General features: G+C 70.5%; 54 protein-coding genes and 2 pseudogenes (1 of these 56 only partly in view). 29 read left to right on the top strand and 27 right to left on the bottom strand.

Annotation, left to right across the window (positions count from 1 at the left end):
- Positions 1-204 carry the 3' portion of a cytochrome P450 gene (locus IF78_RS0127530; RefSeq protein ID WP_031485532.1) on the top strand. It extends 1317 nt beyond the left edge of the window, so only the last 204 of its 1521 coding nucleotides appear in the window; the start codon falls outside the window, past its left edge; the stop codon is at positions 202-204.
- Here the strand turns inward: IF78_RS0127530 and IF78_RS0127525 are convergent.
- Positions 166-996, bottom strand: a complete 831-nt coding sequence (locus IF78_RS0127525; protein WP_031485530.1) for a pentapeptide repeat-containing protein — start codon at positions 994-996, stop codon at positions 166-168. The two genes, IF78_RS0127530 and IF78_RS0127525, sit on opposite strands and share 39 nt — an antisense overlap.
- Positions 997-1156: 160 nt before the next feature.
- Here IF78_RS0127525 and IF78_RS0127520 point away from each other — a divergent pair, with 160 nt between their 5' ends.
- Positions 1157-1357 (top strand): DUF5999 family protein, encoded by a 201-nt coding sequence (locus IF78_RS0127520; RefSeq protein WP_031485528.1) that lies wholly within the window; start codon positions 1157-1159, stop codon positions 1355-1357.
- Position 1358: 1 nt separating this feature from the next.
- On the opposite strand, the gene sigJ is transcribed toward IF78_RS0127520, so the two are convergent.
- The 10 genes from sigJ to IF78_RS0127470 form a co-directional block, all read right to left on the bottom strand.
- Positions 1359-2261, bottom strand: coding sequence for an RNA polymerase sigma factor SigJ (gene sigJ / locus IF78_RS0127515; protein WP_031485525.1), 903 nt, complete (start codon positions 2259-2261; stop codon positions 1359-1361).
- Positions 2262-2283: 22 nt separating this feature from the next.
- Positions 2284-3027: a PIG-L deacetylase family protein gene (locus tag IF78_RS0127510; RefSeq protein WP_031485524.1), complete on the bottom strand. Its 744-nt coding sequence runs from the start codon at positions 3025-3027 to the stop codon at positions 2284-2286.
- 28 nt (positions 3028-3055) lie between these two features.
- Positions 3056-4357: an alpha/beta fold hydrolase gene (locus tag IF78_RS0127505; RefSeq protein WP_031485522.1), complete on the bottom strand. Its 1302-nt coding sequence runs from the start codon at positions 4355-4357 to the stop codon at positions 3056-3058.
- 133 nt (positions 4358-4490) lie between these two features.
- A complete protein-coding gene (locus IF78_RS0127500) occupies positions 4491-5516 on the bottom strand; it encodes a LacI family DNA-binding transcriptional regulator (protein ID WP_031485520.1) in 1026 nt (341 codons plus the stop codon).
- Positions 5517-5600: 84 nt separating this feature from the next.
- Entirely contained in the window at positions 5601-7031 is a 1431-nt protein-coding gene (locus IF78_RS0127495) for a BNR repeat-containing protein (RefSeq protein ID WP_031485518.1), read from the bottom strand.
- A gap of 52 nt (positions 7032-7083) precedes the next feature.
- Positions 7084-7404 (bottom strand): L-rhamnose mutarotase, encoded by a 321-nt coding sequence (locus tag IF78_RS0127490; RefSeq protein ID WP_031485516.1) that lies wholly within the window; start codon positions 7402-7404, stop codon positions 7084-7086.
- A gap of 18 nt (positions 7405-7422) precedes the next feature.
- Positions 7423-8502: a rhamnose ABC transporter substrate-binding protein gene (gene rhaS, locus IF78_RS0127485; protein ID WP_031485514.1), complete on the bottom strand. Its 1080-nt coding sequence runs from the start codon at positions 8500-8502 to the stop codon at positions 7423-7425.
- A gap of 30 nt (positions 8503-8532) precedes the next feature.
- A complete protein-coding gene (locus tag IF78_RS0127480) occupies positions 8533-9525 on the bottom strand; it encodes an ABC transporter permease (protein ID WP_031485512.1) in 993 nt (330 codons plus the stop codon).
- A complete protein-coding gene (locus tag IF78_RS0127475; protein WP_031485509.1) occupies positions 9518-10558 on the bottom strand; it encodes an ABC transporter permease in 1041 nt (346 codons plus the stop codon). Before IF78_RS0127475 ends, IF78_RS0127480 begins: the two co-directional genes overlap by 8 nt.
- Positions 10555-12072, bottom strand: coding sequence for a sugar ABC transporter ATP-binding protein (locus tag IF78_RS0127470; protein ID WP_031485503.1), 1518 nt, complete (start codon positions 12070-12072; stop codon positions 10555-10557). Before IF78_RS0127470 ends, IF78_RS0127475 begins: the two co-directional genes overlap by 4 nt.
- Before the next feature lie 283 nt (positions 12073-12355).
- On the opposite strand from IF78_RS0127470, the gene rhaI reads away from it, so the two are divergent.
- The 6 genes from rhaI to IF78_RS0127440 all read left to right on the top strand — a co-directional run bounded on the left by rhaI (position 12356) and on the right by IF78_RS0127440 (position 20219).
- A complete protein-coding gene (gene rhaI / locus IF78_RS0127465; protein WP_031485501.1) occupies positions 12356-13516 on the top strand; it encodes an L-rhamnose isomerase in 1161 nt (386 codons plus the stop codon).
- Between the two features lie 192 nt (positions 13517-13708).
- Positions 13709-15748, top strand: a complete 2040-nt coding sequence (locus IF78_RS0127460) for a bifunctional rhamnulose-1-phosphate aldolase/short-chain dehydrogenase (protein WP_031485498.1) — start codon at positions 13709-13711, stop codon at positions 15746-15748.
- A gap of 8 nt (positions 15749-15756) precedes the next feature.
- Entirely contained in the window at positions 15757-17193 is a 1437-nt protein-coding gene (locus IF78_RS0127455) for a rhamnulokinase (protein ID WP_031485496.1), read from the top strand.
- Positions 17194-17281: 88 nt separating this feature from the next.
- Positions 17282-18037, top strand: coding sequence for a (Fe-S)-binding protein (locus IF78_RS0127450; protein ID WP_031485495.1), 756 nt, complete (start codon positions 17282-17284; stop codon positions 18035-18037).
- Entirely contained in the window at positions 18034-19512 is a 1479-nt protein-coding gene (locus IF78_RS0127445) for a LutB/LldF family L-lactate oxidation iron-sulfur protein (RefSeq protein ID WP_031485494.1), read from the top strand. Before IF78_RS0127450 ends, IF78_RS0127445 begins: the two co-directional genes overlap by 4 nt.
- Positions 19509-20219 (top strand): LutC/YkgG family protein, encoded by a 711-nt coding sequence (locus IF78_RS0127440; protein ID WP_031485492.1) that lies wholly within the window; start codon positions 19509-19511, stop codon positions 20217-20219. Before IF78_RS0127445 ends, IF78_RS0127440 begins: the two co-directional genes overlap by 4 nt.
- Before the next feature lie 82 nt (positions 20220-20301).
- On the opposite strand, the gene IF78_RS0127435 is transcribed toward IF78_RS0127440, so the two are convergent.
- Positions 20302-21231: a hypothetical protein gene (locus IF78_RS0127435; protein ID WP_031485490.1), complete on the bottom strand. Its 930-nt coding sequence runs from the start codon at positions 21229-21231 to the stop codon at positions 20302-20304.
- 95 nt (positions 21232-21326) lie between these two features.
- A complete protein-coding gene (locus tag IF78_RS0127430; RefSeq protein ID WP_031485489.1) occupies positions 21327-21917 on the bottom strand; it encodes a hypothetical protein in 591 nt (196 codons plus the stop codon).
- Positions 21918-22085: 168 nt separating this feature from the next.
- Between IF78_RS0127430 and IF78_RS0127425 the strand changes: the two genes are divergently transcribed.
- The 5 genes from IF78_RS0127425 to IF78_RS0127405 all read left to right on the top strand — a co-directional run bounded on the left by IF78_RS0127425 (position 22086) and on the right by IF78_RS0127405 (position 27711).
- On the top strand, positions 22086-22877 hold the full coding sequence (locus IF78_RS0127425; protein ID WP_037641377.1) for an ABC transporter ATP-binding protein: 792 nt from the start codon (positions 22086-22088) through the stop codon (positions 22875-22877).
- 3 nt (positions 22878-22880) lie between these two features.
- Positions 22881-24191 (top strand): ABC transporter permease, encoded by a 1311-nt coding sequence (locus IF78_RS0127420; RefSeq protein ID WP_031485485.1) that lies wholly within the window; start codon positions 22881-22883, stop codon positions 24189-24191.
- Between the two features lie 174 nt (positions 24192-24365).
- Complete coding sequence (locus tag IF78_RS0127415; protein ID WP_031485483.1) at positions 24366-25223, top strand: AAA family ATPase; 858 nt, start codon at positions 24366-24368, stop codon at positions 25221-25223.
- A complete protein-coding gene (locus IF78_RS0127410) occupies positions 25220-26578 on the top strand; it encodes a vWA domain-containing protein (protein ID WP_031485481.1) in 1359 nt (452 codons plus the stop codon). The genes IF78_RS0127415 and IF78_RS0127410 overlap by 4 nt, the downstream gene beginning before the upstream one ends.
- Before the next feature lie 155 nt (positions 26579-26733).
- The gene (locus IF78_RS0127405) at positions 26734-27711 is read left to right on the top strand and encodes an NAD(P)-dependent alcohol dehydrogenase (RefSeq protein ID WP_031485480.1); all 978 of its coding nucleotides are present in this window, start codon (positions 26734-26736) and stop codon (positions 27709-27711) included.
- A 24-nt stretch (positions 27712-27735) separates the two neighbouring features.
- On the opposite strand, the gene IF78_RS0127400 is transcribed toward IF78_RS0127405, so the two are convergent.
- From IF78_RS0127400 to IF78_RS0127390, 3 genes are all read right to left on the bottom strand, one after another.
- On the bottom strand, positions 27736-28095 hold the full coding sequence (locus tag IF78_RS0127400; RefSeq protein ID WP_031485479.1) for a cupin domain-containing protein: 360 nt from the start codon (positions 28093-28095) through the stop codon (positions 27736-27738).
- Positions 28096-28234: 139 nt separating this feature from the next.
- Positions 28235-29212 carry a threo-3-hydroxy-L-aspartate ammonia-lyase gene (locus IF78_RS0127395; protein ID WP_031485478.1) on the bottom strand — a complete coding sequence of 326 codons (978 nt, stop codon included), beginning with the start codon at positions 29210-29212 and terminating at the stop codon, positions 28235-28237.
- Positions 29213-29248: 36 nt separating this feature from the next.
- On the bottom strand, positions 29249-29974 hold the full coding sequence (locus IF78_RS0127390; RefSeq protein WP_031485477.1) for a helix-turn-helix transcriptional regulator: 726 nt from the start codon (positions 29972-29974) through the stop codon (positions 29249-29251).
- Between the two features lie 148 nt (positions 29975-30122).
- Between IF78_RS0127390 and IF78_RS0127385 the strand changes: the two genes are divergently transcribed.
- Both IF78_RS0127385 and IF78_RS0127380 read left to right on the top strand, forming a co-directional pair.
- The gene (locus IF78_RS0127385) at positions 30123-31295 is read left to right on the top strand and encodes an MFS transporter (RefSeq protein WP_031485476.1); all 1173 of its coding nucleotides are present in this window, start codon (positions 30123-30125) and stop codon (positions 31293-31295) included.
- A gap of 191 nt (positions 31296-31486) precedes the next feature.
- Entirely contained in the window at positions 31487-32554 is a 1068-nt protein-coding gene (locus IF78_RS0127380) for a LacI family DNA-binding transcriptional regulator (protein WP_031485474.1), read from the top strand.
- 251 nt (positions 32555-32805) lie between these two features.
- Here IF78_RS0127380 and IF78_RS0127375 read toward each other — a convergent pair whose 3' ends face one another.
- The 3 genes from IF78_RS0127375 to IF78_RS0127365 form a co-directional block, all read right to left on the bottom strand.
- Positions 32806-34785, bottom strand: coding sequence for a heavy metal translocating P-type ATPase (locus tag IF78_RS0127375; RefSeq protein WP_107050021.1), 1980 nt, complete (start codon positions 34783-34785; stop codon positions 32806-32808).
- Positions 34786-34869: 84 nt separating this feature from the next.
- Positions 34870-35616 (bottom strand): SOS response-associated peptidase, encoded by a 747-nt coding sequence (locus IF78_RS0127370; RefSeq protein ID WP_031485472.1) that lies wholly within the window; start codon positions 35614-35616, stop codon positions 34870-34872.
- Positions 35617-35765: 149 nt separating this feature from the next.
- Positions 35766-36155: a VOC family protein gene (locus tag IF78_RS0127365; protein WP_031485471.1), complete on the bottom strand. Its 390-nt coding sequence runs from the start codon at positions 36153-36155 to the stop codon at positions 35766-35768.
- Positions 36156-36388: 233 nt separating this feature from the next.
- On the opposite strand from IF78_RS0127365, the gene IF78_RS0127360 reads away from it, so the two are divergent.
- From IF78_RS0127360 to IF78_RS0127350, 3 genes are read left to right on the top strand one after another with little or no spacing between them, the layout of a single operon-like run.
- The gene (locus tag IF78_RS0127360) at positions 36389-37756 is read left to right on the top strand and encodes an MFS transporter (RefSeq protein ID WP_031485470.1); all 1368 of its coding nucleotides are present in this window, start codon (positions 36389-36391) and stop codon (positions 37754-37756) included.
- A complete protein-coding gene (locus IF78_RS0127355) occupies positions 37753-39144 on the top strand; it encodes an alpha/beta hydrolase family protein (RefSeq protein ID WP_031485468.1) in 1392 nt (463 codons plus the stop codon). Before IF78_RS0127360 ends, IF78_RS0127355 begins: the two co-directional genes overlap by 4 nt.
- Positions 39145-39199: 55 nt before the next feature.
- The gene (locus IF78_RS0127350) at positions 39200-40063 is read left to right on the top strand and encodes a PaaX family transcriptional regulator (protein WP_063762213.1); all 864 of its coding nucleotides are present in this window, start codon (positions 39200-39202) and stop codon (positions 40061-40063) included.
- An 11-nt stretch (positions 40064-40074) separates the two neighbouring features.
- Here the strand turns inward: IF78_RS0127350 and IF78_RS0127345 are convergent, their stop codons facing one another.
- Positions 40075-40497: an aldehyde dehydrogenase family protein gene (locus tag IF78_RS0127345; protein ID WP_031485466.1), complete on the bottom strand. Its 423-nt coding sequence runs from the start codon at positions 40495-40497 to the stop codon at positions 40075-40077.
- 91 nt (positions 40498-40588) lie between these two features.
- Here IF78_RS0127345 and IF78_RS0127340 point away from each other — a divergent pair, with 91 nt between their 5' ends.
- Positions 40589-41446, top strand: a complete 858-nt coding sequence (locus tag IF78_RS0127340; protein ID WP_031485465.1) for an SDR family oxidoreductase — start codon at positions 40589-40591, stop codon at positions 41444-41446.
- Between the two features lie 152 nt (positions 41447-41598).
- Here the strand turns inward: IF78_RS0127340 and IF78_RS0127335 are convergent, their stop codons facing one another.
- Positions 41599-42486 carry an MBL fold metallo-hydrolase gene (locus IF78_RS0127335; protein ID WP_031485463.1) on the bottom strand — a complete coding sequence of 296 codons (888 nt, stop codon included), beginning with the start codon at positions 42484-42486 and terminating at the stop codon, positions 41599-41601.
- A gap of 276 nt (positions 42487-42762) precedes the next feature.
- Here IF78_RS0127335 and IF78_RS0127330 point away from each other — a divergent pair, with 276 nt between their 5' ends.
- The 5 genes from IF78_RS0127330 to IF78_RS45130 all read left to right on the top strand — a co-directional run bounded on the left by IF78_RS0127330 (position 42763) and on the right by IF78_RS45130 (position 46160).
- On the top strand, positions 42763-43938 hold the full coding sequence (locus IF78_RS0127330; protein ID WP_051828217.1) for a hypothetical protein: 1176 nt from the start codon (positions 42763-42765) through the stop codon (positions 43936-43938).
- Positions 43939-44070: 132 nt separating this feature from the next.
- Positions 44071-44424, top strand: coding sequence for a hypothetical protein (locus IF78_RS49830; protein ID WP_031485459.1), 354 nt, complete (start codon positions 44071-44073; stop codon positions 44422-44424).
- A 1-nt stretch (position 44425) separates the two neighbouring features.
- A complete protein-coding gene (locus IF78_RS49825; RefSeq protein WP_031485456.1) occupies positions 44426-44743 on the top strand; it encodes a hypothetical protein in 318 nt (105 codons plus the stop codon).
- Positions 44744-45059: 316 nt separating this feature from the next.
- Positions 45060-45629 carry a nucleoside deaminase gene (locus tag IF78_RS50930; RefSeq protein WP_078662606.1) on the top strand — a complete coding sequence of 190 codons (570 nt, stop codon included), beginning with the start codon at positions 45060-45062 and terminating at the stop codon, positions 45627-45629.
- 243 nt (positions 45630-45872) lie between these two features.
- Entirely contained in the window at positions 45873-46160 is a 288-nt protein-coding gene (locus tag IF78_RS45130) for a diacylglycerol kinase family protein (protein WP_051828215.1), read from the top strand.
- Between the two features lie 70 nt (positions 46161-46230).
- Here IF78_RS45130 and IF78_RS46510 read toward each other — a convergent pair whose 3' ends face one another.
- Positions 46231-47100: a GAF and ANTAR domain-containing protein gene (locus tag IF78_RS46510; RefSeq protein ID WP_158751519.1), complete on the bottom strand. Its 870-nt coding sequence runs from the start codon at positions 47098-47100 to the stop codon at positions 46231-46233.
- Positions 47101-47274: 174 nt separating this feature from the next.
- Here IF78_RS46510 and IF78_RS50925 point away from each other — a divergent pair, with 174 nt between their 5' ends.
- A complete protein-coding gene (locus IF78_RS50925; RefSeq protein WP_078662605.1) occupies positions 47275-47721 on the top strand; it encodes an ATP-binding protein in 447 nt (148 codons plus the stop codon).
- Positions 47722-47853: 132 nt separating this feature from the next.
- Positions 47854-48636 (top strand): RNA polymerase sigma factor SigF, encoded by a 783-nt coding sequence (locus IF78_RS0127305; RefSeq protein ID WP_078662610.1) that lies wholly within the window; start codon positions 47854-47856, stop codon positions 48634-48636.
- Between the two features lie 15 nt (positions 48637-48651).
- Here the strand turns inward: IF78_RS0127305 and IF78_RS0127300 are convergent, their stop codons facing one another.
- Genes IF78_RS0127300 through IF78_RS0127290 form a run of 3 tightly spaced genes read right to left on the bottom strand, consistent with a single transcriptional unit; the run spans position 48652 to position 52003 of the window.
- The gene (locus tag IF78_RS0127300; protein ID WP_031485450.1) at positions 48652-49107 is read right to left on the bottom strand and encodes a response regulator; all 456 of its coding nucleotides are present in this window, start codon (positions 49105-49107) and stop codon (positions 48652-48654) included.
- On the bottom strand, positions 49104-50720 hold the full coding sequence (locus IF78_RS0127295) for a sensor histidine kinase (protein ID WP_031485448.1): 1617 nt from the start codon (positions 50718-50720) through the stop codon (positions 49104-49106). The genes IF78_RS0127300 and IF78_RS0127295 overlap by 4 nt, the downstream gene beginning before the upstream one ends.
- A gap of 47 nt (positions 50721-50767) precedes the next feature.
- On the bottom strand, positions 50768-52003 hold the full coding sequence (locus IF78_RS0127290) for a PP2C family protein-serine/threonine phosphatase (protein ID WP_234439901.1): 1236 nt from the start codon (positions 52001-52003) through the stop codon (positions 50768-50770).
- A gap of 487 nt (positions 52004-52490) precedes the next feature.
- Between IF78_RS0127290 and IF78_RS46500 the strand changes: the two genes are divergently transcribed.
- The 3 genes and pseudogenes from IF78_RS46500 to IF78_RS49805 form a co-directional block, all read left to right on the top strand.
- Positions 52491-52799: an XRE family transcriptional regulator gene (locus IF78_RS46500; protein WP_199921434.1), complete on the top strand. Its 309-nt coding sequence runs from the start codon at positions 52491-52493 to the stop codon at positions 52797-52799.
- Positions 52800-52990: 191 nt separating this feature from the next.
- Positions 52991-53266 carry a helix-turn-helix domain-containing protein gene (locus tag IF78_RS48565; protein ID WP_158751515.1) on the top strand — a complete coding sequence of 92 codons (276 nt, stop codon included), beginning with the start codon at positions 52991-52993 and terminating at the stop codon, positions 53264-53266.
- A gap of 141 nt (positions 53267-53407) precedes the next feature.
- Positions 53408-53509 (top strand): annotated as a pseudogene (locus tag IF78_RS49805) (IS5/IS1182 family transposase); the annotation flags it as partial.
- Positions 53510-53572: 63 nt separating this feature from the next.
- On the opposite strand, the gene IF78_RS50490 reads toward IF78_RS49805, so the two are convergent.
- Positions 53573-53839 carry a PASTA domain-containing protein gene (locus tag IF78_RS50490; protein WP_267882976.1) on the bottom strand — a complete coding sequence of 89 codons (267 nt, stop codon included), beginning with the start codon at positions 53837-53839 and terminating at the stop codon, positions 53573-53575.
- Between the two features lie 309 nt (positions 53840-54148).
- Positions 54149-55204: pseudogene (locus IF78_RS50485) on the bottom strand (MIR domain-containing protein); the annotation flags it as partial.
- Between the last annotated feature and the right edge of the window lie 107 nt (positions 55205-55311).

Genomic DNA, 55311 nt, shown 5'->3' with positions numbered 1-55311 from the left:
GGGCTGCTGCTGCGCCGGTACGAGTTCCGCGGCGACCCCGCCTATCGGCTCCGGGTGACGGAGCGACTGACGCTGATGCCGGAGGGGCTGCGGCTGGGCCTGGAACGGCGGGCCACGCCTGCGCCTGGACCACCCGTCCCGTCCGGCACCGCTGAGGGCGCGCCCTCAGACCTCCGCTGTCCAGTGCACCGGGCGGCCGACTGAGCCGGGCAGCCGGGTGCCCGCACTGCCCCGGGCCGCGTTCAGCTGGGGCTGGGTCAGGAAGAAGGCGCCGGTCAGGTCGGCGTCGGTGAGGTCGGTGTCGCGCAGGTCGGCGCCGATGAGGTCCGCCCCGCGCAGGTCGGCGCCGGTCAAGTCGGCGGCGATCAGGTAGGCACCGCGCAGGTTCGCGCCGCGCAGGTCGGCGCCCTTGAGCCGGGCGCCGATCAGGTCCGCGCCCCGGCGGTCCTTCTTGCGGCCGCGCACGCCTGCCCGCGCCAGCTCGCTGGTCCTCAGCAGGAGGGCGTTGACGTCCTGACGGTGAGCTGCCACGTCCAGTGCGCCGAGCTCCTCCGGGGACCGGCGCGTGAGCTCCTCGGTCGTCTCCAGGAGGCCGCGCAGCTCGGCGTGCAGAGGGCGGGCGGCGGGCAGGGTGAGGGCCTCGGTCAGGTACCAGAGCAGTTCGTGGAGCTGGCGGACGACCGGGAAGACGTCGAACATCCGGCGGGCGTGGTCGCGTGAGCCCCTGCGCCAGTCCTGGCCCGCGAAGGTGACCTGCGAGACCTTCTGTCCGGCGCCGAAGCAGTCGTAGACCGTGCAGCCGGTGAAGCCGCTCTGCCGGAGCCGGGCGTGGATGCCGCAGCGGTGGTCGTCCTGGAGGTTCCGGCAGGGCGTCCCGGCCGCCTTGTCGACCGCGAAGTCGGCGGAGGCGGCGAAGGGAAGGGCGACGCAGCACAGCCCGAAGCAGTTCGCGCAGTCTCCGCGCAGGTCGATGAGGTCGCCGGGGTGATCTTGCATGACGTCCAGCCTAATGTCCGGCCCGGAACGAAAACTCACCGACGCGTTTCCGGCGCTGTGGGGGTCCTCTCATACAGCGGAAAACAAACTCGGCTACCACTGATAGACGAGCCGACGAAAGCAGGAGCACGCCCGCATCGAGCAATCCGGGAGAGACGTCATGTGCAGCCACCAGCCCCCGTGCCCGAACGCCGAGAGCCCGGACCATCACGCCGCCGTGATCGTGTCGGCCCACCCCGAACAGGGCTGGAGCCTGCTGTGCAACGGCACCATCGTCTTCGACGACACCGGTGAGCTGCTGCCGGACGGGCGGGCCGTGGACCCGCACCGGGTCCACGGCCCGCTGGCCGTCGCCGCCTGACTCAGCCGGCGAGGTCCGTCAGGTCGAGACCGGCCAGCCGCTCGGGGTCCGCCAGGATGTACATCTCGGTGATCCGGCCGTCGGAGATGGTGACGCCCATGACCGACTGCGGCTTCCCTTCGGGGGCGTTGAGGATCCCGACCGTGCCGTTGACGAGCACGAATCGGATGAACTGCGTGGGCTGCGCCAACTGCCGGAACAGCATCACCTGTTCGGCCACGGGCTTCGCCCCGCGCACCACCTTGGACGCCGCCACTCCGCCGATCAGCGGCCCGGAGTCGGCCCGCAGCACGACGTCGGGGTCGAGGACCGCGAGCAGCGCCTCGAAGTCCCCCGCGCGGGACGCCGCCATGAAGGCGTCGAGGACCTGCCGCTGTCTGCCGAGGTCCGGCTCGGCAGACGGCGTGGCTCCCCGCACCCTGCGCCGGGCGCGGCTGGCCAGCTGGCGGGTCGCGGCCGAGGAGCGTTCCACGATCGGCGCGATCTCGTCGAAGGGCACCGCGAACATGTCGTGCAGCACAAACGCGATCCGCTCGGCCGGCTCCAGCGTCTCCAGCACCACCAGCAGGGCCAGGCCCACCGAGTCGGCCTGGAGCACCTCCTGTTCCGGGTCGATCTGCGACAGCGGCCGGATCACCGGGTCCGGGACGAAGGTGTCGTCCAGCGGTTCCTCATGCCGTCTCGTGCGTGAGCGCAGCATGTCCAGGCAGACCCGGCCGGTGACCGTGGTCAGCCAGCCGCCGAGGTTCTGGATCTCGTCCGGGTCCGTGCGGCTGAGCTTGATCCAGCTCTCCTGGACGGCGTCGTCCGCCTCGGACAGGGAGCCCAGCATGCGGTAGGCGACGGCCTTCAGATGGCCGCGATGCTCCTCGAACCGGTCGGCCGGCGCCGGCGTGCCCGTCATCTGCTCCCCCTCGTCTGTTGAATCATCTGCTGAACAGCTCGAAGGCCACCGCGGGTTTCCCGCCGAACCGCTCCCCCATGGCTTCCGCGTGCTGGGTCAGGAAGCCGCGGACGTACGTCTCGGGATCCTCGTCCGTCAACGCCTCGATGTACGCGCGGTGTTCGAGCAGCGAGCGCACCGCGCGCTCCAGACCGGGCGTCGCGTCCACCGCGTGCGTGGGCGTGCTGGAACCGGCGACGGCGACCCACCGGACGCCGTTCCACGGTTCGAGGCCCTGCTCGGTGAGCTCGGGGAAGATCCAGCGGTTGCCCGCGTCACCGGCCGCGTCCAGCGTGGCACGGCCCACCGCCACATGGTCCGGCGTGTTCCAGGCGACGCCGCCCCAGGTGTCCCGGTGGTTGAGCGTGATCACCAGCTCGGGACGGTGCCGGCGGATGGCGGCGGCGATGTCGCGGCGCAGCGCGGTGCCGTACTCGATCACGCCGTCCTTGTGGTCGAGGAACTCCACCGCCGACACGCCCACGACCGCCGCGCTGGCCCGCTGCTCGCGCTCGCGCAGCGGGCCGCACGTCGCGGGGTCGAGCGTGTCGATGCCGGCCTCGCCGCGCGACGCGAGGACGTAGGCGACCTCGCGGCCGGCGTCGGTCCAGGCGGCGATCGCCGCCGAGCAGCCGTACTCGAGGTCGTCCGGGTGCGCGACGACGGCGAGCGCACGCTGCCAGTCGTCGGGCATGGGCTTCAGCTGAGTGATCGTCGGCTCGGTCATGCCCGCACACTAACGCGTGACACTGACATCACGCCTCGTCACGGGTGAGGGCGAGCAGCCGGTCCAGGACACGGGGGCCGCCGGCCCGTACACCGTCGTGCTCGAACTCGTCGGTGACCCAGGTGCGCAGGCCGCGGATGGCACGGGCGGTGGCCAGGGAGTGGGCGGTGTCGACGTACATGTCGTCGTGGTAGACGGCCGCCGCGACCGGTACCTCGTTGGCGGCGAGGCGCGCGGAGTCGTACAGGGGCGTCCAGTCGGTGCGGGCGGCGAGGAGTTCGGCGGTCTCGCGCAGCGGGCGCAGGGCCGGGTCGCAGTCGAACATCCAGGGGTGGATGGTCTCGCCGGTGAACAGCAGCGGTCCGTCGCCCGCGAGGGTCTTGGCCGCGTCGAACTGCGGGAACTCGGCGCGCACGCGCTCGGCGGACCAGGCGGTGGGGCGGGCGTCCTGGCCGTAGATCGCCTCGTGGACGAGGGCGTACAGCGGGTGGCTCGCGTACGACAGCAGGCCCTGGACCTCCTCCTGGAACGCGTCCGAGAGGGCCGGACCCTGCGGGGTGCGGACGAAGGCGTCCTCCAGGAGGTAGTGCAGACGGTGGCTGCCCTCGCTGCCGCCGAGGACGATGCCGAGGGACTGGAATGCCTCGGCGGTGAGGCGGTAGCCGTTGGGCAGGACCACGTCGTTGGAGATGAGGTGGTCGGCGATACGGCGGGCGCGCTCGACGTCCTGCGGGTAACGGACGTAGTGCGCGGCGACCTTGCGCTCGATGCGCGGGTAGGCCGCGCGGTAGACGTCGTCGGCGTGGGCGTCGAGGGAGGGAAGGCCGCCGGTGATGACGGCGGCGGTCAGGCCCTCGGGGGCGGTGGAGAGGTAGTTGACCGTGCAGAAGCCGCCGAAGCTCTGGCCGAGGACGGTCCAGGGGGCGCCGCCGGTGACGTCGCGGCGGATCGCCTCGCAGTCGCGGACGATCGAGTCGGCGCGGAAGTGCGTGAGGTAGTCGGCCTGTTGGGCGGGGGCGCCACGCAGCGGGAGGGTCTGGCGGTTGGCGGGCGTGGAGTGGCCGGTGCCGCGCTGGTCGAGGAGCAGGACGCGGTACTCCTTCAGCGCGCGGCCGAGCCAGGCGCCCTGGCCGACGAAGCGGTTCGCGCCGAAGCCGGGGCCGCCCTGGAGATAGACCAGCCACGGCAGGTCCTGGTGCGCCTTGTCGCTCGCGACGACCTCACGGGCGTAGAGCTCGATCGTCTCCCCCGTCGGGGCGTCGTGGTCGAGGGGCACGGTGAAGTGGCGGTCGGTGAGGACGACGCCGGGCTGGCGGTAGCTGACGGTCAACAGGGCTCCCGGGACGGAGGGTTTTCGGGCCGCGCCCCAGTTCAGCACATGTTCGTCCGCCAACCGAGCCCCGGGATCATGAAATCGTACTGAATGGCGGATCAGCGGGTCCGGAGGCCGGCCCTCCTCCGGGTCAGCGGGCGGACAGGCTGGACCGGCGTACCACCAGCTCGGGCTGGAGGACGACCCGCCGGTGCTCGTGCTTCTTCGCGCCGGTCTCCTCCTCCGTCTCCTCCAGGAGCATCTCCGCCGCGAGGGTGCCCATGGTGACCGCGGGCTGCCGTACGGAGGTGAGGGGGACGGCCGCGGCGGCGGCGAACTCGATGTCGTCGTAGCCGACGATCGCGAGGTCGTCGGGGACGCCGACGCCGGCGGCGTACATGGCCTGCAGGACGCCGAGGGCGAGCAGGTCGTTGGCGCAGAAGACGGCGGTGGGGCGCTCGGCGAGGCCGAGCAGGCGGGCGCCGGCGTCCCGGCCCGCGGCGACGTCGAGCCGTTCGGTGGGCAGTTCGCGCAGGTTCTCGGGGCCGAGGCCGGCCTCCTCGAGCGCGTTCAGGGCGCCGGTGCGGCGGTCGCGGACCTGGTTGAGGCCGGGCGGGCCGCTGACGTACGCGATGGAGCGGTGCCCGGCGTCGACGAGGTGACGTACCGCGAGCGCGCCGCCCGCGACGTCGTCGACGGAGACCGAGCACTCGGTGGTGCCCTCGGCGACCCGGTCGACCAGGACGAAGGGGATGTTGTGCCGCCGGAACGTCTCGATGTTGCGGCCGGTGGCGTCGGCCGGGGTCAGCAGCACGCCCCTCACCCGCTGCTCGGCGAAGAGCGACAGGTAGTCGGCCTCCTCGCTCGCGCTCTGCCCGCTGTTGCAGACCATCACGCCGAGCCCGGCCTCGCGCGCGGCCCGCTCGGCGCCGCGCGCCACGTCCACGAAGAAGGGGTTGCCCATGTCGAGCACGAGCAACCCCATGATCCGGCTGCGGCCCGCGCGCAGCTGGCGCGCGGACTCACTGCGGACATAGCCCAGCCGGTCTATCGCGGACTGCACGCGCGCGCGGGTCTCCGTCGCGACCGTGTCCGGACGGTTGATGACGTTCGAGACCGTTCCGACGGAGACTCCGGCGGCGCGGGCGACGTCCTTGATACCCACCGACTGGGTCATCGGTCAGGGACCTCCAGAGAGACGTTGTTGCAGCGTGGGGCGGCGCAGGGCACATTACCGTCAAGCCGCCCACAACGGCTGCGATCAGGCAGGCAGGCGGAAGTTGAGGTTACGCAGCGCCGAGGGCGTCGTACCGCTGGACTTCTCCTGGTACATGATCGACAGGAAGTTGTCCTGTGCGATGCGCGTCTCGTCGATGACGACCTCGCCGAAGGCGTTCAGCCCGGCCGTGACCCCGTCGTACAGGACCGACCAGTCCGCGTAACCCGAAGCCTTGGAGGCCCCGGCGATGCGGCAGAACGGGAAGATCGCGTACGCGTTGTCGTACTTGTCCAGGATCAGCTTGGTGCGCTGGCTGGAGTTCAGCGGGACCGGGATCTCGGTCTTCTGCCAGGTGCCCGAGGAGTTCTTGCGGACGTGGAAGGCGCGCCCGTTGGCGGTGCGGTCGGCGACGTAGTTCGTGGTGCACTGACCGAACCGGCCGGGGACGTAGGAGATGATCGCGTGCGGCAGGCCGGCGGAGTCGGTGAACTGGCTCTCCTGGTTCATCAGGGAGTGGTCCGGGTTGAGCGGGTCGATGACGAGCCCGCCGTCGGTGACGGCGACCTTGTCGGAGCCGCCGGTGGTGCCGACGACGGTACCGGCGTTGTTGCGCCAGGTGCGGCCGCGGTCGTCCGAGTAGACGTAGCCGGTGTCGTGGTTGGTGATGCCGCCGCCGTTGCACATCACGGCGCCGTTCTGCTCACGCCAGGTGAAGAACGAGTGCAGCCGGCCGTTCTTGTCGTAGTCGATGCCGTGCAGGTACATGTTGCGGGCCGTGGAGGAGCCGTGCTCGCTGGTGTACGTGCCGGTGGAGCTGCTCCACTCGCCGAGGTTGGTCCAGGTCGAACCGTCGTACTCGGCGAGGGCGTTGCGGCCGTTGCCGGAGATGGCGACGCGGTAGCTGAGCTGCAGCCTGCCCTCGGGGGTGGAGATGAACTGCGGGTAGGTGAACTGCGAGGTGAGGGCCAGCCCGTCCAGGGTGGACTGGGGTGCGCCGAAGCGGCTCGCGGTCCAGCTCAGCCCGGCCGGGTTGTCCATCAGCCCCGCGACCGACTTGACGTAGGTGAAGCCGTCGCTGTGCGAGTCCATGTTGAGGTGGAGGCGGCCGTCGATCTTGGAGACGCCCATGGATATGACGTTGTGGGAGTCGTTGTACCGGAGCGTGTGGCCGACCTTGACCGTGGACCAGGTGCTGGAGCCGAGGACGCGGCGGCCCACGACGGCGTTGCGGTCGGCGGTGTACCAGACGGCGTACTGGTAGCCCTTGTAGGTCAGCAGCCCGTTCTTCTGGAAGGCGTTGTTGTTGACCAGGCCGTCGTACGACACGAAGAAGAGGGCCTGCGTGTCGAGGGTGGTGGTGCCGGTCAGAGTGAGGGACGGACCGGGGTCGGCGGCTCGGGCGATGCCGGCGGAGAGGGCGGGGGTCATCACGGCTCCGGCGAGGGCGGCGCCCAGCAGGGTGCGTCTCTTCATCTCGGGGGACTCCATTGTCGGCGAGGTGCGGGGAGGGGTGATACGGCGGGGGTCAGGCGAGGTGGAAGACCTCGGTGAGAGGCTTCATCGCCTCGTCGGGGCGGGCGCCGTCGAGGGACTCGAAGAACTCGCCCATGTCGGCCTGCCAGCGGGCGTTGACCTCGGTGGCCTCCATACCGGCCTTGGCGGCCTCGAAGTCCTCGGTCTCCAGATAGCCGACGAGCAGACCGTCGTCGCGCAGGAAGAGGGAGTAGTTGTGCCAGCCGGTGGCCGAGAGCGCTTCGAGCATCTCCGGCCACACGGCCGCGTGGCGTTCGCGGTACTCGGCGATCCGGTCCTCGCGGACCTTGAGGAGGAAACAGACGCGCTGCATGAAGTACCGCTCCCTCGATCAGAAGTTGTACTGGTCGATGTTCTTGACGTCGAAGACGGTCGGCTTGCCGAGGCTGATCACGCCGTCCTTGCCGATGGTGTACGTGGTGTCGCCGGCCTTGAAGGTCTCGCCCTCCTTGCCGGTGATCTGGCCGGAGACCAGGGCGACGGCGGCACGGGCGGCGAGGTCACCGAGCTTCGCCGGGTCCCACAGCTCGAACGCCTCGACGGTGCCGTTCTTGACGTACTTGCGCATGTCGTTCGGGGTGCCGAGGCCGGTCAGCTTGACCTTGCCCTTGTACTTGGAGCCCGACAGGTACTGGGCGGCGGCCTTGATGCCGACGGTGGTCGGGGAGATGATCCCCTTGAGGTTCGGGTACTCCTGGAGCAGGCCCTGGGTCTGCTGGAAGGACTTCTGGGCGTCGTCGTCACCGTAGGCGACCTTGACGAGCTTGATGTCCTTGTACTTGGGGTCCTCGAGCTCCTTCTTCATGAAGTCGATCCAGATGTTCTGGTTCGTCGCGGTCTGCGCGGCGGACAGGATCGCGATCTCGCCCTTGTAGTCGATCTGCTCGGCGAGCAGCTGCACCTCGGTGCGGCCGAGGTCCTCGGCGGAGGCCTGCGAGACGAAGGCGTTGCGGCAGTCGGCGGTGGTGTCGGAGTCGTAGGTGACGACCTTGATGCCGTTCTTCATGGCCTGCTTGAGCGCGGTGCACAGGGCGCCCGGGTCCTGCGCGGACACGGCCATCGCGTCGACCTGCTGCTGGGTGAGCGTGTTGACGTACGACACCTGCCCGGCGGTGTCGGTCGCGCTGGACGGCCCGACCTCCTTGTAGCTGGAGCCCAGCTCCTTCAGGGCCGCCTCGCCGCCCTTGTCGGCGGAGGTGAAGTACGGGTTGTTGACCTGCTTGGGCAGGAAGCCGACGGTCAGCCCCTTCTTCAGCTCGGCGTTCGGGTCGGCCTTGCCGGCGGTGGCAGCGGAGGCGCCCTCGCTCTTGACGTCCTCCTTGGTGGTGCCGCCGCAGGCGGTGAGGGCCAGGGCGAGGGAAGTGACGGCGGCGAGGCCGGCGGAGGCACGGCGGAGGGATGACTTGCGCATGGCAATGGTCCTTTACGAGGAAGGGCTGAATTACGAGGTCGGAGTCGAGGCGGCTCTGCGGCCCGCCCTCGCTACGGAGATCTGCCGTGCGACCCGGGGGCCGAGCACGGACAGGACGAGCAGGACGCCGGTGACGACGATCTGCGACTGGGCGGAGACGTCCTGGAGGCTCATCACGTTCTGCAGCGCGCCGAGCAGGAAGACTCCCGCGATCGCGCCGCCGAGCGTGCCCTTGCCGCCGTCGAAGTCGATGCCGCCGAGCAACACGGCCGCCACGACGGAGAGTTCGAGGCCCGTGGCGTTGTCGTAGCGGGCGCTGGCGTAGTGCAGCGCCCAGAAGATGCCGGTGAGGGAGGCCATCAGGCCCGTCACCGTGAACAGGATCAGCTTCTGCCGCTTGACGCGGATACCGGCGAACCGCGCGGCCTCCTCGCTCGCACCGGTCGCGAAGATCGACCGCCCGAACGGGGTGGCGTGCAGCGCGACCACGGCGATGGCGAGCAGGACCAGGAAGGGCAGGAAGGCGTACGGGATGAAGGTGTCCCCGATGCGTCCGGCCGCGAAGTCCAGGTACTGGGTCGGGAAGTCGGTCACCGCGTCCGAGCCGAGCACGATCTGTGCGATGCCCCGGTAGGCGGCGAGGGTGCCGATGGTGACAGCGAGGGACGGCAGTCCCAGCCTGGTCACCAGCAGACCGTTGATCAGTCCGCACACCACACCGAGCACCAGGCAGATCGGGATGATCGTCTCGATCGTCATGCCCTGGTTCCACAGGGCGCCCATCACGGCACCGGAGAGACCGGCGGTGGAGGCGACCGAGAGATCGATCTCCCCCGAGACGACCAGGAGCGTCATGGGCAGGGCGATCAAGGCGATCGGAAGGGTGTTGCCGATCAGGAACGACAGGTTGAGCGCGTTTCCGAAACCGTCGACCGTTCCGAAGGACAGCAGCAGCACGACGATCAGCAGCGCGCCGACGACCGTGTCCCAGCGGATGGCTCGGCTCAGGGAGAAGTCAGCCATGGCGGGCGTTCCTCTTCTTCAGGGCGGAGGCCACGCGCAGTGCGACGATCCGGTCGACCGCGATGGCGAGGAGGAGCAGGATGCCGTTGATGGCGAGCACCCAGACGGAGCTGACGCCGAGCGCGGGCAGCACGCTGTTGATGGAGGTCAGCAGCAGCGCGCCGAGCGCCGCGCCGTAGACGCTGCCCGAGCCGCCGGTGAAGACGACGCCGCCGATCACGACCGCGCTGACGACGGTGAGTTCGTAGCCGTTGCCGGTCCCGGAGTCGACGTTGCCGAACCGGGCCAGGTACAGCGCGCCCGCGAGTCCGGCCAGCGCTCCGCAGAAGGTGTACGCGGCGAGGATCCGCTTGCGCACCGGGATGCCGGCGAGGCGGGCGGCCTCCGGGTTGGAGCCGAGGGCGTACAGCTCGCGGCCGCTGCCGAAGTGCTTGAGGTAGTAGGCGGTAGCCACCAGTACGGCGATGGCGATCAGCGCCAGCCACGGCACGACGGAGATGCCGCCGGAGCCGAAGTCGACGAAGCCGTCCGGGAGGTCGGCCGCCGTGATCTGCCGGGAGCCGACCCAGATGGAGTCGATGCCGCGGATGATGTAGAGCGTGCCGAGGGTGACGACGAGCGCGGGCACCTGGCCGAGGCTGACGAGCAGGCCGTTCAGCAGGCCGAAGCCGATGCCCATGAGGATCGCCAGGAGCACGGCGACGACCGGGTTCCCGCCGCCCTGGAGGAACGTACCGGCGGCGAAGGCGCTGATGCCGAGCGTGGAGCCGACCGACAGATCGACGTTCCTGGTGATGACCACGAGGGACTGGCCCGTGGCGACCAGCACGAGGATCGTCGCGTTCAGCAGCAGGTCCTTGATGCCCTGCTCGGTGAGGAACTCGCTGTTGCCCAGCTGGGTGACGACGATCATCACCACGAAGACGACCAGGATGGCGAGTTCGCGCATCTTGAAGACGCGGTCGACGAGGCGGGTGCCGCTGGACTTGGGTACGTCGGTCACGGGAGCCTCTTGGGGAGTGGTCACCGTCATGCGGCGGCCCTCCCGGTGGCTGCGGCCATCACGGTTTCCTCGGTGGCTTCGGAGCGTGGGATCTCGGCGGTGAGGCGGCCCTCGTGCATCACCAGCACGCGGTCGGCCATGCCGAGGATCTCGGGCAGGTCGGAGGAGATCATCAGGACGGCCACACCGTCGGCGGCCAGCTCGCTGAGCAGCCGGTGCACCTCGGCCTTCGTGCCGACGTCGATGCCTCGGGTGGGCTCGTCGACGATCAGCACCTTGGGGCCGGTGGCGAGCCACTTGGCGAGGACGACCTTCTGCTGGTTGCCGCCGGACAAGGTGGAGACGGCGTCGGCGATCCGGGCGTACTTGACCTGGAGCTTGACGGCCCAGTCGAGGGAGCGGCTGCGCTCGGCGCCGCGGTCCATCAGACCTGCCTTGACGGTCGTCCGCAGTCCGGTGAGGCCGATGTTGCGCTCGATGGACATGTCCATCACCAGGCCCTGGGCGCGCCGGTCCTCGGGGACGAGGGCGAGCCCGGAGGCCATGGCGGTGGACGGGGCGCCGTTGGTCAGTGCCTTGCCGCCGACGGAGACCTCGCCGGCGTCCCAGCGGTCGATGCCGAACACGGCCCGCGCGACTTCGGTGCGGCCCGCGCCGACGAGCCCGGCGAGGCCGACGATCTCTCCGCGCCGTACCTCGAAGGAGACGTCGGTGAAGACGCCCTCGCGGGTCAGCCGGCGCACGCTCAGGGCGACTTCGCCCGGCGTCACGTCCTGCTTGGGGTACAGCTCGTCGAGATCGCGGCCGACCATCCGGCGTACGAGGTCGTCCTCGGTCATGCCGTCCAGCGGCTCGCTGGCGATCCAGGCGCCGTCGCGCAGGGTGGTGACCCGTCGGCAGATCTGGAAGATCTCCTCCAGCCGGTGGGAGATGAACAGGACGGCGGCGCCCTGTTCGCGCAGGGTGCGGACGACCCCGAAGAGACGGGCGACCTCGCTGCCGGTGAGGGCGGCGGTCGGCTCGTCCATGATCAGGACGCGGGCGTCGAAGGAGAGCGCCTTGGCGATCTCGACGATCTGCTGGTCCGCGATGGACAGACCGCGCGCGGGGCGGTCGGGGTCGAGCTCGACGCCGAGCCGCTGCATCAGGGCCAGGGTCGCGGAGTGCGTGGCCTTGTGGTCGATGCGGCCGAGGGCGCGACGCGGCTGGCGGCCCATGAAGATGTTCTCGGCGATCGACAGGTCGGGGAAGAGGGTCGGCTCCTGGTAGATCACGGCGATGCCGGCGTCGCGGGCGTCGCCGGGTCCGTGGAAGACGACCGGCTCACCGTCGAGCAGCACCTTGCCCGCGTCGGGCCGGTACACGCCGGCGAGCGTCTTGATGAGGGTGGACTTGCCCGCGCCGTTCTCGCCGGCGAGGGCGTGCACCTCCCCGGGGAACAGCTCCAGGGAGACGTCCCTCAGGGCGCGGACCGCGCCGAAGGACTTGGAGATGTCCTTGAGCGCCAGAACCGGGGCCGGACCCGTGGTGGACGGGTGGGTCATGGGGGCTCCTCGACGACGCCGGCGGGACGGCCCTCCCGACGTCGTGAAAGGTTTCAACTTGGTTGCCGGGACGTTAGGCACGGACCGCATGTCACGTCAATGGGTCCGTGTCGAAAAGATTTCGATGAACGAAGGTCACGGTCAGGCCACGGGCATCAGCCTTGGTCCTGGGGCTTGACACCCCTCCGGGCGGCTCATACGTTCCCGTCTTGAATCGTTTCACAGCGAAGCGTTTCAGATATCCGTCCAGCTGATCAACCTCCCGACGTCACAGGAGCCCTCAGTGACCGAGCTCGCCGCGGTGAAGGCCGCACTCAAGACCCAGGCCGTCGAAACGCCGTCGTGGGCGTACGGGAACTCGGGGACGCGGTTCAAGGTGTTCGCCCAGTCCGGTGTGCCGCGGACGCCACGGGAGAAGCTGGACGATGCGGCGCAGGTGCACGCGTTCACCGGCGTGGCGCCGACGGTCGCGCTGCACATTCCGTGGGACAAGGTCGACGACTACGCGGCGCTGGCGAAGCACGCGGAGGATCGCGGGGTGAAGCTCGGCGCGATCAACTCCAACACCTTCCAGGACGACGACTACAAACTGGGCAGCATCTGCCATCCCGAGGCCTCGGTGCGGCGGAAGGCTGTTGATCATCTGCTGGAGTGCGTCGACATCATGGACGCGACCGGGTCCCAGGATCTGAAGCTGTGGTTCGCCGACGGGACCAACTACCCCGGGCAGGACGACATCCGGGCACGGCAGGACCGCCTGGCCGAGGGACTGGCCGAGGTGTACGAGCGGCTCGGGGACGGGCAGCGGATGCTGCTGGAGTACAAGTTCTTCGAGCCGGCCTTCTACACCACGGATGTTCCGGACTGGGGGACGGCGTACGCGCACTGCCTGAAGCTCGGTGAGAAGGCTCAGGTTGTTGTCGACACCGGGCATCACGCGCCTGGAACCAACATCGAGTTCATCGTCGCCACGCTGCTGCGGGAGGGGAAGCTCGGTGGGTTCGACTTCAACTCGCGGTTCTATGCGGACGACGACCTGATGGTGGGGGCCGCGGATCCGTTCCAGTTGTTCCGGATCATGTACGAGGTCGTGCGTGGGGGTGGGTTCACTCCTGACGTGGCGTTCATGCTCGATCAGTGCCACAACATCGAGGCGAAGATTCCGGCGATCATCCGGTCCGTGATGAACGTGCAGGAGGCTACGGCGAAGGCGCTGCTGGTTGACCGCGCCGCTTTGGCCGATGCACAGGCTGCCGGTGACGTGCTGGGGGCGAATGCCGTGCTGATGGATGCGTACAACACGGACGTACGGCCGCTTCTTGCCGAGGTGCGGGAAGAGATGGGTCTCGATCCCGACCCCATCGCTGCGTATGCCCGGTCCGGGTGGGCCGAGAAGATCGTGGCTGAGCGGGTTGGTGGGCAGCAGGCTGGTTGGGGGGCGTAAGCGTCTGCCGGGCTCCGTTGTCTTCGGGCTGCGGGCCGTATGTGGCTGGTCGCGCCCACGCGGCGGTAGCCGCACATTCAACACAGCCCCGCGCCCCTGTGGGATCGGCGCTGCGCGCCTGATCCCACCCCCTGCGCCCCTGATGGCGCCTTTGGAAAACGCACCGACTCTTCTTCTAAGGACTGAGAACACATGGCTCCCCATCCCGAAGCCGCCGCCCTCCTCGCCCGCTCCCATCGGCTCGGCTCCGATCCCCGTAACACCAACTACGCCGGCGGCAACGCGTCCGCCAAGGGCACCGACACCGACCCCGTCACCGGCGGTGACGTCGAGCTGATGTGGGTGAAGGGTTCCGGTGGTGACCTCGGCACGCTCACCGAGGCGGGGCTGGCCGTGCTGCGGCTGGACCGTATGCGGGCGCTCGTCGATGTCTACCCGGGCGTCGAGCGCGAGGACGAGATGGTCGCCGCCTTCGACTACTGCCTGCACGGCAAGGGCGGGGCCGCTCCCTCCATCGACACCGCCATGCACGGGCTCGTCGAGGCCGCGCACGTCGATCATCTGCACCCCGACTCCGGTATCGCGCTCGCCTGTGCCGCCGATGGGGAGAAGCTGACCGCCGAGTGTTTCGGTGACACCGTGGTGTGGGTGCCGTGGCGGCGGCCCGGGTTCCAGCTCGGGCTGGACATCGCCGCTGTGAAGGCCGCCAACCCGCAGGCCATCGGGTGCGTTCTCGGCGGGCACGGGATCACCGCCTGGGGTGACACCTCCGAGGAGTGCGAGCGCAACTCGCTGCACATCATCCGGACCGCCGAGGCATTCCTCGCCGAGCGCGGAAAGCCGGAGCCCTTCGGGCCGGTGATCGAGGGCTACGCGGCGCTGGGCGCCGGCGAGCGTCGGGAGCGGGCCGCGGCGCTGGCGCCGGTCATCCGCGCCATCGCCTCGCAGGACCGTCCGCAGGTCGGTCACTTCAACGACTCCGAAGTCGTCCTCGACTTCCTCGCGAGCGCCGAGCACCCGCGTCTGGCGGCCCTGGGCACCTCCTGCCCCGACCACTTCCTGCGGACCAAGGTGCGGCCGCTCGTCCTCGATCTGCCGCCTACCGCTCCCCTCGACGAGGCCATCGCCCGGCTCAAGGAGCTGCACGCCGAGTACCGGGACGAGTACGCGGCCTACTACCAGCGGCATGCCGAGCCCGACTCCCCCGCGATGCGCGGCGCCGACCCGGCGATCGTGCTCGTGCCGGGTGTCGGCATGTTCTCCTTCGGCAAGGACAAGCAGACCGCCCGGGTGGCGGGTGAGTTCTACGTCAACGCCATCAATGTGATGCGCGGGGCGGAGGCCGTGTCCACGTACGCGCCCATCGAGGAGTCCGAGAAGTTCCGGATCGAGTACTGGGCGCTCGAGGAGGCCAAACTTCAGCGGATGCCGAAGCCGAAGGCGCTCGCGACTCGGGTCGCGCTGGTGACGGGCGCGGGTAGCGGGATCGGGAAGGCCATCGCGCACCGGCTCGTCGCCGAGGGGGCGTGTGTGGTCATCGCCGACCTCAACGCCGAGAACGCCGAGGCCGTCGCCCAGGAACTCGGCGGGCCCGACAAGGCCGTCGCCGTGGCTGTCGACGTCACCTCCGAGGAGCAGATCGCCGAAGCCTTCAAGACCGCCGTGCTGGCCTTCGGCGGCGTCGATCTCGTCGTCAACAACGCCGGGATCTCCATCTCCAAGCCGCTGCTGGAGACCTCGGCCAAGGACTGGGACCTCCAGCACGACATCATGGCCCGCGGCTCCTTCCTCGTGTCGCGGGAGGCGGCGCGCGTGATGATCGCGCAGGAGCTGGGTGGCGACATCGTCTACATCGCCTCCAAGAACGCCGTCTTCGCCGGGCCCAACAACATCGCCTACTCCGCCACCAAGGCCGACCAGGCGCACCAGGTGCGACTGCTGGCCGCCGAACTCGGCGAGCACGGCATCCGGGTCAACGGGATCAACCCGGACGGCGTCGTGCGCGGGTCGGGCATCTTCGCCGGTGGGTGGGGGGCCAAGCGGGCCGCCGTGTACGGGGTCGAGGAGGAGAAGCTGGGTGAGTTCTACGCCCAGCGGACCATCCTCAAGCGGGAGGTGCTGCCGGACCACGTCGCGAACGCCGTCTTCGCCCTCACCGGCGGGGACCTGACCCACACCACCGGGCTGCACATCCCGGTCGACGCCGGCGTCGCGGCCGCCTTCCTGCGGTGAGCGCGGACGTGAAGTCGTACGCCGCGGTCGACCTCGGCGCGTCCAGCGGGCGTGTCATGGTCGGCCGCGTCGGCCCCGACAGTCTGGAGCTGACCGAGGCGCACCGGTTCCCGAACCGGCCCGTGCGGGTGCCCGAGGGGCTGCGCTGGGATGTCCTCGGTCTGTATGCGGGGGTCCTGGAGGGGCTGCGGACGGCCGGGCAGGTCGACTCCGTCGGCATCGACAGCTGGGCCGTGGACTACGGCCTGCTGGACGCGGACGGGGCCCTGCTCGGCAATCCCGTGCACTACCGGGACTCCCGGACGGAGGGTGTCGCTGAGAAGGTGTGGGCGACCGTGCCGGCGGAGGAGCTGTACGCCGCGACCGGGTTGCAGTACGCGCCCTTCAACACCCTGTACCAGCTGACCGCTGCCCGCGCATCGGCTCAACTGCCGTACGTCGAACGCCTGTTGCTCATCCCTGACCTCCTGACGTACTGGCTCACCGGCGAGCAGGGCACCGAGCTCACCAACGCCTCCACCACCCAGCTCATCGATCCCCGCACCCGCGACTGGTCGTACGAGATCGCCTCCCGGCTGGGTATCGACCTGTCGTTGTTCGCGCCGCTGCGACAGCCCGGCGATCCGGCGGGCCTCCTGCGACCCGAGGTGCTGGAAGAGACCGGGCTCACCGGTCCGGTGCCGGTGACGGCCGTCGGGTCGCACGACACCGCCTCCGCCGTGGCCGCCGTCCCGGCCGAGGGCGAGCGGTTCGCCTACATCTGCACCGGCACCTGGTCGCTGGCGGGGCTGGAGCTGGGCGCTCCCGTGCTGACCGAGGAGAGCCGGGCCGCCAACTTCACCAATGAGCTGGGGCTGGACGGCACGGTCCGGTATCTGCGGAACATCATGGGGCTGTGGCTGCTCCAGGAGTGTGTACGGGCCTGGGGTGACCCCGACCTGGGCGGGCTGCTGCTCGACGCGTCCAAGGTGCCGGCGCTGCGGTCGGTCGTGGACGCGGGGGACGCGGCGTTCCTGGCGCCCGGGCGGATGCCGGAGCGGATCACCGAGGCGTGCCGGGCGTCGGGGCAGCCGGTGCCCGAGTCGCCCGCCGAGATCACGCGGTGCATCCTCGACTCGCTCGCCCTCGCGCACCGCAGGGCGATCGCGGACGCACAGCGGCTGGCCGACCATCCCGTCGACGTCGTGCATGTCGTCGGCGGCGGCACCCGCAACGCCCTGCTGTGCCAGCTGACCGCCGACGCCTGCGGACTGCCGGTGGTGGCCGGCCCGACCGAGGCCGCCGCCCTCGGGAACGTCCTCGTCCAGACCCGGGCCCACGGGCTGGTCGGCGACCTCGCCGGCGGACGGCGCCTGCTCACCCGTACGCAGCCGCTCACGCGGTACGAGCCGCGGGGGGACGCGGCACGCTGGGACGAGGCGGAGGCCCGGCTCACCCGAAGGTGAATTCCACCCGACGGTGAGCGGGGTCTCCCCCAGGCTCCGCGCCCGCACTACCCTGCACTCATCCGATGATCGATCACAAGGAGCCGCGATGCGTGTCGCCCTGTTCCTGACCTGTGTCAACGACACGCTCTATCCGGACACCGGCCGCGCCGTGGTGAAACTCCTGACCAGGCTGGGGGTCGACGTCGACTTCCCGATGGCGCAGACCTGCTGCGGGCAGGCGCACTACAACACCGGATACCGACACGAGGCCGAGCCGCTGGCCCGGCATTTCTCCGATGTCTTCGGGGAGTACGAGGCGATCGTCACGCCGTCCGGGTCGTGCGGTGCGATGGTGCGCGAGCTGTACCCGCGGATGGGTGAGCGGGCGCGCGCCGAGGGGCGTGGCGACACACTCTCGGCCACGCTGGCGCCGGTGGTGCCGAAGACGTACGAGCTGACGGAGTTCCTGGTGGACATGCTGGGTGTGACCGACGTCGGGGCGTACTACCCCCACAAGGTGACCTACCATCCGACCTGCCACGGGCTGCGTGGGCTGGGGCTGGGCGAGCGGCCCCGGCGGCTGCTCCAGGCCGTCAAGGGGCTGGAGCTGGTCGAGCTGCCCGGTGCCGAGGAGTGCTGCGGGTTCGGCGGCACCTTCGCGCTGAAGAACTCCGACGTCTCGGCCGCGATGGGCGCGGACAAGGTGCGCAACGCGGAGTCGACGGGCGCCGAGGTGCTGTGCGCGGCCGACAACTCCTGCCTGATGCACATCGGCGGCACCATGGCACGGCTCAGCACCGGTATGCGGCCGGTGCACATCGCGGAGATCCTGGCGAGCACGGAGGAGGAACCGGCGGTATGAGCGGGACGTTCGTCGGGATGCCGGCCTTTCCCAAGGCCGCGCACGAGGCCGTGCACGACCAGACCCTGCGGGGCAATCTGCGGCACGCCACGCACACCATCCGCGCCAAGCGGGAGAAGGCCGTCTCGGAGGTGTCCGACTGGGCGGCGCTGCGCGAGGCGGGCAAGCGGATCAAGGATCACACGCTGCGTCATCTCGACCGCTATCTCGTGCAGTTGGAGGAGTCGGTGACGGCGGCCGGCGGCACGGTCCACTGGGCCGCCGACGCCGACGAGGCCAACCGGATCGTGGCCGACCTCGTCAAGGCGACCGGCGAGCCGGAGGTCGTCAAGGTCAAGTCGATGGCCACGCAGGAGATCGGGCTCAACGAAGCTCTGGAGGCCGAGGGCATCCGCGCCTACGAGACCGATCTCGCCGAGCTGATCGTGCAGTTGGGCAAGGACCGGCCCTCGCACATCCTCGTCCCGGCCATCCACCGCAACCGGGGCGAGATCCGGGACATCTTCCGCGGCGAGATGGGCGAATGGGGCCGCCCCGCCCCCGAGGGCCTCACCGACACCCCCGCCGAACTGGCCGAGGCCGCGCGCCTGCACCTGCGCGAGAAGTTCCTGCGGGCCAAGGTCGGTGTCTCCGGCGCCAACTTCATGATCGCCGAGACCGGCACCCTGGTCGTCGTGGAGTCCGAGGGCAACGGGCGCATGTGCCTGACCCTGCCCGAGACGCTGATCTCGGTCGTCGGCATCGAGAAGATCCTGCCCACCTGGCGGGACCTGGAGGTGTTCCTCCAGACGCTCCCCCGCTCCTCCACCGCCGAGCGCATGAACCCGTACACGACCATGTGGACGGGTACGACGGACGGGGACGGGCCGGAGAACTTCCACCTGGTCCTGCTCGACAACGGCCGCACCGACTCGCTCGCCGACGAGGTCGGCCGCCAGGCCCTGCGCTGCATCCGCTGCTCCGCGTGTCTCAATGTGTGCCCGGTGTACGAGCGGGCCGGCGGACACGCCTACGGCTCGGTCTATCCGGGCCCGATCGGCGCCATCCTCAGCCCTCAACTCCGGGGTGTGGGAAGCGAGATCGACGCCTCGCTGCCGTATGCCTCCTCGCTGTGCGGCGCCTGCTACGAGGTGTGCCCGGTCGCCATCGACATCCCCGAGGTGCTGGTGCATCTGCGGGAGCGGGTGGTGGAGGGCGGTGCGGTGACGGAGCGGGGCAACAAGGTGGTACTCAAGCCCGCGAAGGGGCATGCCGCCGAGCGGGCCGCGATGCGGGCGGCACGGTGGGCGTTCAGCCGGCCGGGCGCCCTGCGCGCCGGGCAGCGGCTCGCCTCGCGCACGCGCCGCCTGCATCCGAGGTCGCTGCCTGGACCGGGCAAGGCGTGGAGCGGGAGTCGTGATCTGCCGACGGTGCCCAAGGAGCCGTTCCGGGACTGGTGGCAGCGTACGAACGGCGGGAAGGACGGCGCGAAGTGAGCAGCAGGGAACGGATCCTGGGGCGGGTGCGGCGCGCGCTGGCGGACGCGCAGGACCCACGACAGGACGACACTCCCCCAGTGCCTGAAGGGCCTGGGAGGGACCCCCAGTACGAGCAGGCGGTTCCGCGCGACTATCTGCGGGAGCACGGGGAGCGGAGTGTCGCGGAGACGGTCGATCTGCTGGCCGAGAATCTGGCGGACTACCGGGCGATCGTGCACCGCTGCGCTCCCGCCGATCTCGCGGCGATGATCGCCGGGATGCTCGCGGCGCGGGGCGCGAAGACGGTGCTCGTGCCGCCGGGTCTGGATCCCGGCTGGCTCGCGGCGACGGACGCCGAGCGGATCCCGGACCAAGTGGAGAGCACCCCGCACGAACTGGACCAGGTCGACAGCGTGGTCACCGCGTGTGCGGTGGCCATCGCCGAGACCGGCACCATCGTCCTGGACGGTTCCCCCGACCAGGGCCGCCGCCGCATCACGCTCGTCCCCGACCACCACATCTGTGTCGTACGGGTCCCGGGCCAGGTCGTCTCCTCCGTCCCGCAGGCCCTCGAACGCCTCGACCCGGCCCGCCCGTCGACGTGGATCTCCGGTCCGTCGGCGACCAGCGACATCGAGCTGGACCGGGTCGAAGGGGTGCACGGTCCGCGCACCCTGGAGGTGGTGCTGGTGGAAGGTCAGGCGAGCGCGGACGTCACCTCGTAGCGGCCTGACGGGAGCCGGGCTGCTGTCGGCTCCATAGAACTCCCCAGTCCACAAGGGAGGTTGAAACAGTTCAAAAACGGAATCAGGCGTTTTTGCCCGGCCGCCTCGTCGAGTCGCGGCTCAGGATGCCGAAGGCCCACCGCTCGTTGAAGCCCGCAATGAAGCCGATGGCGCACCAGAAGCCCCAGAACTCGGTGCCCGCCGCGGCCGATCCCGGGCTCCCCGCCGCCGGGCAGATCTCGGTCGTGGTCGCGGGCGGCTCGAACACGGTCACGATGCCGCCGCTGAGCAGGAAGTAGACGGCGAGGGCGAGGATCCAGCCGACGAACACCCGGTACACACCCTCGTGGCGCATGCTCCGGGCCATCTGCCCGGGGACGACGAGGCCCTCCCGCCCGTTGGTCTGCCGGCGCGCCAGCTGGTCCGCGCTCCCCCGCAGCCGTACCAGCACGCTGAGCACGGCCCCGAACGCGCCGACGCCACCGCACACGAACGCGCCCAGCAGGCTCCAGCGATTGGTGCAGTTCAGCGCCACGCCCAGCACGCCGAGCAGGTCGACGCCCCAGAGCAGCGGCACGGCGAGCAGGGCCAGACTGGCGGCCGAGCCCAGGGCGAGACCGATGTTGAGGCCCCGGCTCACGGCGGTCGCGCTGTCCTGCGCCAGCCGGCCCCTCAAGTCGGCGATCTCCTGGTCGAGATACTCGGTCAGATGCTCGTTCGGCTTGGCGTCGCCCAGCCGTGGGTCACTCAGCGCGTTGCCGAGCACCCGGACCACGGTGACCCGCGCCGAGACCCGCGTTCTGCGCTCGAAGGCGCGCTGCGAGGCGCCGTAGAGGAGCTGTAACTGCAGCTGCTGTTCCGGGTACAGATCTCCGAACTGCAGGTACGCACGGTCGAAGCCGCTCGGCACGACCTCGGTCAGCCCTTCGGGCCACAGCTCGGTGTCCGCCCCCTGGACCGACTCCCGCATTTCCCGCCACCAGGTCTGGCAGCGTCCCCCGTTTTCCGTCATGGCCAAACCTGTACCGGGATCGTCCCCTTGCGGGAAAGCCTCCCAAGGCACCAGTCCTGTCACCGATTTCACGGAGCCGCGACCTCCGTCTGCCGTCAGGAGTAGACGATCGGGCAGCCGCGCCGCATCGAGTGCTGGGCGGCGCGCAGATACAACGCCACGTAGAAGGCCGCGTCGAGGTCGTCACTCCACCGTCCCGGCCGGACCGCCGCGGTCCGCTTCGCCTCTCCGTCCAGGAACCATATGGTCAGCTCGAGGTTGTCCGACGTCGCCGGCATCTCGTCGTACGGCAGCTCGACGGCCTCCGCCAGCCGCTCCGCGAGGGCGAGGATCTGCGGGGCACCGGCGACGGTCGTCGTCAGGTCGTAGGCGGACTCGACCGGCAACTCGATCTCCTCGTCGAGAGACACCGGTATGAGCACCGTCCAGCCCAGGAGCAGTTCCTGTTCCGCTCTCGACAGGTGTGCCCGGCACAGCGCGGTGAAGCCGTCCATCGGCGGGACGAGCTTCTCCTCGAAGGCAGTCCCGGAACCCGGAGCGAACGCCGCCTCCTCGGGGACGCTCGTGTACGGCGGAAGCCCACGCCGCTCCAACTCCTCGTTCAGCCCGGCGGCGACATCCCCCCGACCGCCCTCCGCCTCGCCGAACCACTCCTGCGCGCCGACGCTCACCAGATAGATCCCCATGCCCGCAACGTACCGGCCACCACTGACAACACCTCGGCCACCGGCTGCCGACCCCCCGTCGACGGTGTCGCTGAGTACACCCGGCAATACGGGTTCTGCGCCCAATGTGGTCAAGTCCGTTGCTCCGTAGCTTCGTCGGCAGGCACACGGAGTGCCGGACGGAGAGTGATGACGATGTTTCGCGCAGGCTCGCGACGTACGCACGACAAGGGACCCGCCCCCGAGGCGGTCCGGCTGGTCAAGGTCACCAAGACCTACGGTTCGCACGACAGCGCCGTGACCGCTCTGGACGGGGTCACGCTCGGTCTCGGGCGGGGCACCTTCACCGCGGTGATGGGGCCCTCGGGGTCCGGCAAGACCACGCTGCTGCACTGTGCGGCCGGTCTCGACCGGCCCGACAGCGGCATCGTGCGCGTGGACGGCACCGAGCTGACCGGGGGCGGCGAGGCCGAGCTGACGAAGTTCCGGCGCGGCCGGGTCGGGTTCGTGTTCCAGCAGTACAACCTGCTGGAGACACTGACCGTCGCCCAGAACACGGTGCTGCCGCTCAAGCTCGCCGGGCAGCGCGTCGACCGCGGGCGGACCAAGGAGATCCTGACCTCCGTCGGGCTCGGCGACCGCCTCGGGCACCGCCCCGACCAGCTGTCCGGCGGTCAGCGGCAGCGCGTCGCCATCGCCCGCGCCCTGGTGACCGAGCCCCGGGTCGTCTTCGCGGACGAGCCGACGGGCGCCCTGGACACGCGCAGCGCACGCGACGTGCTGCGGTTGCTCCAGCAGGCGGTGCGCGCGCACGGCAGGACCGTGGTCATGGTGACCCACGACCCGGTCGCCGCCTCCTACGCCGACTCGGTGCTGTTCCTGGCGGACGGCCGGCTTGCGGGCCGGCTGGACACGCCGACCCCGGACGCGGTGGCCGAACGCCTCGCGCACCTCGGCGACAACGCGGCGATGGAGGTCTGAGTCATGTTCATGCTGGCCATGCGGTCGATACGGCACCGCCCCGGGCGGTTCCTCGCCACTTTGCTGTGCGCGTTCCTGGGCGCGGCGATCATCATGACGTTCAACTCGATGCACGACACGGCCGCACAGAACGGCGTCGACTCGACCAGCGCGGAGACGCTGTCGACGGCCGCGGGTGTCGTCGGCGGCTACGGCACCCTGCTGGTGTTCTTCGCGGTCGCCTCGGCCCTGACCGTCAACGTCCGCCAGCGCGCCGCCGAGTTGGCGCTGCTGCGCTGCTCCGGGGCGACTCCGGCGCAGCTCAAGCGGATGGTCGTGGGCGAGGCGGTGGTGGTCGGCCTGGTGGGCGCGGCGCTCGCGATCGGTCCGGCGATGCTGGGCGGTCGGATGCTCCTGGAGGTGTTCCAGGACAGCGGCCAGGTCACCGAGTCCGTGGAGCACTCCTTCGGTCCGATCGCGCTCATGACGGGCATCGACATCACGCTGCTCGCGTCGGCGGGCGCCGCCTTCCTCGCCGTACGGCGCGCGACGCGCGGGCACCGGAAGCGGGGCGGGGCACGGAAGTTCCTCGCCTACGCCGCGCTGCTCACCGGTGCGGTGTCGGTCTCCTCCACCTTCGTGTTCTCGGCGACGGACGCGGCCCTGATGGCGCCGCCGGCCTATGGGGCGATCCTGCTGTCGGTGGGGTTCGCGCTGATGGCGCCGCGGCTGCTGGAGGGCGTGCTGGACCGGCTGCCGCTGAGCGGGGCGAGCGGCTGGCTGGCCGTACGGAATCTGCGGGAGCGGGCGGGTCATCTGGCCGGGATCCTGATGTCGCTGATCCTGTTCACAGCCGTGGCCACGGCCACGCTGACCATGCAGGCGGTGGAGAGCGACGCCGTCGAGGCCTCGGGCCTGACGAAGTCGATCGACGCCAAGAACCTCGAGACGCTCAACTTCACGGTCGTCGGCATCATCGTGGTGTTCGTCTGTGTGATGCTGGTCAACTCGCTGTGCGCGGCGACGAGTTACCGGGGCCGGGAGTTCGGGCAGCAGCGCCTGGCCGGGGCGACCCCGGGTCAGGTGCTCGGGACGGTCGGCGCCGAGACCGTGATCCTGACCGTCACCGGAGTCCTGTTCGGGTCGGTGGCCGCGCTGGCCGGGATCGTCCCGTTCACGGTGGTCCGCGGGGACGCCGTGCTGCCGGGTGACGTCTACGGCATCGGGGTCGCCGTCGTCGCGGTCGCGGCGACGGCGACGCTGGGGACGAGCCTGGTCACGGCCCGGCGGATGCTGCGTACGCCCGCCGTCGGGGCGGTCGCGGTGGCGTCATGAGAACGACGTCGCGCGAGGACGGCTGCTTCGGCGGCCGTCCCGGCCGTCCAACACGAGGAAACCGATCGGTCTACCACCTTTCGGTGCACGGAACTCCCGTGACATCATCGCTGAACAAGCGCTTGGACAGTGTTCGGACCGTCCCGGACCGTCGCCGCCGACCTGGAGGCCCCGTTGTTCACATCCGTCGACGATGTCTCCGCACGTCTGGCCGAGACCGGCTATCTCGCCTCGCCCGCCGTCGCCACGACCGTCTTCCTCGCCGACCGCCTCGGCAAGCCCCTCCTGGTGGAGGGCCCGGCCGGCGTCGGCAAGACGGAGCTCGCCAAGGCCGTCGCCGAGGTCGCCGGGGCGCGGCTCGTGCGTCTGCAGTGCTACGAGGGGGTCGACGAGTCCCGCGCGCTGTACGAGTGGAACCACGCCAAGCAGCTCCTGCGCATCAGCGCGGGCCGCGACGAGACCTGGGACGAGACACGCACGGACATCTTCAGCGAGGAGTTCCTGCTCACGCGCCCGCTCCTGACGGCCATCCGGGGCGACGACCCAAAGGTGCTGCTGATCGACGAGACCGACAAGGCGGACGTCGAGGTGGAGGGCCTGCTCCTCGAGGTGCTCAGCGACTTCCAGGTCACGGTCCCCGAGCTGGGCACCATCACCGCGACGCGCCGCCCGTTCGTCGTGCTCACCTCCAACGCGAGCCGCGAACTGTCCGAGGCGCTGCGCCGCCGCTGTCTGTTTCTGCACATCGGCTTCCCGGACGAGGAGCTGGAGCGCCGGATCGTACGACTGAAGGTGCCGGGCCTCGACGAGGCGCTGGCCCGCTCGGTCGTCCGGGTCGTGGGCGCGCTGCGGGCGATGGACCTGCGCAAGGTGCCGTCGGTCGCCGAGACGATCGACTGGGCGCGCACGCTGCTCGCGCTCGGCGCCGACACGCTGGACGAGACGGTCGTACGGGACACGCTCGGCGCTCTCCTCAAGCACCAGGACGACGTCCTGAAGGCGAGTGCCAAGCTCGACCTGGACGCCCTGTGACCACGTCCACGGGCGTCGCCGAGCGGCTGACCTCACTCGTCGGGGCGCTGCGCGCGCACGGCATCCGGGTCGGCACGAGCGAGACGGTGGACGCGGCGCGGGCGATCGAGGTGCTCGGCCTCGCCGACCGGGAGCTGCTGCGCGAGGGGCTGGCGGCGACGCTGTTGCACGGCACCGGCGGGCGGCCGGTGTTCGACCCGGTCTTCGATCTGTACTTCCCTCGCGGTGTCGGCGCGCCGGAGGGGGAGGCGGCCGGGCGTGAGGCCCTGCGCGACCGGCTGGCGGCCGCGCTGGCCGCCAACGACGAGGCGTGGATGCGCCGGTTGGCGGTCGAGGCCGTCGACGGCTTCGGCGGCTACGGTTCCTCGCCGGAGTCGGACGGCTGGTCGTCGTACCAGGCACTCGAACGGCTGCGCCCGCAGACCCTGCTCGCCCGTGTCCGCGACGACGTCCGCGCGCGGGGCGGCAGTTCGGGGTTCACCGACCGGCTGCTGGAGGACGAGATCCGCCGGCGCATCGCGGCGTTCCGGGCGCTCGTGGCCGCGGAGGCGCGGCGCCGGGTCGCCGAGCGGCGCGGCCGGGACGAGATCGCCCGGCGGGCGGTGACGCCGACCGCCGACCGGGTCGACTTCCTGTTCGCCGGGAAGGCCCAACTGGCCGAGCTGCGCAGGGCTGTCCAGCCGCTCGCCCGTAAGCTCGCGACCCGGCTCGCGGCACGCCGCCGTCGCGCCTCCCGGGGGGCGATCGATCTGCGGCGGACCTTGCGGGGTTCGCTGTCGACGGGCGGGGTGCCGATGAAGCCGGTGCTGCGCAGACGGCGTCCCGTGCGCCCCGAACTGGTGCTGCTGTGCGATGTGTCGGGCTCGGTGTCCGGCTTCTCGGACTTCACGATGCTGCTGGTGCAGGCGCTGCACGACCAGTTCAGCAAGGTGCGCGTGTTCGCCTTCGTCAACCGCATCGACGAGGTGACCGGGCTGCTCGAGCACGGCACCGCCGATCCGGAGGGACTCGGCGCCCGCATCGAGGCCGAGGCCACGCTCACCGGGTATCACGGCAGCAGCGACTACGGCATGGCGCTGGGCGAGTTCGCGGAACGGTACGGCGACGCGGTCGGCCCGCGCACGACCGTGTTCGTCCTCGGGGACGCCCGCACCAACATGAGCGACCCGAACCTGGCGGCGGTACGGCAGATCGCCGAACGGGCGCGCCGCGTCTACTGGTTGAATCCCGAGCAGCGCTCCCGCTGGGGCACGGGCGACTCCGCCGCGCCCGCCTACGCCGAGCTGGTCGAGATGCACGAGTGCCGTACCGCCCGGCAGCTCAGCGCGTTGGTGGCGCGGTTGCTGCCGGTGTGATCGAGCAGGCGTGAGCGCGGGCGTGATCAGGCGGCGGCGAGCTGCGGTTTCCTCAGGGCAAGGAGAGGGTGGACCCCGGCGAAAATCAGGGTTCGTCCCCGATGGTCCGGCCGATGGGGTTTTCCTACGCTCGACGAGAGCGGAGGGGGGATCTCATGAAGGCAGTGGTTCAGGACCGGTACGGCTCGGCGGACACGCTGGAGTTCATGGACATCGACCGGCCGGTGCCGGCCGCCGGCGAGGTGCTGGTACGGGTGCACGCGGCCTCGGTCAACGCGTACGACTGGCACTTCATGCGCGGTGACCCGTTGCTGGGCCGCGGCATGATGGGGCTGCGCCGGCCCAGGGCGCGCGTGCGGGGCCGCGACTTCGCCGGCCGGGTGGAGGCGGTGGGCGCGGGGGTCTCGGGGATCGAGCCCGGTGACGAGGTGTACGGGGAGGCCGACGGCGCGTTCGCGGAGTACGTGTGCGCGCTGGACGGCGAGGTCGGCCCGAAGCCGGCCAACCTCACGTTCGAGCAGGCGGCGGCGATACCTCTGGCGGCGAACACCGCCCTGATCGGTCTGCGCGACGTCGCGCGGGTGCGGCCGGGTCAGACGGTCCTGGTGAACGGGGCGTCGGGCGGAGTCGGCACGTTCGCCGTGCAGCTCGGCAAGGCGTTCGGCGCCGAGGTGACGGCGGTGTGCAGCACCCGGAACGTGGAGCTGGTCCGGTCACTCGGTGCGGACCGGGTGATCGACTACACGCAGGAGGACTTCACCCGGGGCGGCAAGCGCTACGACGTGGTCCTGGACCTGGTGGGCAATCGCTCGCTCGGCGAGTTCCGGCGGGTCCTGACACCCACCGGGACGCTCGTGCTCTCCGGTGGCGGGGTGTACGAGGGCGGCAGCTTCGTCGGGCCGATGGGTCTGTTCCTCAAGCGGCGGCTGGTGGCGCCCTTCTCGCGCCACCAGCGGTTGCTCGAAATATCGGCGCTGCAGAGCAAGGCGAACCTCGCGGCGCTTCGGGAGCTGGCCGAGTCCGGGAAGATCGCTCCGGTCGTGGAGCGGACGTATCCACTGAGCGAGGCGGCCGAAGCCATCCGGTACCTGGAGGTGGAGCACGCGCGCGCGAAGGTCGTCGTCACCGTGTGACGTGCCGGCGCCGACCGGTCGGCACTACTTCTGCTTCGCGTACTCCCTCGCCGTCTGCCCCTGGAAGTCGTAGACCACGACCTGTTCGTCGCCCACGACCCAGGCGTCGTGTCCGGGCGAGCAGACGAAGACGTCGCCGGGCCCGACTTCCTGTTCGCCGCCGTCGTCCATGCGGATGTGCATGCGGCCCTGGGCCATGTAGCAGTTGTGATGCATCTGACAGCTCTCGGTGCCCGCGATCGGGCCCACGGACTCCGACCAGCGCCAGCCGGGCTCGAAGGTCGCCACGGCGAAGTCGAGATCCGTCATGTGGACGGCCTCCAGGTGACCGCGGGGGAAATCACGGCGCTCGTCCGGCTTTTCGAGGGGCTTCACTTCCAGCATGACGCACTCCCTTCCGGCCGCGTTTCACCGCGACCGGGGCCGGTCCCCCGGTGGCCCTGAGCACCGCCGTGGGCGGCCGACCCCCTACCACTCCATCGTCCGCCCGGCCATCCGGTGCCGCCATTCGGAGGACGCAGGCTCAGGCCCGCTTCCCGCAGAGCTCGGCGAAGCGCTCGGCGTCGACGTTGCCGCCGGAGATGATCACACCGACCCTGCGCGGAGGGGCGCCCGCCCGGCCGGTGAGCAGCGCGGCGAGCGGGGTGGCACCGCTCGGCTCGACCACGATCTTCAGGCGTTCGAAGGCGAACCGCATGGCGTCCCGGATCTCGTCGTCGCTGACCAGCGCGATCGCGTCGACGAGCCGCCGGTTGACGGAGAAGGTGAGTTCGCCGGGTGTGTGCAGAGCCTGGCCGTCGGCGATGGTGCGCGGCACCGGGATGCTGATGCGCCGCCCCGCCTCCAGGGAGCGCTTGGTGTCGTCGCCGGCCTCCGGTTCGACGCCGATCATCCGGATGTCCGGGTACAGCCCCTTGGCCACCGTGGCGCTGCCGGCCATGAGTCCGCCACCGCCGACAGGAGTCACCAGTGCGTCCAACTCCCCTACCTCTTCGAGGAGTTCGAGGGCGGCCGTGCCCTGCCCGGCGATGACGTGCGGATGCTCGTAGGGCGGGATGAGGGCGAGGCCGCGCTCGGCTGCGAGGGCCTCCCCGATCGCGACGCGGTCGCCGGTGTAGCGGTCGTACGTGACGATCTCGGCGCCGTACCCGACGGTCGCCGCCCGCTTCGACGGCGGGGCGTCCTCGGGCATGACGATCACGGCGCCGGCCCCGAGCTCCCGGGCGGCGAGGGCGACGGCCTGGGCGTGGTTGCCGGACGAGTAGGCGACGACGCCCCGGGCGAGTTGCTCGGGACTGAGCCGCGACGCCGCGTTGTAAGCGCCGCGGAACTTGAAGGCACCGACGCGCTGGAAGTTCTCGCACTTGAGGAAGACCTCGGCACCGACGAGTTCGTCGAGGGTCCGCGAGCGCAGCACCGGGGTGCGGTGCGCGACGCCCTTGAGCCGCGTGGCGGCGTCGCGGACGTCGTCGAGGGTGATCGGCGGGGTGGTGATCGTCACGCGTGTCCTCCAGGGGATGTCTTGTCGGTCGCGGGCTCAGCCCGTCGCTCGATCCGGCGCCGGGTCCGTCGCTCGATCCGGGACCCGATCCGCCGCCGCCCGTGCCTCGGCACGCGCCTGTGACAGATAGCTGTAGGCGGATGCGCGGGAGATGCCGAGCCGTGCCGCGACCTGCTCGATCGCGCGCCGGACGGCGAAGACGCCCCGCTCGTCCAGGCCACGGAACAGCTCCAGGCGCTGGGCGCGGTCGAGAGCGGCCCAGCTGCCGTTCTGCCGGAGCCGGTGAGCGTCGAGGATGGCGTCGACGACGGAGTCGATGTCGTTGCCGAAGGCGGTGACCGGCACGTCGGCCGTGGCGCCGCCGAGACCTGCGAGGGCGCCGAGCAAGGCGTGCGCGTCGCTCACGGCGGTGACGTCCAGGTTCACGCAGAGGGCGCCGAACACGGTTCCCGTGGAATCCCGCAGCACCATGGTGGACGCCTTGACAAGCTTGCCGTTCCGGGTCCGGGTGACGTAGTTCAACTCGTCGCCCGCCTCGTCGCCGCGCGCGAGCAGGCGCATGCCGATCTCGCTCATCGCCCCGCCCACGGCCCGCCCGGTCACCGAACCGGCCACGGCGACCACGGACTCCTCCGGCCGCCGGTAGTCATGCAGGACCACCTCGCACATCGGCCCGAACGTCGCCACGAGCCCGTCCACGACGGGAGTCAGTGCAGCGACGATCGCGTCCCGCTCGGATTCCAGCGCCGGGTCAGCCGTCATCGCACACTCCGATCCGTTCATCGAGTCAGCCCTAGACTACTCGTCCAAAGGCTGTACTCATAGTCCAAGATGCGCACGCCTTCCCGCATCCCGAGGACCGGCACAGACCTTGACGAGCCGCGTGATGTTACCGGTAACATCGAGCCCCATGGCAGCGACGGCGGCGCCCCCGCACCCACGCGTCTTCAGCCCCACCGCCGTGGTCGCCTCCTGCGTCGGTTTCATGCTCATCGGCGCCCTCCAGGCCCTCTATGGCCCGGCGATCCCCGCCTTCCGCGAGGAGTTCGGTCTGTCCCCGTCGGCCGCCGGCCTCGGGCTGAGCGCGCACTTCGTCGGCGGCATGGCCGGCGTGCTGCTCTTCGACCGGCTCTACGGCCGGATCGGCAACCGGCTGATCCTCGGCGCCTCGTATCTGCTGATGGCCGCAGGCGCGGCCGGCTTCGCGCTGGCGCCCGACTGGCCGCTCGCACTGGCCATGGCGCTGCTGGCCGGGCTCGGGTTCGGCGGGATCGACTACGGCCTCAACCAGTTGTTCGCCGTCGGCTTCGGCCACCGCTCGACCGCCATGCTGAACATCCTCAACGCCCACTTCGGCATCGGAGCGATTCTCGGCCCGGTCCTGATCGGCGCGGTGGGCTCAGCGCACTACCCCGCCGTGTTCCTCGGCTTCGCGCTGCTCAACCTGCCACTGCTGCTGTGCCTGCGCGGCGTACGCGACCGGGCCCCGCAGCCGTCCGAGGCGCACGCCGAGTCGTCCGGCGGACAGCTCCTCGGCCGCAGTCTCGGCTCCGTACTCGCCGTGTTCGTCGCGCTGTACGTGCTGCACGTCGGCATCGAGGCCGGAGTCGGCGGCTGGGAGCCGACCCATCTGGAGACCGTCGGCCACGGCGCCGGATTCGCCGCCACCGCGACGTCCGTGTACTGGCTGATGATGACCATGGGCCGCTTCCTGGTCGCCCCGATCGCACTGCGCTTCTCGGCGCAGGCCATCATCACGGTCTCGTGCGCGGGGATGACGGTCTGTCTGCTGCTCGCGGCGATTCCGGGACTGGCCCCGTACGCCTACGCCGGTGTCGGTCTGTTCATCGCGCCGATCTTCCCGACCTGCCTGCCCTGGCTCCATCGGGCCGCCCCGCGGGCCCGTCGGGCCGGCGCACTCGTCATCGCCGCCTCCATGGTCGGCGGCGTGGTGGCGGGCCCTGCGCTCGGCAAGGCCATCGAGTGGTCCGGCGTCCGCAGCGTCCCGCTCCTCCTGGGCGCCGTGTCCGCCCTGTGCCTGGCGGCGACCGTATGGCTGATCCGTGCCACGCGCCCCCGATGACCTGCCTCCCCACCCGTCCGGACCGAAGGGAAGTCTCCAAGCGCTCCCCGGCTGACACGACCTGTACGACGCACCGCGAACAGGCCTTCTGGACGGCTCCCTTGCGGGATCCCGCTCCATGCGCCTGCCTATGCTGAGGACCTGCCGAGGCGGGATGCCACCGCCGTGCCGACGTCGAGAAAACAGCCATCATGACCCGAAGCCCCGCCGCCGGCTCCGCTCCGAGAGGACGCAGCAGACGGGCCTTCGCGGGCGCGCGGCCCGTGATGGACGACGTGGCACGGCTGGCCGGGGTCTCCAAGCAGACCGTCTCCCGGGTCCTCAACGACCATCCGTCGGTGCGGGCGGAGACCCGCGAGGCGGTCCTGACGGCCATGCGGACGCTGGGCTACCGGCCGAGCCGCAGCGCCAGGTCGCTGGCCAGCGGGCGGACCCGGATGGTCGGTGTGATCTCGTTCGACGCGGCCCGTTACGGGCCGGCGAGCATCCTCACCGCGATCAACACCGCGGCCCAGGAGGCCGGTTACCTGCTGAGCTCGATCGCGCTGGACACGGCCGAACCCGACACGGTGGTCGAGGCGGTGAACCGGCTGTCGGCCGAGGGCGCGGACGGCGTGATCGCGATCGCCCCGCAGCTGTGGGTGGGCAAGACCCTCGCGGACACCCCCTTCGACACCCCGCTCGTCGTGCTGGAGAACGGCCTCGACGCCGGCACCCAGCAGGTCACCGGCGACTCCCGGACCGGCGCGCGCAAGGCCGTCGAGCATCTGCTGGGCCTGGGCCACCGCACCGTGTGGCACATCGCGGGCCCGAGCGGCTGGACCTCGGCCGATCACCGGTTGGGCGGCTGGCAGGCCTGTCTGGAGGCGGCCGGCGTCGAGGTCCCGGCCCCGCTGTTCGGCGACTGGAGCGCCGACTGCGGCTATGAGCTGGGACGGCGGTTGGCCCGGCGCCCGGACGTCACGGCCGTGTTCGCCTCCAACGACCAGATGGCCCTCGGCCTGCTGCACGCCCTGCACGAAGCCGGCCGCTCCGTCCCGGGCGACGTCAGTGTCGTGGGATACGACGACATCCCCGAGGCCGCGCACTTCCTGCCCCCGCTGACCACGGTCCGCACGGACTTCGCCGAGATCGGCACGCGTTCGCTGCGCCTGCTGCTGAACCGGCTCGACGGCAGCGAGGAGCCGGCCCGGGTCGACTCACTGGTCCCGGTCGAGCTGGTCGTCCGCCGCAGCAGTGGCCCGGCGCCCGCACCCTGACACCCCTCCCCGCCTCACATCGGCTGGCAGGTCATGCGGGCAACGCCCGCCCGTCGATGGAACCGCACATCGCCGCTTCGATGGCCCCTGGCCATCGCGGCGCTCCGCCGCCCGGGCCAGCGGCCAAGGGGGTTTGGGGAGACCTTGCGTCAGCAGCCCGGCTGACCTCAAGGGGCCGAAAACCAGGGGCGGTTGGCCGCCGGGTGTGTGACCGGCGGCCAACGGCCCCCATCCCCCTTGCCGACGTCCGGTCAGCCGGTCCCGTCGGTCGCCGCCCGCTGCCAGGCCGCGTCCCGCAGCAGCCGCAGCCCGTTCAAGCCGACGAGGACCGTGGAGCCCTCGTGTCCGGCGACGCCGAGCGGCAGTGGCAGGGTGCCGACCAGGTCCCAGGTGACGAGGCCGGCGATGAACACCCCGGCGATGACGAGGTTCTGCACGACCAGCTGCCGGGCGCGGCGGGAGAGGGCGACGGTGGTCGGGACGGCGGCGAGTTCGTCGCGGACGATCACCGCGTCGGCGGTCTCCAGGGCCAGGTCGGAGCCCGCCCGGCCCATGGCGACGCCGATATGGGCGGCGGCCAGCGCGGGCGCGTCGTTGACCCCGTCGCCGACGACCATCACCTTGCGGCCCGCACCCTCCAGCTCCTTCACCGCGCCCATCTTGTCCTGCGGCAGCAGCCCGGCGCGGACGTCCTCGATGCCGGCCTCCGCCGCCAAATGGGCGGCGGCGCGAGGGTTGTCGCCGGTGAGCAGGATCGGGGCGGTGCCGGTGAGCCTGGTGAGGGAGGCGACCGTGCCGGCGGCGTCGGGGCGCAGCCGGTCCGCGATGCCGAGCACTCCGGCGGGAGTGCCGTCGACGACCACGAGGACGGCGGTACGGCCGGACGCCTCCAGTTCCTCGGCCACTTCGACGACCGCGCCGTTGGAGTCGGCGAGCAGCCGGGCCGGCGCGCCGACCTCGACGGTACGGCCCTTGACGACGGCCTTCACGCCGACCCCGGGCGCCGATGTGAAGTCGTGCGCGGTGGGCAGGTCGAGGCGCCGCTCGCGTCCGGCGTCCACCACCGCCCGGGCCAGCGGGTGTTCGCTGGGGTGCTCGGCGGCCGCGGCGAGCGTCAGGAGCTCGTCCTCGTCCAGCCCGGACGCCGGCCGCGGCCGTACGTCGACGACACGTGGCGTGCCCTCGGTGAGGGTGCCGGTCTTGTCGAGGGCGACGGCGTCGACTTGGCCGAGGCGTTCCATCACCACCGCCGACTTCACCAGCACACCGTGCCGGCCGGCGTTGGCGATGGCCGACAGCAGGGGCGGCATGGTGGCCAGGACCACCGCGCAGGGCGAGGCCACGATCATGAAGGTCATGGCGCGGAGCAGGGCCTCGGAGAACGCCTCGCCGAACGCGAGCGGAACCCCGAACACGGCGAGTGTCGCGGCCACCATGCCCAGCGAGTAGCGCTGTTCGACCTTCTCGATGAACAGTTGCGTGGGCGCCTTGGTCTCGGACGCCTCCTCCACCATCCGCACGATCCGGGCGATCACCGAGTCGGAGGCGTCACGTTCGACGCGGACGCGCAGGGCGCCGGTGCCGTTCAGGGTGCCGGCGAAGACCTCGTCGCCGGGCTCCTTCGGCGCGGGGAGCGGTTCGCCGGTGATGCTCGCCTGGTCGACCTCACTGGTTCCGTCCAGCACCCGGCCGTCGGCTCCGACGCGCTCGCCGGGCCGGACGAGAACGGTGTCGCCGACCGTCAACTCCTCGACGGCGACGGCCTGTTCGGTGCCGTCGGCGGCCAGCCGGGTGGCGGTGGCGGGGGCCAGGTCGAGCAGGCCGCGCACCGAGTCGGCGGTGCGGGCGGTGGCGAGGGCTTCGAGGGCGCCCGAGGTCGCGAAGATGACGATCAGCAGGGCGCCGTCCATCACCTGCCCGATCGAGGCAGCGCCGAGCGCGGCGACGACCATCAGCAGATCGACGTCGAGCGTCCGGTCCTTGAGCGCCTTGAGCCCCTCCCAGCCCGGTTCCCAGCCACCGGTGGCATACGCCAGCGCGTACAGCGGGCCCCAGGCCCAGGCGGGTGCCCCGGCGAGCTGTAGGGGCAGCGCGAGCAGGAACAGCGCGGTGGCCGCGACGGCCCAGCGGACCTCCGGCAGCGCGAGGAGCCGGGTACGCCGCCGGGGCACGGACCCGGCGCGCGCGGACGCGGCCCGGCCCGCCGACAGCGGGGTGAGCGTGGAAGTCATGCCTGGCACAATACAGGAACAGATGAACAGCCCTTCATGTCTTCATGTCATGGGCGCTCGGGCGCCCCCGCGGCGAAGGGCCGGTCAGGGTGCGGGGACCTCGTCCAGGAGTTGGGGGCCGTTGTTCTGCACGCTGTTGACGGCGGGCGAGACGGGTCGGGCGTCGAGGTGGCCGTCTGCCGGCGGGGTGAGCAGGGTGCGCAGGTCGTCGGTGCTCTCGTGCCGGGGATCGAGCCAGGCGTCGTAGTGGTCGGGGGTGAGCGCGAGCGGCATGCGGGGGTGGATGCGGCCGGCCGCGTCGGTGGCCTCGGTGGTGATGATGGTGCAGGTCATCAGCCAGGCGGCGGGGTCGTCAGCGTCCTTGACCGCCGGGTCGCGCCAGTACTCGTACAGCCCGGCGAGGGCCATCACCTGCCCGTCCTCCGGGTGGATGTAGTACGGCTGCTTGCGGGCCTTGCCCGACTTGTGGTCCTTGACCTCCTCCCACTCGTAGAAGCCGTCCGCGGGCAGCAGGCAACGGCGTTTGACGAAGGCCTTGCGGAAGGCGGGCTTCTCGTGCACGGTCTCCACGCGCGCGTTGATCAACCGTGCGCCGATCTTCGCGTCCTTCGCCCACGAGGGCACCAGCCCCCATCGCAGCGGCCTCAGCTTGCGGCGCGCCGGAGCGCCCTCGTCGGCGTCGCGCGCGGTGCGCTCCAGGACGGCCCACACCTCGTCGGTCGGGGCCACGTTCCAGCTCGGCGCCAGGGTCTCCTCGGGATACCAGTCGGTGACCTGGAACATCTGGGCGAGGTCCTCCGGGCTACGGGTGGAGGCGTAGCGGCCGCACATACGGCCACTGTGCCACGGCGCGGCGCCTCGGGCCTGACGAGCGTGTCTTCAGCTCGATCGTCCGTCCCGGCCAGGCGTGGCTCGGGTGCGGGAGGTGCGGCGGCCTCGAGGGCCGCACCCCGCGCTGGGATGCGGCCCTCAAGGTGTACCTATGCCTTCCAGCCGCCGTACGGCACGGTGATGAGTTCCATGGCGTGGCCCACCGGGTCCATGAAGTACACGCCACGGCCACCGTCGTTGTGGTTGATCGTGCCGGGCTGCCGCATCTGCGGGTCGGCGTAGTGCTCGATACCGCGCCCGCTGATCCGCACGTACGCCGCGTCGAACTCCTCCTCGGAGATCAGGAAGGCGTAGTGCTGGGGTGTGATGCTCTCCGCGGGGATGGCGGCGAAGTCCAGTGTGACGCCGTTGCTCAGTTCGACGGCGATGAACGGGCCCCACTCCGCGGTGATCTCGAGGTCCAGCAGCTCCGCGAAGAACTCCGCGGACTCCCGGTTGTCCCGGGCATGGACGATCGTGTGGTTCAACTCGACTGACATGGAATGCCTCCGAGGGCATCTCCCGGCACCTCCATGCCTCACCCAGCCGGTGACCGACACGCGATGCCGCCCGTGGATCTTAGTCGAACCGTTGTCCACCGGCAGTCCCTGGCCCGTTTCAGGCGTCACGCGCGAATTCTCGAAGCCGACAGTCGATGTTGTGCATTTTATTGACGGCGACAACCAGGGCGCCTACCTTCGCGGTGTCCTTCCCCCGGTCAAGGGAGACCGCGATGCCCCCGTCCCCCGCCGCATCACCGTCGCCGGCGCCGTCCACGAACCCCGAGCACACCCGCCAACTGCGCCGCGTCGCCCTCTCCGGGCTGCTCGGCACCGCCGTGGAGTTCTACGACTTCCTCGTCTACGGCACGGTCGCCGCCCTCGTCTTCGGCGAGCTCTTCTTCCCCGGCGCCGATCCCGCCGTCGGCACCATCGCCGCGTTCGGCACCTTCGCCGCCGGCTACGTCGCCCGCCCAGTCGGCGGCATCCTCTTCGGGCACTTCGGCGACCGGCTCGGCCGCAAGTCGATGCTGCTGCTCACCATGGGCCTGATGGGCGGCGCCAGCTTCCTCATCGGTCTGCTGCCCACGTACGACACGATCGGCGTCTGGGCACCGGTCCTGCTGATCACCCTGCGCGTCCTCCAGGGCATCGCCATCGGCGGTGAGTGGGGCGGCGCCACCTTGATGGTCGTCGAGCACGCCGGAGAGCGGCGCCGCGGACTGTGGTCCAGCTTCACGCAGATGGGGGCCCCGCTCGGCTCCCTGATCTCCGCGGCCGTCGTCGCTCTCGTCTCGACCCTCCCCAAGGACGAGTTCACGGCCTGGGGCTGGCGCGTACCGTTCCTGCTGAGCGTCGTCCTGCTCGGTGTCGGGCTCTTCGTCCGGCTCAAGGTGGTGGAGAGCCCGCTGTTCGCCGAGGTGAAGAAGGACCGTGCCGAGGCCCGGCTGCCGATCCTCGACGTGCTGCGGCGCCCGCGTCCGGTGCTGCTGGCCTGCTGTGTCGGCATCGGCGCCTTCACCGCCCAGTCACTGCTGACCAGTTACCTCATCGCGTACGCCACCGGAATCGGGTACGCCCGCCCGCAGGTGCTCACCGCGCTCACGGTCTCCGCCGCCGTCGCCCTGGTCGTGCTGCCCTGCGCCTCCACGCTCTCCGACCGCGTCGGCCGCCGCCCGGTCGTCCTCGCCGGAGCCGTCCTGTCGGCCGCGACCGCCTTCCCGGTCCTCGCGCTGGTCGACTCGAAGTCGCCGGGCGCGCTGATCCTGGCCGTCGTCCTCGGCCACGGTATCGCCCAGTCCCTGATGTACGGCCCGCTGGGCGCCCTGTTCAGCGAGATGTTCGGCACCCGGGTCCGCTACACCGGTGCCTCCCTCGGCTACCAGGGCGCCACCCTCGTCGGCGCCGGCTTCTCCCCCATGATCGCCGGAAGTCTGGTCGCGAGCAGCGGCAACAGCACGCCCGTAGCCCTGCTGCTGTGCGGCGGCTCGCTCATCACCGCGCTGACCGTCTGGTTCGTGCGCGAGACCAGTCGTACGTCCATCTCCGGCACCGCCGCCGACCTCCCCGGCACCCCCCACACGGAGGAGATCACCGCATGACGACCAGCACCCGCACGCGCACCGTCGTCGGGGCCGCCCTCCTGCTCGCCGTCACCGCACTCCCCGGCTCGGCCGTCGCCGCCGCCGAGGACCCCACCCACGTGGACGGCCGGCTCCCCTCGGGCGCCACGTACACGATGGACGTGCCCGCGGACTGGAACGGCACGGTCCTCGTATTCAGCCACGGTTACCGGCCGTCCGGCGCCCCCAACCCCGCCCAGAACGCCCCGGACGACACCACCAAGTCCCGGCTGCTCGACCGCGGTTACGCACTGATCGGCTCCTCGTACGCCACCACGGGCTGGGCCGTGACGAACGCCGTCCCCGACCAGCTCGCCACCCTGACCGCCTTCACCGACCGCTTCGGCACGGCCCGCCGCACCATCGCCTGGGGCCAGTCGTACGGCGGCCTGGTCACCACCGCTCTCGCCGAACGCCACCCGGCCCGCATCGACGGCTCGTTGTCGATGTGCGGCCTGGTGCACGGCGGAGTCGCCAACTGGAACAGCACCCTCGACCCGGTCTTCGCGCTCAAGACCCTTCTCGCACCCGACTCCGGCATCCCGCTCACCGGCCTGCCCGACCAGGAGACCGCGACCCGGGCGGCGAACACCCTGACGGCCGCGGTGGACTCGGCGCAGTCGACGCCCGCCGGACGCGCCCGGATCGCGCTGGCCGCCGCCCTGCACAACATCCCCGGCTGGAACGATCCGTCCCAGCCGCGGCCCGCCCCCACCGACTGGGACGCGCAGCAGGCCAACCAGTACACGGCCGTCAAGGGCCTGCTGAAGTTGCCCGCCTTCAGCTGGCGGCAGGAGGCCGAGACCCGGGCGGGCGGCAACATGTCCTGGAACACGGGGGTCGACTACGCGAGGCTGCTCGGCCGGTCCGCCGTCCGCAAGGAGGTCACCGAGCTGTACAAGAAGGCCGGCCTGTCCCTGCGTGCCGACCTCGCCACCCTCAACCGCGCCCCGCGGATCAGCGCCGCCGCCGACGCCGTGGCCTGGATGAGCCGCACCAGCTCCTTCACCGGCCGCCTCACCAAACCGCAGTTCACGATCCACACCACCGGCGACGCCCTGATCCCCGTCCAGGCCGAGAGCGCCCTGCGCCGCGCGGTCACCGCCGCCGGCTCGGGCTCCCTCCTCCGCCAGGCATACGTCGGCAACGCCGGTCACTGCACCTTCAACCCCGCCGAGAACCTCGCCGCGCTGGGCACCCTGGAGGACCGCCTCACCACCGGCACCTGGCCGGGCACCGACCCCGAGTCCCTCAACTCCCGCGCAGCGGCGGCCGACCCCACGACCCCCGCCCGCTACGCGCAGTACCACCCCGCCCCGTACCCGCGCCCGTACGACCTTGCCCACCCCGCCGACGCCGCCCAGTGACGCCGTACGACTGCCTGCCTCACCGCCCTCGGCGGGCAGTCGTAACCTGTCCACCGTGGCGTACAACGACATCCTGGAGACCTCGGACGGCGGCGACATCTCGGAGGCCGCCCCCCAGCCGCGCCCCCAGTCGCTCATGCTCGCCTTCTTCGGGAACCACGTTCTGGAGGAAGGCGACCTGGGCGTCTACTCGGGCAGCATCATCGACGTGCTCGGCCGCGTCGGGGTCGGTGAACAGGCCGTACGCTCCACGCTCACGCGGATGGTCAACCGCGGCCTGCTGATGCGCCAGCGCGAGGGCCGGAAGATGTTCTTCGGTCTGACCCCGCAGGCGACGCGCGTCCTCGAGGACGGCCGTGCCCGCATCTGGCAGCAGGGCGCGGTCAACGACGAGTGGGACGGCTCCTGGACCCTGCTCGGTTTCTCCCTCCCGGACTCCTGGAAACGCCAGCGTCACGACCTGCGCTCCCGGCTCACCTGGGCCGGGTTCGGCGCGCTGTACAGCGGGCTGTGGATCGCCCCGGGGGACGTCGATGTCGCCGCCATCGTCTCGGAACTCGGGCTGGCGGACCACGTCAAGATCTTCCACGCCCGGGCGGACGAGGCCACCGACGTCGGGCTCATGGTCCGCGACACCTGGGACCTGGAGAGCATCGCCGCACGCTACGTCACCTTCGACAAGCGGTGGACCGCCCACCTCGACGCCGGATCCGGGGACGACCCGATCGCCACCCGGCTGCGGCTGGTCAGCGAGTGGCTCTGGACCATCCGCTCGGACCCGAGGCTGCCCGCCCGGCACCTGCCCCCCGACTGGCCGGCCCGCCCCGCCCGGGAGACCTTCCGCCGCGTCGCCGACCAGACCGCACGGCCCGCGCACGAGATGGCCCGCGAACTGCTGGAGACGACCCGTCTTCGGTAGCCCTCGCCCGCTCACCTGCCCAGTCGCCGCCGCCCCACGACGGCGGCGGCGGGAGACCCGATACGTGCGCGAGTTGGTGCATTCACGGCTCCCGGCAGCGGCGAGCTCACGGCCGTGGCCGCTGCGCTTGGTTCCGACAGGGAGGCGTCGACGATGAACCGCTTCGCGCACACACAACTCTGACCGGAGTTGGTGAAGCGCGCCCTCACCGCGGCCGCGGCGGATTTTGCCACGTCGGCGCCGCCGAGGACCACGAAGGCGTCCGAGCCGCCCAGCTCCAGCACGGACTTCTTCGCGGCGGGCCCGGCCGCCGAGCCGGCGGCAGGGCCCGCCCGGTTGCCTCCGGTGAGCGTGACGGCGGCGACACGGTCGTCCCCGACGAGCCTGACGGTCACCTCGCGCACGTCGCCGTCGGCGATGACCGGTGCGGTCATTCGCGGCCGCCTCGCGCCCGAGCTTGTAGGGGGGACGGAGCCCCCACACTTGCGGACAGAAGCTGACCGCAAGTCTCCCTACGGTCGTCCCATGACCCAGACACAGAAGATCCTCGTCACCGGCGCCACCGGGACCGTCGGCCGCCAGGTCGTCGCCGAACTGCTCGCCCGCGGCCACTCGGTCCGTGCCCTCACCCGGGACGCGGCGAAGGCCGACTTCCCGGCCGGCGTCGAGGTCGTCCAGGGAGACCTGACCGAACCCGACACCCTGATGCCGGCCCTGGACGGCGTCACCGGCCTCCACCTGATCACCTTCGGCGGCCCCTACTTCGCACCGCTGGAGACCGGCCCGCGGATCCTGCAGCTGGCCCGTGCGGCCGGCGTGCGCCGGGTCACCGTGCTGCACGGCGGCGGGCCCTCCCTGCTGGAGGACGCTGTGCGGGCGGACGACGGTGTGGAGTGGACCGTACTCATGCCGGTCGAGTTCATGGCGAACGCCCTGGAGTGGGCGGACGGGATCGTGACCTCGGACGAGGTCCGCGAGCCGTTCGTCGCCCGGCTGAGCGCGATGGTCCACGAGGGGGACATCGGCGCCGTCGCCGCGGTCGCGCTCACCGAGGAGGGGCACGGGGGCCAGGAGTACGTGATCACCGGGCCCGAACTGCTCACCGTCGCCGACAAGGTGGCGACGATCGCCGCCGTCCGCGGCCGGGAGATCGCCCTGGTCGAGCTGACCGAGGAGCAGGCCGTCGAGCGGTGGCGGGCGGCGGGCCATCCGGACGATGTGATCGGCTTCCTGCTCGAGGCGTACGGCAACACCCCGGAGGTGGGTCGCACGGTGGTCGACACCGTCGAGAAGATCACCGGCCGATCGGCCCGCACCTTCGGTCAGTGGGCCGCGGAGCATGTGGAGGCCTTCAAGTCACCGTCGGCGGGGGCCACGCCGTAGCGCCGGTGCAGGAGGTGCGACGGACGCGGAGAAGCCCGCAGCACAGGTGCCGCCCGCGTCCGTCGCAGCCCGCAGCACGCGCCCTCCGCGCCCTGCCTGGGCTGGTGGTCAGCGGACGGGGCCGGTCCCGGTAGAGCAGGCGGGTCGGTCCGTCACCAGCGCACGGCGGTGAAATCCACCGGACGCGGGCGGAGTTGCCGGGTGCGTGCCGTCAGCCGGTGCAGCCGCTGGGCCATGTCGTCCGGAGGGAGGCGCCGCCGGTCGCCGTGGCCCGGCAGCAGCCACTCGAAGCGCAGCCGGTCGACCGTACGGGCAAGGGATGCGGCCAGCTCCTCGATGGAGTACCAGGTGACACTCTCGACCACCTCGATGTCCGCTGTCGTTCGTGACCAGTAGAAACTGTCGCCGCTGAAGCAGTACCGCTCGTCGGCGAGGTAGAGCACGCTGCCTCGCGTGTGGCCGGGCAGTGGGAAGGCGGTCACTCCCTCGGCGATCTCGGTCGGGTCGGTACCGCGCAGCACTTGGTCGGCGTCCGGGGCGGCATCCAGATCACCTTCGTGAATCCACAGCCGGGCGCCGAAGTGGTCGGCGTATCGGCGGCCGTGCGCGGCGTGGTCGCGGTGGGTGAGCAGGACATCGGTGACGGGACCCAGCGCCTCGTGACGGGCGGCCAACGAAGTACTCCAGCGCGGCGTGTCGACCATCATCGCGGTGCCGTCCGGGCGGCGTAACAGATAGGAGTTCGCCCCTGCGGTGTGCGGGGAATTGTGCCCGCACAGGTGCACCGTGTCGTCCAAGGCCATCGGGAAGGGGTCCGGTGCCGCACCGAGCCGCCCGCTCGGGGGCCGGATCGACCGGGTGGGGCAGGCGTGCGCGGCGGCGTTGAGCTGACGGACCTCGCTCCGGCCGCGCGGTTGGCGCAGGACGACCGAGCGGCCGTCGACCTCACCGATCAGGCCAGGGGCCAACTGCCGGGCGATATCGCAGTTCGTGCATCGCTCGTCCACCCACCAGCCGCCCTCGAACACTCCGTCACCCATGACTCCACTCCCTCTTCTCACCGCGCCCGCTGACCGGTCGCTCACAGCCAGGGGTATCCGGCGCCGCGCGGAAAGAGCAAGGGCGTCTGGATCTTGTATGTGCGGCACGGCCACGCTCTGACGGGTGTTTTCAGAGCCTTTGAGCCCATTTGCGAATGCCGTGGTTGGGACGCCCGACTGCTCGGGCCCGCCGATGCGGCTCCCCGGATCTCTCCCGATGGGGCGCTCCCGGTCCGCCGATGCGGCTCTCCCGGGAGCGCTATACGCTGCCGGTTTGTGAACGGAATCGATCTTGTCAACGGGATAGTCGGGGCCGTCTGCGGCATCATCCTGGCCATACTGTTCCAACAGCCGCTTCAGGACGGCTGGTTCAGGGCCCGTCGCCGATTCGCCACCGTCGTACGGAGTCTGACGTACCGTGAGGGCGGTGCCCCGCTCTCCACCTGGTCCACCTTCTCGATCGGTCCGCTGCACACGTCGGCACTGGTGGTCGAGGGCGACGGAGAGCAGGCCATCGCGCCGGAGTCGGTCCGGGTCCAGGTGCTGGAGGGCGAGGTGGTCCTCCCGGAGGAGATGGCTGCCTGGCGGGCGGAGGTCGAGGCGGCGGAGGAGCAGGCGGAGACGTCCGGCACGCGCGTGCGTGTCTGGAACGGCCCCAGGTATGCCGTCGAGGGTCTGGAGATCTCCCGCACCGCGCTTGAGGAGCACGCGGACGTCCGGCTACGGCTACGCCCCACGGACTACTTCACGTTCCTCGCGGCGCAGCAGCTCGACCGCCGGTTCGCCGACGGCACCACCCCGCGCGGACGCTACCTCGACCCCGACCGCCCCTTGGACGCCCCCGCCTTCCTGCAGTGCAGCTTCGGTGTGAACGTGGCTGTGGTCACGGCCGATCACCTGCTCGTCGTCAGCCGGCGAGCCGACAACGTCCGGTCCGGGCCCGGCCTGTGGGGCTCCTCGGTGAACGAGGGGCTGTCCCGGCACATCGACTCGGCCGGCCGCAGCGCGCCCGACCTGCACGACGTCGCACGGCGCGGCATGCGCGAGGAGCTCTCCCTGGAGCCGCAGGAGTACACGCTCACGTTGCTGGCCTTCGTCCTGGACATCGAACGACGGCAGTGGAGCGCCCACTTCACCGCACACCTCACCGACCTGACCGGGCAGGCCCTGCGCTCCCGCATCTCGCGCGGCGTCGCCGACCGCTGGGAGCACCAGAGCATCGAGTACGTGCCGTTCCGCCCGGTGGACGTCACCCGTTACGTCCTGCGCCCGGACCGGATTCGCCGCTGGGCCCCGGTCACGCCGGCCCTGTTCCATCTGGCACTGGTGCACACCCACGGCCGCGGCGCCGTGGAACGCGCCGAAGCCCAGACCGTCCGCCGCCTGCGCGCCGAAGGAACACGACTCCCTACGGACCCACCCGTGTCCGGTGCGGCGCCAGAACCTCGCTGACCACCCGCTCTTTCCTGCCCGCCGGCCACAGCCCGACCTCGCCAAGTCGGCCTGGAACAGGCGGCAGCGGGCCGCCGACATCTCCAGCAAATGCGATGGCACCGAGCGCCCGCGGGCGACGAGACTGGGCCGGTGAACACCCTGCCGCCGTCGCCCGGCCCGCTCCCACTGCCGGTAACGGACCCACGTGCCCACAACGTCGTCCTCGACTATCCGGGCATGCACGCCCTGGTCACCGACCTGGTTGTGCCCGGCGAGGCGTCGATGTACGTCATGAGTGCGCTGGAGACCTCCCGCGAGCTCATCCGGCACTCCTACTACCGGTACGAGTTCGCCACCGTCGCCATGGCACATTCCCTGTTCGCCCTGGAGCAGGTCCTTGCCGAACGTCTGGCCGTCGACGCACCACTCCAGGACCTGATCGAACGGGCCACCGGCGCAGGGCTCATCACGGCCGAACTCGCCGCCCGACTCGACAGCCGTTGACATGCCGGGAGCACAGTCCGAGGACCGACTCGCCCGGCTGTGGGAGAAGCATCAGCGCGCGCTGTTCCCTGCAAGCTTCCGTGGCGTGGGCATCGAGGGAGTGGAGCTGATCCTCCTGGACGCCGACGTCGCGGGCCTCGTCCAGAGAGAGCTGAACGGCGGGCTCGACGAGAGTGGCATTGCCGTCCTCTGGGCGTGCATCGCCGACCTCGACAAGATCATGCCGCTGATCAGTGAGGAGTACTGCGCCGCCTACTTCACGGGCCTTCGAGCGATGGCCGGAGTCGCAGCGGCGCGCTACATCCCCACCGCGAGCTGAGAGCCGTGGTCCTCCAGGCCCTCGCCAGGGCCGCCAGGTCCCGCGCTCGCCGCCACGCTCCACTCGCCGCGGCTACGCTGCGGAGTCATCCGTGCCGGGTGAGGAGAAGAGTATGGACTCGTGCAGGCGTCAGTTCCTTGGCAGGACTGCAGCCGTGGTGGCGGGTGTCGCGGCGCCGCTGGCCCTGCCTGGGAGCGCCCTCCCAGCGAGCCACGCCGACCCGGCCCCCGACGCCGGCGCGGACACGGCTACCGCCCCGCGGACCGGCACAGTCGCCGGCACCAGCACTGGCACTGGCGCCAGGCATGAGCGATTCATGTGGCTGGCCATCGCGCAGGCCCGGAGGAACCCCGAGTGGCCGTTCGGCGCGGTGATCGTCCACAACCGCACCGGCGAGGTACTGGCAAGCGGGGTCAACACCGGGGCGGACAGCCCGTTGCTGCACGGCGAGGTGGTCGCCATGAACGACTACGTACGGCGGCACGGCAACCAGGGCTGGGCCGACACCACGCTCTACACGACGGGCGAGCCCTGCTCGATGTGCATGAGCGCGCTGGCATGGGCGAATCTGCGGCGCGTCGTCTGGGCAAGCTCGATCGACGAGATCCGCAGTACCGACATCATCCAAATCGACCTGACCGCACGGGAGGTGGCCGCCGCCGCGCGGTCCTTCTACACCCCCGACCTCCTCCTCGGCGGCGTGTTGGCGAACCACACGAACCGCCTCTTCGAGGAGGCCCGACGCCTGCGAACACCACCGGCAAACGCTCCGTCGGCCGGACCAGGCCGACACTGGACGCCGTACCGGTCGTCCGGCATCCGCCCCGCCGGTCTTTCACCAGTTCATTCCCCTCCGGGCACGCCGCCTCGGCCGCCGCGTCCGTGAGGGTGCCGCGTTCGAGTCACCGCGGTGGGGCGCCGCTCTGGCTTCCTGCGCTCCCGGACGGGGCGGGCCTGGTCGTCGTCAACCCGTCTTCCGAAGCCCAGCCGCAACTGGCCGACCCTGCATGGCAGTTGATCGCGGCCCTGCCGCAGGCGGCGGCGCAGGCGTCCGCGACCGTGTCGACGCCCAGGTCGGCGGCTGGTCTACTCCCTCAACACCCTCAGCCTTGGCGTCTACCCGGAACTCGTGCGGCTGCGCGAGCGATGGGCTCCGCGAATCGGCGGACCACCGGCCACCCTCCTCAGGGCCGCCCGCATTCTGCGCCAGGCCCGTCCCCTCCAGGCCAAGGTGAACGGACGGCGCCGGTCGCTGTGGCTGCTCATCGCCGGAAACGGCGTGCTCCGGAGTGGCGGCATCGCTCCCGTCCGCCGCCACGACTTGGCCGACGGACTGCTCGACATGCGAGTCGCCCACGCCGGCCGCTGCGCCCACAGCCGTCTGCCGGCGGCAGCGTGGGTCGGCCGGCTGACATGACACCGTTCTACGCGGCGGCACGGCCGAAGCGCCTGCTGATCTCCGGCCTGCCCGAGGACGCCTGCAGGGCCTACGACGGCGAGGTGACCGAAGCGCCTCCCGCCCTCCTCCTCGACAAGCTCGACGAGGCACTGACCGTGTACCGCCCGGCACCGGACGATCCTCCCGCCCACTCCCTTGCTGCTCCCATGGACACACTCCGGTGACGCCGCCGCTGCAGTGCCACCTCTTCCTGGGGCGCAGGTTCGGGCTGCAGGAGGCCGTCAGCTACGTCGAGGAGCGACAGCCCGTCGCGCGCGCTGACTGCCTGCAGCCAGGCCAACGCGTCCGCAGCGGAGCAGCCTCCGCGTGCCGCGACCCGTTCGGCGGCCTGGTGGATGCGGTGCCAGCGTGCCGCACGTGTATCCGTTGTCCACACCGGGCGCCGGCAACCCGTGCTCGCGTGCACCTGCCGCCAGCGCAGTAGCGCGTCCAAAGCAACGCCAGCGGCATGTTGCGCATGCTCGATGTGCGGGCCTGTCACCTGCGCCGGATGCGTGTAGTACAGGCACATGACGCCGATCGGCGTGCGGCGTTCGTTCAACGGCAGCGCCAGTACCTGCTCAACGTCGGACACCTCGTCAACCAGGTGTCGGCCGGCACTGGCGTGATGGTCCTGCAAGCCCGAGGCCAAGACCGGCCGCATCTCCAGTGCCGCATTGATCGACGGCCCGTCAGCGAGCGTGAACTGCACGGCCTCGCCCAGCAGGGCAGCTTCATCGGTGGCATGCAGCAGTTGCCAGCGGTCCAAACTCGGAAGAAGCGAGAGAGCCGCTCGCTGCGCCCCCATGCCGTCCGCGAACGCGGTGCACAGTCGGCGTGGCAGAGTGCCTCGCCCCACCGCTGCCGCGACCGAGACGTCATGCACAATCGATGATGTTTCCGGTGTTTCCTCCAGCATCGTCATCATCCTTCAGTCGCGCAGTGATTGCGCGTTGCGAGCGCCCGGAGAGCGGTACGGATGGCCGTACCCGGCGCCCAAGAGGTAACAGTGCGCCTACCACCCGACAGACCATCTCATGTGTCGCTCATCCAACTCGACTGCACTGGCGGTCACTTGGGATGACGACTCCAAATGGCACGAGGCTTTCTGTCGGTGATCGCGCCCACGGATGTGGCGGAGGCCGAAGCCGTACTGATCGTGGTGTCGGAGCTGGTCACCAACGCGGCGGTGCACGCCGGTGGGGTCACTGGCTTTGAGCTGCGGGCGGACCCAGGAACAGTCACGGTGAGTGTCGAGGACGCAAGTCCGGACCCGCCGCGCCCCCGTCGGTCCAAGCGAACCGCTGAATGGGAGCCGGGCGGCTTCGGCTGGCCGCTGACCCAGGAGTTGTCCGCAGACGTAGACGTCTGCACCGGACCGGGGGGGGAAGACCGTGCGGGCTGTTCTGCCTCTGGTGCACTGACCTCGGGGAACAGCACCGCCGCTCCACCGCGGAGCCGCACCAGGATGGGTCCGATGGGCCGCCGCCGATCACGCTCCGCGCACCCGCCAGGGCATGAAAGTGGTGACGCCGGGTAAGCGCGCCACAGGCCGGTCTGCTGGTTGCCAGGAGAGACCGGGGCGACAGGAGGGCTTGTGACAGCCGCGACGCACGTCGAGACAACGACGGATTCCGACACCGAGCTGCCACAGATCACCAACCCGCAGAAGATGGCACCCAACGACGCACGGGCGCTGTCCAAGCTGTTCTTCGACCGGCTTGCGGTGCTCGAGGAGGGAACCCGCGAGTATCAGTACGCGCGCAACACCCTGATCGAGATGAACATGTCGCTGGTGCGGTTTGCCGCCGGCCGCTTCCGTAGCCGCAGCGAGGACATGGAGGACATCGTCCAGGTCGGCACCATCGGTCTGATCAAGGCCATCGACCGGTTCGAGGTCTCCCGCGAGGTCCAGTTCACCAGCTTCGCCGTGCCCTACGTCATGGGCGAGATCAAGCGGTTCTTCCGCGACACCTCTTGGTCCGTGCACGTGCCGCGGCGTCTTCAGGAGGCGCGTACGGAACTCGCCAAGGCCAACGAGGAACTCAGCACTCGCCTTGGCCGCGCCCCCAAGGTCTCAGAACTGGCCTCCTTGATGGACCTCACCGAGGACGAGGTCATCGACGCCCAGATGGCGGCGAACGGCTACACCGCCGCATCCCTGGATGCCGCCATCAGCATCGACGACAACGAGGGCGAGGCGACTCTGTCCGAGTTCATCGGCGAGGAGGACCCCGCCCTCGAACTCGTCGAGGACTTCCATGCGCTCGCGCCCCTCATCGCCGACCTGAATGAACGGGACCGCCGCATCCTCCACATGAGGTTCGTCGAGGAGCTCACCCAGGCGCAGATCGGGACGGAACTCGGCGTCTCCCAGATGCACGTCTCACGCCTCATCACCCGCATTCTGGCCCGCCTGCGCTCGGGCATGCTCTCCCCCGAAGTCGCGAGCTGACCACCCTCGGCCGTCTCACCCCTGTGAGAGGCCGACGCGAGGGAGTCGGACGACGGTCACGAAGAACTCGTCGATCTGGCGGACGGCGGCGATGAACTGGTCCAGGTCGACGGGCTTGGTGACGTAGGCGTTGGCGTGGAGCTTGTAGCTGCGCAGGATGTCTTCCTCCGCGGAGGACGTCGTCAGGACGACCACGGGGATGTGCGACAAGTCAGGGTCGGACTTGATGCGTTCCAGGACCTGTCGGCCGTCGTACTTGGGCAGGTTGAGGTCGAGCAGGATCAGGTCGGGAGACGGGGCCTGTTCGTGCGCGCCGCGCCGGTAGAGGAAGTCGAGCGCCTCCTCGCCGTCGCGGACGACGTGCAGCGTGTTGCCGATCTTGTTGTCCTCGAAGGCTTCCCGGGTCATCAGTACGTCACCGGGGTCGTCCTCGACGAGCAGGACCTCGATGGGCTGGGCGGGGGCGGTCATGCCGGGTTTCCTTCCAGGGCGGTGCCGACAGGGCTCTGCTCGCCGTGCGGGGCGTCTGTAGCCGTGGCGGCTGGGCGAGCGGGCAGGGTGAAGCAGAACCGGGTGCCGTCGGTGTAGGCGGTGTCGATCCAGATGTGACCGCCGTGGAACTCGACGATCTTCTTGCACAGGGCCAGACCGATCCCGGTGCCTGAGTAGGCGTCGCGGCCGTGCAGGCGCTGGAAGATGACGAAGACCTTCTCGCTGAACTCCTCGGGAATCCCTATGCCGTTGTCGGTGACACACAGCCGCCACGCCGCGGCGTCTTCCTCCGCATCGGGGTCCGGCTCGCAGGTGATGCGGACGGCGGGGGTGCGGTCTAGGTGGCGGAACTTGATGGCGTTGCCGATCAGGTTCTGCCAGAGCATGACCATCAAGGTCGGGTCACCTATGACCTCGGGCAATTCCTCGGGGCGTTCGATGCTGACTCCGGACTCCTCAACCGCAGCCGTCAAATTGGCCAGAGCCTTGTCCGCAGCCTGCTCCAACCGAACAGGCAGGTGCGCGTCGTTGACCCGTCCGACGCGGGAGAAGGTCAGCAGATCGTTGATGAGGATCTGCATGCGTCTGGCGCCGTCCACGGCAAAGTCGATGTACTGCGTGGCGCGCTCGTCCAGCTTGTCGCCGTACCGCTTCTCCAGCAGTTGGCAGAAGGAGGCGACCTTGCGCAGCGGTTCTTGCAGGTCGTGGGAGGCGACGTAGGCGAACTGCTCCAACTCGGCGTTGGACCGGAGCAGCTCAGCCGCCTGGGCGTCCAGGTCGGCGGCCTGCTGGGTCAGCTCTTCCTGCTGGCTGCGGGAGGCGGCCAGCTCGGCCACGAGGCGTTGGCGCATTGCTTCGACGTCGCGGGCCATCGCCTGGATGTCGGCAGGGCCTTCTGCGGCGATGGAGTGCTCGAACTCCCCCTCGGCCACACGGCGGGATCCGGTGCGCAGACCGTCCAAGGGACGAGCGACGAGCATGTGCACCAGCACGGCCAGGGCGATGCCGGTGAGGAGGAAGGCAGCGACCATTCCGCCCAGCACCCAGTTCCGCACGGTACGCACGTGCGTCAGCTCGCTCCGGGCCTGCTGCCGGGCCTGGGCGAGGTGGGTGTCCTGGGTGGTGAACAGGGCGCGGATGCGATCGAAAGCTCTCTCGCCTCGTTCGGTGGCGGCCTCGCTCACCGGGCGGGGAGTACCCGGGGTGACACCGGCGACGAGGGGTTCTGCGTAGGTACGCCGCCAGTCGGCCGCCGCGCGTTCGATGGCGTCCAGATCCGCCCGCAGAATCGCCCGTTCGCCGACCAGGGCGCGCAGTCGGGCGGCAGAATCATACTCAGCCCGTTTGCCTTCGGTGTACGGGGCGAGGAACTGCTGGTCGGCGGCCAGGGCATAGCCACGGGCCCCGGTCTCCTGGTTCAGCAGGGCGCTCTGCAGCCGATATGCCTCGGAGCGGGCCGGCTGTATCTGCTCGATCAGCTCGTCCGAGACGTCTGCGGTCCGCGCCAGCAACTCGGCGCCCACCACGGAGCCGGTCACCACCAGAGCGATCATCACGGCCAGAGCCAGATGGAACCAGCCCTGCACCGTCATCCGGCCACCGCGGCGTGCCCTGGGCTGTGCGGAAGGCGCTGTCACGGTCACGGTTCCTCGGTCGCTTCGCGTTGCTGGGCCCACCGCAGGTGCAGCACGGCCACGTCATCGGCCAGGCCACCATAGTGCTCGGCGAGCGCCTCGGCCCTGCTGATGAGTTCGTCGACGAACGCCTCCGCCTTCAGGTCTGCGGCCGAGCGAGCCAGCTCCAGCAGGCCCTCCTCACCCAGCCGTTCACTCCCGGGGCCGGTCCGGCCTTCGAACAGGCCGTCGGTGAACAGCACGATCCCCGCATCGTCCGGCAGCGCCAGTTCCTTCACCGGCCAGCGGGCCATGCCGTCCGGCAGCACCCCCAATGCGGGCCCGCCGGGTACCTCCACCCACTCCACGCCGGCGCCTGCGCGCAGCAGCATCCCCGGGTGGCCGGCGCGCATGACCCGCACCGAGCGCCGGTCCGACAGCAGTTCAAGGCTGGCGAGCGTGGCGAAGATGTGCTCCCCCGTACGCTCGGCGACCAAAACCTCCTGGAGCGTGCTCAGTTGCCGTGCACCGGTGGCTCCGCTGACCACGAGGGTGCGCCAAGCGATCCGCAGGCCCACTCCGAGGGCCGCCTCGTCGGGACCGTGCCCTGACACATCGCCGATCAGCACGTGCACGGTGCCGTCCGGGGTCTGCACCACGTCGTAGAAGTCGCCGCCCAGCAGCGACTGTTCCCGGCCCGGCAGATAACGAGCGACCACGTCCAGGCCATCCGCGTCGTGCAGGAGTGGAGTGGGCAGCAGGCCGCGCTCCAGCCGGGCGTTCTCCTCCGCACGCAGCTGGCCCGCCTGCAACGCGGCAGCGGCATGCTCGGCCTGCTTGCGCTGAATGGCGTACCTGACCGCGCGGCCGAAGAGCTCCGGATCGACGCGCCCCTTGACCAGGTAGTCCTGCGCGCCCGCGGCGACCGCCGCAAGCCCGGTGCCCTCCTCGGCCAGCCCGGTCAGTACCACCACCGCCACGCCGTCCGCGTACCGCTGGATGGCGGCCACCGCCTCCAGCCCCTGGGCGTCGGACAGGTGCAGATCCAGCAGTACGCAGTCCGGGACAGCGGCGGCCACCAGGGTCTGGTGGGCCTCGGCCAGGGAGCGTACCCAGGTCAGCCGCATGCCGGGAGAGCAGTCGGCGACCAGCTCCTCTACGAGAAGGGCGTCCGCCTCGTCGTCCTCGATCAGAAGCACCGACGGTTCTTGCCACGACCAAGCGCCATCGTCATCCGTGCTCGGGCCACTGGACGCACGCACGCCGATCAGTGTCGACGCTCCGACGGATGTGACGGTCGGGCCAGCAGTGGCGAGGCCGCTGGCTTTGCCCGCCTTGGCGGACAGCCCTTGGATGCCGACAAGCCCGTGCTGAGCGGGGAGCATCGGTCCCTGCCTCTCCCTCCGTCATAGATCTGCAGAGCCCGTCGGGGCCCCTCATCGCCCAACGACAACAGACGAAGAGTACTGGCAGCCTTCCGCCCTGCCCTCGAAGTACTCACGATCAGTCAGATTCTGGCTGACTACGAAACAGTTGCCCACTGGATCAGGAGACAGACCTGCGATCGACATCGCCACGTCGACGCGCCAGGGCAGCAGCATCAGCACTGCGCCGCACACACCAGCCGTTCGGGTGAACAGGGCGTTTTCCCGAGGAGCAAGGGTAGGCGCGTCACCAGATCAAAGACTCGCCAAGTGGGACGAGCTTGCGACCCACGGCAGTCACGAAGTGACCGACCGGAAGGGGAACATGACGATGGACGACCTTGCGCAGCTGATCCAGAAATCGATGCACCGCCGCCGCTTGACGGCTCAGGCCGTCGCCGAGCAGACCGGCATCCGCACCCCACGAATCAAGGCATTCGCAGAGGACGGCGCCAACGGCCCGATCCACCCCACCGACGACGAACTGAAGGAACTCGCTCGCACCCTCTCACTACCACCATCGGCCGTGCTGGGCGCCGCGCATCCCACGGTCAGGGCGAAGGCGGCTTCAGCAGCGCGGAGACTGAGGCAGCGCACCGGTACTCGTCGGACACTGGCCCGTCGGTCCTACTAGCGTGGCGGCCAACGATCTGGCAGGCGGCCGGGGAGCGGGATCGCCGCAGTTCCGAGCCGGGGAAAGCGGTGGCGTACGAGTGGGCGCTCGGACGCTCCGAGAGTTCCCCGGTGACCGGCCAACGACAGTTAGGGCGGTCCAAAAGTTCGCGCTGCCCAGTCTGCCGCTACTCCCAGCCAACCAAAGGGCCCATGCTGGCCGAGCCCGAAAATCGCTTCGGCGTCTCCTCCTCCACGGTGTGCCGGATCATCCAGCGGCTGGGGCCGCTGCTCGCGATCGAGCCCGTCTCCCGCCAGGCCGATGCCTCACAGCGGCTGTGGATCGTGGACGGCACCCTGGTCCCGGTCCGCGACCGGGGGGTGGGCGCGTCCTCGCGTAATCACCGCTTCTCGGCGAATGTGCAGGTGGCGCTTTCAGCAGTGGGCGTCCGGGGCGTTTGCGGTGCGGGACGCTCAGGCCGGTATTGAGGTAGGCGCCGTCGCCGAGCACCGTCACCCCCTCGCAGGACGCGGCCAGGCCGGAGCGACGCCAGGCGTGTGCGTCCGCGGCGGTGCCCGGCAGCGGACGGGCCGCGGCCACGACCAGTGGGATGTCGGCGTCCACGATGACGGATGAAGAACTACAAGATCCTGCGCGACTGCCGGCAGCGCGGCGACGGTCTCCCCCACGCGGTCGAGGCCGTCGCCCGCATGCACCATCTCGCCCTCGCCGTACGAGCAGACAGGCCCACCGCCTACTTCAGGCTGCCTGGTCGATGCGTTGTGCAACACGCTTCAGTCGCTGTGGACCATCCGCAGCGTCACCGTGCTGCCGCGTCGCAACCTGGTCCCGGCCCCGGGCTCCTGGCTCCACACCTCCACGCGCGCTCCCTGGGCGCCGGTGAAGCGGGGCACGAGGTCCGCGTCGCGGATCGCGTTGCCGGCCGCGTTGCGGGCGAGCCCCGTGACATCGGGGACGGTTGTCTCCTCCAGCGTCGTGTAGATGCTTATGGGCGTGCGCGCCGACAGTGCGCCGAACCACTCGACGCCCTCACGCAGCATGCGCCACTGGAAGCGAGTGACGCCCGTGGCGGCGGGTGCGGTCACCCGGAACGGGAAGGTGACGTGCTCGCCGGGAGCGACAGAGCGGGGCAGCTCGACGCGGGTCAGACCCCAGGTCTGATTGTCCTGGGGACTCTGCGAGCCCAGCCGGTGGGCGCCGGCCGTCGTCCAGGTCTCCGTGCCGACATTGCACATCGTCACGGACACGTCGTAGTCCTGGCCGCGGACCATGGTGGTGGGAACCGTCTGCGAGACGAACAGCGCGTCACGCGCCCGGAAGTCGGAGGCAAACCAGAGGTCGTTGGCGTCGCGCTCGGCGAAGCAGGTGACCTCCTGCTGGCCCATGGTCCAGTCCGGATGCGAATAGCCCTGATGAGAGTGGAGGGCGTGCTCGGTCGGCAGGTGGATCAGGCGGATCTGCCGGCCCGCCTGCCAGGTTCCGCCGCCCTCGATCTCCACCCGCCAGGTGTCGTTGCCGTCACCCTGCCCGCCCTCGCCGAAGCAGGTGACCTCTTGCTGTCCGGTGACAGGGGAGGGGATACCGCCGTGGCTATGCAGGTTCCTTCGGGTGGCCACGTGCTCCAGGCGTACCAGATCACCGTGCGAGACCTGCTGGCCGATGCGGTGGTCCGCCGGTGTTCCGTCAGGGCCCCTGACGATCCAAAGGTCGTTGTCGTCGGCCCCGTCGTAGCAGGTGACCTGTTGCTGGCCCGAGGACCCCGGGTGACCGTACGCATAGGGGTGAGAGTGGAGGTTGAACCAGGTCATGGCGTGCCGTACGCGCAGCGTGGAGCCGTAGCGCACGCTCACGCCCGCAGCCTCCACCAGCACATCCGGAGTGAACTCGCCGAACCACTCGACACCGTCTTGCACCATCCGCCACTGGTGGTGGGCGGGCAATTGCGCGGGCGCGCTCACACGGAAGGCGAAGGTCGCCTCGCCCCAGGTCGGCACCCGGTGCGGTACGTCGACCCGGCCGAGGCCCCATAGTGTGTTGTCCTGCGGATTCTGTGATCCCAGGCGGTAGTTGTGACCTTGCGTCCAGCTCTGGATCCCGGTGTTGCGCAGGGTGACCGCGATGTCGTATCCCTGCCCGGGGACCATCGCGGTGGGCAAGGACTGCGACACGAAGGCGGCGTCCCGCACCGCGAACGGACTCCGGATGCCCTCGACGGTCCACATCTCGGCGTCGATGCCCACGGCACCGTAGCGGATGCGGAAGAAACCGTCCTCACCCCAGTCCTCGCCCCAGCTGTTCTTGCAGATCCAGTAGCCGCCCTCGTCGTCGTAGCCCACGACACAGACACAGTGCCCGCCGACCTCCTCTCCCCACACGTGCCGGTACACACCCTCGGCGTAGGCGAAGAAGTCCTGTTGAAGCTCTCCCCTCCCTTCGCAAGCTCAGGGAGGGGATTCCTGTCTACCTTGCGGCGACAGGCTTGACGGTTTTACCCGCCCTGCGACCGCGCCTT

Source organism: Streptomyces bicolor (assembly GCF_000719285.1).
In the GTDB taxonomy this organism is placed as follows: Bacteria; Actinomycetota; Actinomycetes; order Streptomycetales; family Streptomycetaceae; genus Streptomyces; species Streptomyces bicolor.
Note: the sequence above shows the minus strand (reverse complement) of the source record. Positions and strands in the feature narration are given on the sequence as shown.

Excerpts from the sequence above, each read along its gene's own strand:
- IF78_RS0127380 (WP_031485474.1), top strand. The coding sequence starts at position 31,487 with ATGACCCGAAGCCCCGCCGCCGGCTCCGCTCCGAGAGGACGCAGCAGA.
- IF78_RS46500 (WP_199921434.1), top strand. The coding sequence starts at position 52,491 with ATGACGATGGACGACCTTGCGCAGCTGATCCAGAAATCGATGCACCGC.
- IF78_RS49825 (WP_031485456.1), top strand. The coding sequence starts at position 44,426 with ATGCCGGGAGCACAGTCCGAGGACCGACTCGCCCGGCTGTGGGAGAAG.
- IF78_RS0127510 (WP_031485524.1), bottom strand. The coding sequence starts at position 3,027 with ATGACCGAGCCGACGATCACTCAGCTGAAGCCCATGCCCGACGACTGG.
- IF78_RS0127490 (WP_031485516.1), bottom strand. The coding sequence starts at position 7,404 with ATGCAGCGCGTCTGTTTCCTCCTCAAGGTCCGCGAGGACCGGATCGCC.
- IF78_RS0127355 (WP_031485468.1), top strand. The coding sequence starts at position 37,753 with ATGACGACCAGCACCCGCACGCGCACCGTCGTCGGGGCCGCCCTCCTG.
- IF78_RS0127480 (WP_031485512.1), bottom strand. The coding sequence starts at position 9,525 with ATGGCTGACTTCTCCCTGAGCCGAGCCATCCGCTGGGACACGGTCGTC.
- IF78_RS0127365 (WP_031485471.1), bottom strand. The coding sequence starts at position 36,155 with ATGTCAGTCGAGTTGAACCACACGATCGTCCATGCCCGGGACAACCGG.
- IF78_RS0127340 (WP_031485465.1), top strand. The coding sequence starts at position 40,589 with ATGACCCAGACACAGAAGATCCTCGTCACCGGCGCCACCGGGACCGTC.
- IF78_RS0127470 (WP_031485503.1), bottom strand. The coding sequence starts at position 12,072 with ATGACCCACCCGTCCACCACGGGTCCGGCCCCGGTTCTGGCGCTCAAG.
- IF78_RS0127420 (WP_031485485.1), top strand. The coding sequence starts at position 22,881 with ATGTTCATGCTGGCCATGCGGTCGATACGGCACCGCCCCGGGCGGTTC.
- IF78_RS0127475 (WP_031485509.1), bottom strand. The coding sequence starts at position 10,558 with ATGACGGTGACCACTCCCCAAGAGGCTCCCGTGACCGACGTACCCAAG.
- IF78_RS0127495 (WP_031485518.1), bottom strand. The coding sequence starts at position 7,031 with ATGAAGAGACGCACCCTGCTGGGCGCCGCCCTCGCCGGAGCCGTGATG.
- IF78_RS0127460 (WP_031485498.1), top strand. The coding sequence starts at position 13,709 with ATGGCTCCCCATCCCGAAGCCGCCGCCCTCCTCGCCCGCTCCCATCGG.
- IF78_RS0127500 (WP_031485520.1), bottom strand. The coding sequence starts at position 5,516 with ATGACCCAGTCGGTGGGTATCAAGGACGTCGCCCGCGCCGCCGGAGTC.
- IF78_RS0127345 (WP_031485466.1), bottom strand. The coding sequence starts at position 40,497 with ATGACCGCACCGGTCATCGCCGACGGCGACGTGCGCGAGGTGACCGTC.
- IF78_RS0127390 (WP_031485477.1), bottom strand. The coding sequence starts at position 29,974 with ATGACGGCTGACCCGGCGCTGGAATCCGAGCGGGACGCGATCGTCGCT.
- IF78_RS50490 (WP_267882976.1), bottom strand. The coding sequence starts at position 53,839 with ATGCTGCGTGAGGGCGTCGAGTGGTTCGGCGCACTGTCGGCGCGCACG.
- IF78_RS0127305 (WP_078662610.1), top strand. The coding sequence starts at position 47,854 with ATGGCACCCAACGACGCACGGGCGCTGTCCAAGCTGTTCTTCGACCGG.
- IF78_RS0127360 (WP_031485470.1), top strand. The coding sequence starts at position 36,389 with ATGCCCCCGTCCCCCGCCGCATCACCGTCGCCGGCGCCGTCCACGAAC.
- IF78_RS0127435 (WP_031485490.1), bottom strand. The coding sequence starts at position 21,231 with ATGACGGAAAACGGGGGACGCTGCCAGACCTGGTGGCGGGAAATGCGG.
- IF78_RS0127385 (WP_031485476.1), top strand. The coding sequence starts at position 30,123 with ATGGCAGCGACGGCGGCGCCCCCGCACCCACGCGTCTTCAGCCCCACC.
- IF78_RS0127525 (WP_031485530.1), bottom strand. The coding sequence starts at position 996 with ATGCAAGATCACCCCGGCGACCTCATCGACCTGCGCGGAGACTGCGCG.
- IF78_RS0127405 (WP_031485480.1), top strand. The coding sequence starts at position 26,734 with ATGAAGGCAGTGGTTCAGGACCGGTACGGCTCGGCGGACACGCTGGAG.
- IF78_RS0127370 (WP_031485472.1), bottom strand. The coding sequence starts at position 35,616 with ATGTGCGGCCGCTACGCCTCCACCCGTAGCCCGGAGGACCTCGCCCAG.
- IF78_RS0127430 (WP_031485489.1), bottom strand. The coding sequence starts at position 21,917 with ATGGGGATCTATCTGGTGAGCGTCGGCGCGCAGGAGTGGTTCGGCGAG.
- IF78_RS0127450 (WP_031485495.1), top strand. The coding sequence starts at position 17,282 with ATGCGTGTCGCCCTGTTCCTGACCTGTGTCAACGACACGCTCTATCCG.
- sigJ (WP_031485525.1), bottom strand. The coding sequence starts at position 2,261 with ATGACGGGCACGCCGGCGCCGGCCGACCGGTTCGAGGAGCATCGCGGC.
- IF78_RS48565 (WP_158751515.1), top strand. The coding sequence starts at position 52,991 with ATGCTGGCCGAGCCCGAAAATCGCTTCGGCGTCTCCTCCTCCACGGTG.
- IF78_RS0127375 (WP_107050021.1), bottom strand. The coding sequence starts at position 34,785 with ATGACTTCCACGCTCACCCCGCTGTCGGCGGGCCGGGCCGCGTCCGCG.
- IF78_RS0127520 (WP_031485528.1), top strand. The coding sequence starts at position 1,157 with ATGTGCAGCCACCAGCCCCCGTGCCCGAACGCCGAGAGCCCGGACCAT.
- IF78_RS0127295 (WP_031485448.1), bottom strand. The coding sequence starts at position 50,720 with ATGACGGTGCAGGGCTGGTTCCATCTGGCTCTGGCCGTGATGATCGCT.
- IF78_RS0127445 (WP_031485494.1), top strand. The coding sequence starts at position 18,034 with ATGAGCGGGACGTTCGTCGGGATGCCGGCCTTTCCCAAGGCCGCGCAC.
- IF78_RS46510 (WP_158751519.1), bottom strand. The coding sequence starts at position 47,100 with ATGCTGGAGGAAACACCGGAAACATCATCGATTGTGCATGACGTCTCG.
- IF78_RS50930 (WP_078662606.1), top strand. The coding sequence starts at position 45,060 with ATGTGGCTGGCCATCGCGCAGGCCCGGAGGAACCCCGAGTGGCCGTTC.
- IF78_RS0127335 (WP_031485463.1), bottom strand. The coding sequence starts at position 42,486 with ATGGGTGACGGAGTGTTCGAGGGCGGCTGGTGGGTGGACGAGCGATGC.
- IF78_RS50925 (WP_078662605.1), top strand. The coding sequence starts at position 47,275 with ATGGCACGAGGCTTTCTGTCGGTGATCGCGCCCACGGATGTGGCGGAG.
- IF78_RS0127300 (WP_031485450.1), bottom strand. The coding sequence starts at position 49,107 with ATGACCGCCCCCGCCCAGCCCATCGAGGTCCTGCTCGTCGAGGACGAC.
- IF78_RS0127425 (WP_037641377.1), top strand. The coding sequence starts at position 22,086 with ATGACGATGTTTCGCGCAGGCTCGCGACGTACGCACGACAAGGGACCC.
- rhaS (WP_031485514.1), bottom strand. The coding sequence starts at position 8,502 with ATGCGCAAGTCATCCCTCCGCCGTGCCTCCGCCGGCCTCGCCGCCGTC.
- IF78_RS0127400 (WP_031485479.1), bottom strand. The coding sequence starts at position 28,095 with ATGCTGGAAGTGAAGCCCCTCGAAAAGCCGGACGAGCGCCGTGATTTC.